Raw genomic sequence first — 57,671 nt, forward strand, 5'->3', positions numbered from 1 at the left:
TCGCCAGCTTCGGAGTAGGTTGCCACATCGGCAACTTTGTCCACGGTCAGGCCTGGATCATCCGTACCCGGAACCACATTGGTATCCGTGCCGTCGGTCTCTCCGCCGTCAGGATCGGTGCCGGTGGCGGTTGCGATGTTGGTCACCTCGCCGTTGTCCACATCCTGCTGGGTCACGGTGTAGGAAGTTGTTACCGTAGCTGTTTCGCTTGGGGCAAGTGTTCCTACATTTTCCTCAAAGCCTGTCAACGGATCTTCTACCGTCACATTGCTCAAAGTCACGTTGCCGGTGTTGGTTACCACGATAGTATATGGAATCACATCACCAGCTTCAACATAAGTATCCACATCAGCGACTTTATCAACAGATAAGCCAGGGTTATTAATGCCATTCACCGGAACTTCATCTAGATCATCCACTTCCTCACCTTCAGGGTCAGTACCAACCACAGTAGCAATATTTACAAAGCTTCCATTGTCAATGTCAGCTTGAGTCACTGTGTAGCTTGTGGTTGTTGTAAAGGATGCCTCAGGTGCCAAAGGCCCGAAGTTTTCAGAGTATCCTGTCAATGGATCTGACACAGTCACGGAAGTCAAAGTCACATTTCCTGTATTTGTAACTACCAACGTAAATGGAACAACATCTCCCGGCTCGGCATAAGAAGTGACATTCGTTGATTTTTCAATATCAATTTCAGGATTTTGAACTCCGTCGATGGTCGTACCATCCCCGCCGTCGGTCGTTCCGCCGTCAGGATCTGTGCCGGTGGCTGAGGCAAGGTTGGTGATGCTGCCGTTGTCAAGGTCTGCTTGGGTGACGGTGTAGTCAGTGGTTATTGTCACGGATTCTCCCGGTTCCAGCGTTCCCTCATTGTTGGTGTAGCCTGTCAGGTTATCGTCCACGGTCACGTCGGTGAGCGTCACGTTGCCTGTGTTGGTCACCACAATGGTGTATGGGATCACCTCGCCGACTTCATCGTACGTGGTTTCATTCGCAGTTTTCACCACTTCCAGACTAGGTGCTTTGATTCCCTCAACCAGCGCGTCGTCTGTATCTGTCACTAAGCGGTTGATCGGGGTTCTGCCTGCTGCGGTCACGGTGTTCATGACCTCGCCGCTGTCCACATCTGCCTGCGTCACGGTGTAATAGGCCGTGAAGCTTTGGCTTTCGCCTGGAGCCAGCATGTCGATCTCCTCTTCCATGCCTGTCAGTGGGTCTTCCACCCTCACATCGGTCAGCGTCACATTGCCCGTATTGGTCACCACGATGCTGTAGCTCAATACATCCCCGGCGCTGTTGTAGTCTGTGTCATTTGCAGTTTTCTCCACACTGATCTCTCCGCTTCTTCTGCCAAGTACCACGGCCCGGTCATTGTCGGTCAGGATTCTGCCCGCAGGGGTGGTTCCTTCGGCTGTCGCATTGTTGACAATCCTACCCGCATCCATCTGCTCCTGGGTCACTGTCAGTACGGTCGTTCTGTCCAGGCTTTGACCCGGTACCAAGGTAGGTATCACCGCATCCAGACCCGTCAGCGGATCTACCACATGCACATCGGTCAAAGTCACATTGCCCGTATTGGTCAGGGTCAGCGTATAGGTGATCACATCACCCGCCTCATCAAACAGGTTAGGCGAAGCCGACTTGGTAATCTCCAGGCCTCCTGCCCTTCTGGCCACCACAATCGCATTGTCTGTATCTGTGACATCTTTGTCATTGATGTCATGCGCGGTCACCGAAGCGGTATTGGTAAAGAAGCCGTTGTCTATATCGGCCTGGGTCACATCTCTTGTAAGCGTATAGGTAGCCGATTCTCCCACCGCAAGGGTAGCCAGTGTGATCGGCGTATCTATTACCTGCGGATCGGTGATCTCCACCTCGTAAAGTTCCAGGTTGCCCACATTGCTCACGATAAGCTCATAGCTGATCGTTTCTCCCGCTACATCATAGGTCAGCGGTGTGGCGGTTTTCAGGATTTCAATGCCCGGCTCGCCATCGGCAAACACCCGTACATCGTCGTCGTCTTCCACCGTGGAGTTGTCCGGTGCTGTACCTTCCACCATCACGGTGTTTAATACATTGCCGTTTTCCAGGTCTTGCTGCGCAATGGTATAGGCTGTCGTGAAGGTCAATACCTGATTCGGTGCCATCGTACCGATGTTCTCCGAATAGCCGGTCAACGGATCTTCCAGCGTTACCCCTGTCAGGGTCACATTGCCGGTATTGGTCACCACAAGGGTATAGCTGATCACGTCTCCGGCTGTGTCGTAGATTCTCGGAACGGCTGTTTTCCTCACTTCTATGGCTCCTGCCTGTAGGGCAAGCACGGTCACATCATCTTCGTCTGTTACGGTCTCATCTGTCGGAGTGAGTCCTTCTGCCGTGGCAGTATTTTCCACCTGCCCTGCATCGATCTGCGTCTGGGTCACCGTATAGCTTTCGGTCAGCGTGACTGTCTCTGCCGGTGCCAGGGTGCCTATATTCTGATCCAGTCCTGTCAACGGATCTTCCACCGTCACATCTGAGAGGGTCACATTGCCGGTGTTGGTCACAAGGATGGCATAGGTGATCACATCGCCAGGAGTATCGTACCCTGTCACGTCCGCAGACTTGTCAATGGCAATCTCTCCGCGCTGGTCGGCTGTGATGATCACTTCATCCTCATCGCTTACCTCGCTGTCATTGGTATCCGTCCCGGTCGCAGTGGCAGTATTGACCACTTCGCCAGCATCCACATCCTGTTGGGTAATGGTGTAAGGCGTGGTGACTGTCGCGGATTCACCCGGTGCAAGTGTGCCTGTGCCGACGGACTCATCCAATCCGGTCAGCGGATCCTCGACGGTCACCTCTGTCAGGGTCACATTACCGGTATTGGTCACCACCAGGGTGTAATTGATCACTGTGCCTGCCTCATCGTAAGTCGTTTGGTCGGCGGTTTTCACCACTTCTATCTCCGGAGTCTGGGTGGCATCCACATCGGCACCGTCTCCGCCGTCTGTTTCTCCGCCGTCAGGATCTGTGCCGGTCGCTGTCGCAAAGTTGCTGATCGTGCCGTTGTCCACATCTTCCTGGGTCACGGTATAGGTCGTGATAATGGTGGCGCTTTCTCCCGGCGCCAGTGTGCCCACGTCCTCTGTCAGTCCGGTCAACGGATCTTCCACCGTCACATCGGTCAAAGTCACGTTACCGGTGTTGGTCACCACAATGCCGTACTTGATCTCTTCCCCTGCCTCGGTATAGGTGGTCGCGTTGGTGGCTTTCATCACATCCAGCGAAGGATCTTTGATGCCGTCCACTTCTGCTCCGTCTCCGCCGTCTGTAGGGTTGCCGTCAGGATCTGTGCCGGTCGCTGTCGCAAAGTTTACAATCGTTCCGCTGTCCACGTCTGCCTGGGTCACCGTGTAGTGGGTGGTCACAGTGATGGATTCTCCCGGTGCCATCGTGCCGAAGTTTCGGGTCAGACCGGTCAGGTCATCCCTGCCGTTCACGTTGGTCAGAGTCACATTGCCGGTATTGGTCACAATGATGGTGTATGGGATCACGTCTCCCGCGGCGGCGTATTCGTCCACGTTTGCTTCTTTGTCCACACTCAAGCCCGGGGTCTGTGTCGCAGGGGTTACCGTGCCGTCTGTGCCCTCGGTCTCGCCGCCGTCTGGATCGGTGCCGGTCGCTGTGGCTATGTTTTCAACCGCTCCGCTGTCCACATCAGCCTGGGTGACGGTGTAAGCGGTCGTCACGGTCACTGTTTCGCCAGGAGCTAGCGTGCCTACATTCTCTGAGTAACCGGTCAGCGGATCTTCTACCGTCACATCGGTCAAGGTTACGTTACCCGTGTTGGTTACGATCAAAGTGTATGGAATCACATCCCCTGCTTCCGCATACGTCGCCGCTGTTGTGGTCTTCTCAATCGCGATCGATGGGTTCTTGATGCCGTCGATAATCAACTCGTCTTCATCCTCGACCTCACCGCCGTCTGGATCTGTTCCGGTTGCGGAAGCGATATTTTCAAGTGAACCTCTATCGACATCGGCTTGAGTCACGGTGTAGCTAACCGTAATAGTGGCTGTTTCTTCCGGAGCGAGTGTTCCAAAGTCTCTACTTGATCCAGTTTTAGGGTCAGTAACAGTCACATTATCCAAGGACACGTTTCCATCATTGGTCACGACCACCCTATATTCGATCACATCGCCTGCTTCGTCGAAGGTGTCCACATCGGCAGTTTTCTCCAATACAATGGATGGTTCCTGAATAGCGTCGATCTGAACTGTGTCCAAATCCACCACGTTTTCATTTTGTGGTGTGGTACCTCGTGTTCCAGCTATGTTTTCGTAGAATCCATTATCCAGATCCTCTTGGGTAATGACATGTGTTGTAGTATAAGTAACTGACGCACCCGGAGCCATGGTAGGCACTACTTCGTCCAAACCTGTTTTTGGATCTTTCACCAACACATTGGTCAAAGTCAAATTACCCGTATTGGTCACGGTAATGGTATAAGTCGCCGTCTGTCCTACTGCATCGTAAGTGCTGATATCCGAAACTTTCTCTATATCAATGTCCCCATTCAGGATGGCTGTCACTTCCTCGTCGTCCATTGCCTCCACAGTTCTGTCTGCCGGAGTAATGCCTGCCGCAGTAGCAATATTGTCAAATGCCGCAGCATCCACATCGGCTTGAGTGATGGTATAAGTGGTCGAGACGGTAGCACTTTCGCCCGGTGCCAAAGTACCGGCATTCTGATTCAGCGAAGTCTGAGGATCGGTCACCGTAACATCTGTCAAGGTCACATTGCCGGTGTTGGTCACCACGATGGTGTATGGAATCACATCGCCTGCCGCATCGTAAGTGGAAACATCAGCGGTTTTTTGGATCGCGATATCTCCATTTCTCAAGGCTACCACCACTGCATTGTCATTCACTTCCAGGTCACGGCCTTTTGGTGTGGTGCCGGTAGCTGTGGCAATATTTCTCACCAAACCCGCATCCACATCGCCTTGCTCTATGGTGTAAACTTCGGTGTAAGTCCTGCTAGCGCCCAGAGCCAAATCCCCAACAGCCACATCCATTCCCGTGAGCGGATCGGTCACGACCACATTGCTCAAAGTCACATTGCCACGGTTCTGGATCACAATCGTATAGGTAATCTGATCACCGGCTTCACGGTACAATCTTGGACTTGGGGTTTTGCTGATTGTCAACAAGCCGGCAGTCAAAGCCGTCACTTTTTCATCATCCTCATCGCTCACCACTTCAGCGTTAGAAGCGGTGCCTTGGACAGTTGCAATATTGGAAATACTGCCGCTGTCCATATCCGCCTGAGTGACGGTGTAAGTCGTGTTTCTGATCAAAATACTTCCCGGAGCCAAGGTTCCCACATTTTCGGAGAAGCCTGTTAAATCATCCGTGATGACCACATTATCAATAGTGAGATTACCCACATTGGTCACGGTCAAGTTGTAATTGATCACTTGACCAGCGCGCTCGTAGACTTTTGGCGAAGCCGTCTTCTGAATCTCAATTCCCGGAGTACCTCTACGGAATACCGTAACATTATCCGTGTCGGTCAGGCCGTCTTCCACGGAAGTATTCCCTGTGACAGTGGCAGTATTCACAATTCTTCCACCATCCACATCTACTTGGGTAATGGTATAAGTAGGCGTAAACGTTGCTGATTCACCCGGAGCCAAAGGACCGAAGTCTTCATCCAAGGCAAGTTTGCTATCCACCAGATTGAGATCAGTCAAAGTCAGGTTACCTGTATTGGTCACCACTAGAGTGTAGGAAATCACATCGCCAGGAGCATCGAAGATTCTAGGCGAGGCGGTTTTCGCAAGGTCAATTGAACCGCTTTGCAAAGCTACCACCTCAACCGCTGCTTCATCTGTCACGTCCGGACCTGTAGGAGGAGTGCCAATGACATTTGCATCATTGATCACTGAGCCACCGTCCACATCAGACTGGAGGATCGTGTAGGTAGTCATGAAGGTCACCACTTCGTCCGGTGCCAAGGTTGGAATGGTCTCATCCATGCCTGTCAATGGATCGGTGACCATCACATTGGTTAAGGTCACATTTCCGGTATTGGTCACAGTGACGGTGTAAGTAATCACATCGCCTGCGGTATCGTAAGTTGCCACATTCGCCACTTTTTCAAGGAGAATAGCCGGGCTTTGCTCTGCAATTACCGTCACATCATCTTCGTCAGATACAGTGGCGGGATTTGGAGAATTACCGGTTACACTTGCTGTATTGTCAATTTGGCCATTGTCGACGTCAGCTTGAGTCACCGTGTATCGGCTGGTCAAGGTATAGCTCTGACCCGGAGCCATGGATGGATAGGTTTGATCCAAATTCACCAATGGATCTGTCACATTCACATCTGTCAGCGTCACATTTCCGGTGTTCGTGATCACCACGGTATATCTGATCACATCCCCTGCTTCATCGTAGGTGGAGACATTTGCTGATTTGGTCAACTCGATCTCTCCCTGCTGGATCGCATCCACGGTCACATTATCACTGTCTTCTACTGTGTCATCATTAGGATCCAAAGCCGTCACACTTGCCGTGTTATCGATCTGTCCATTGTCCACATCCGCCTGAGTGACGGTGTATGGAAAATCTTTGGACAGACTTGCGCCCGGCGACAAGGTATTGATCGGCTCATCGGCACCTGTCAGTGGATCTGTGACTTCCAAGGTATTCAGGGTCACATTTCCGGTATTAGTGATAGTCACTGTGTAGATGATCACCTCACCGGCAGTGGAATAAGTAGCCTTGTCAGCTTCTTTGACCAGATCGATTTCTGGTGTTTGCGTAGCTTCCACTACCACAGAATCCTCGTCTTCCACGGTTTCGCCAGCTGGAGTTTCGCCAGTGCCTGAGGCAGTATTTTCTACCTGACCCGCATCGATATCATCCTGATCTACCGCATAGACGGCAGTGTAAGTTCTGCTTTCTCCAGGTGCCAAAGTCTGAACAGTCTCGGTCAAACCTGTCAATGGATCTGCCACTTCCACATTGGACAAAGTCACATTACCTGTATTTTGAACCACAATGGTGTAGGTAATTTCGTCACCCACCGCCTCGTAAGTACTTACATCGGCAGATTTGGTCACCGTGATTTCACCGTTTTGGATGGCTGTCACCAATTCATCATCTGTGTCAGCTACCGTTCTGTCGGCCGGTGTTGTACCGGTTACGGTTGCAGTATTTGGCAATTCTCCATTGTCCAAATCCTCTTGAGTGATGCTGTATGTGGTTGTGAAAATCTGCACATCTGCAGGAGTCAAACTTGGAACTACGGTGCTAAATGCCGTCAGCGGATCGGTCACCTCGACATTTGTCAAGGTTACATTTCCGGTATTGGTCACTGTCAGCGTATAAGTGATCAGGTCATCTACCGCTTCGTAGGTATCCACATCTGCCTCTTTCGTCAGCTCGATAGCAGCAGCTCTTCTGGACAATACCACTGCATTGTCGTTATCAGTCACAGTTCTGCCCGGAGGTGTAACTCCGGTAGCAGTGGCCTGATTCACGATCAATCCAGCGTCCACATCAGCCTGAGTGGCAGTGTAGGAAACGGTGTAAGTTTCAGAAGCTCCAGGCGCCAAAGTAAGCGCTCCTCCATTGTCAAACCCAGTCAGCGGATCGGTCACTTGCACGTTTGCCAAGGTCACATTTCCTGTATTCGTCACGGTCAAGGTGTATTCAATGACTTCGTCAGTTTCATCAAATGTTCTCTGAAGCGGCACTTTTTCAACGGAAATAGAACCTGATCTTCTGGAAAGCACTCTCGCATCATCGGAATCGGTCACTTCATTTCCGGAAGGAGTTTCCCCGGTTGCGGTAGCTTCATTCAGTACCAAAGCTGCATCTACATCATTCTGATCCACTGTATAGGAAGTCACTGTAGAAACCTGTTCTCCCGGTGCCATTTCCCCTACAGCCCATGTCAAACCTGTCAATGGATCGGTCACTTCGACATTTGTCAAAGTCACGTTGCCCTCATTGGTCACCGTGATCGTGTAGGTGAGCTCTTCTCCAGCTTGGTCGAAGATCAATTGGTTTGCTTTCTTATCGATGCCGATTGCTCCGGATCTCAATCCCTGAACTCTGGCATTGTCGGTGTCCTCTACCGGATCACTGTCAGGATCTATTCCAGTTACTGTAGCGGTATTGGAGATGAATCCTTCATCCAAGTCATCCTGCGTGGCGATGTATGTCACCGTAATGGAGGTGCTTTCGGCAGGTGCCAAAGTGCCAACATTTTCATCGGTATCAGTAAGTGGATCTGTGATTGTTACATCGGTCAAAGTCTCATTTCCGATGTTGGTTACTGTAAGCGTATAGGAAATCTCATCACCAGCCTCGTCAAAAGTCTGAGGTGAAGCTGATTTGACAATCTCTATTGCCGGAGCTCCTACCACATATACTCTTGCATTATCTGTGTCCTCCACTACTTCTCCGTCAGGAGTTACGCCTGAGGCACTGGCTGTATTCACCAGATTAGTGTTGTCGACATCTTCCTGAGTCAGGGTATATGTGGTCGTGAATACCTGGCTTTCACCCGGCAACAAAGTACCGACCGTCTCGTCAAACGCGGTCAACGGATCGGATACTTCCACATCATCCAGGGTCACATTACCAACATTGGTTACCACAATGGTGTAAGTGATTACCTCACCTGCTGCATTGAAGAATTTAGGATTCGAAGTTTTGGTTACTTCGATTGCTCCGTTTTGGACGGCCACAATCTGCTCGTTGTCGGTATCTTCTACCTCTTCGTCATAAGGAGTAGTACCGGTAGCTGTCGCAATATTGGTTACAGAGCCCGCGTCCACTTCTACCTGACTTACGGTGTAAGTGGTCTGGAATTGCTGTGATTCATCCGGCGATAAAGTTGGAACTGTCTCCGTCAAACCGGTCAACGGATCGGTCACTTCCACATCTGTCAGGGTCACATTTCCGACGTTGGTCACTTCCAGCGTATAGGTGATGACCTGATCGGCAGCGAAATAGATTTTTGGCGAAGCCAATTTCGTGATTTCAATTCCGCCGATTTGGTTTGCTTTAGAAACCACCTCATCGTCATCGCTGACTTCCTCCTCATTCGGATCTGTTCCTACCACCGTAGCGGTGTTCAGAATTTCCCCGCTGTCCATGTCCGCCTGAGTGACGGTGTAGGTGGTTTGTCCCTGCTTAGTTTCATTTGGAGCAAAAGAACCTGCATTGTAAACCAATTCAGTCAATGGGTCAGTGACGACCACATCTGTGAGGGTCACGTTTCCTGTATTGGTCACTGTCAAGGTGTAGAAGATCACATTTCCAGCCTGATCGTAGGTGGTTTGGGTGGTCTCCTTCACGATCTCAATGGATGACAACTGAATCGCTTCAATAGTCAAATCATCCTGATCCGTGACTTGCGTGTTCTGCGGAGTATCCCCAACGGCAGTAGCCTGATTATAGATCGAGCCGTTATTGATGTCCGCTTGAGTGACGGTATAGTTTTCCCTGACATTGGTGGATTCTCCCGGAGCCAAGGTGCCCACATTGGTAGTCAATCCGGTCAGAGGATCATTGACAGAAACATCCGTCAAGGTTACATTGCCGGTATTGGTCACTGCCAAAGTATATCGGATCACGTCACCCGGAGCATCGTAATCAGAGACATTGGAAGATTTCTCGATGCTGATCTCAGGATCAAGCAATGCCGTCACCGATTCATCATCAGAGTCTTCGGCCCGGCTGTTATCCGGAGCCACTCCTGTCACTTCTGCAATATTGTCAACTTTACCAGCGTCCACATTTGCCTGAGAAATCGTGTAGTTGACGGTAACCGTACTGGATTGAGCAGGTGCCAAGCTTCCAATATTTCGAGTCAAGCCTGTTTTTGGATCTTTCAGAGTTACCTCATCCAGCGTCACGTTGCCGGTATTTTCCACCACCAAGGTATAGGTAATTACCTCACCCGGCGCAGCGTAGGTTTTAGGATTAGCAGTCTTGGTGATGGATATATCAGGATTTTGAAGTCCCAGAACAGTCACATCGTCAGAATCTCCAACCTGACTGCCATCAGGAGCATAGCCATTTGCATCTACCAGGTTATAGACGAAGCCACTATCCATGTCTTCCTGAGTCACTTCATAAGCTTCGGTGAAGGTTCTGGATTCACCTGGCTGAAGGGTAAGGATAAATCCACTTAGCCCGGTATTGTTGTCCACACCGTAGATTCTGCTGAGCGTCACGTTTCCAGTATTGGTGACCACAATAGTATAGGTGATGACCTCTCCTGTTTCTGAGAAAGTGGCTTTATCAGCAGTTTTCACTACCTCAATTTCGCCGTCTTGGATGGCATCAACTATGACAGAATCGTCATCCTCCACAAGCTCACCGTCCGGAGTACTTCCGGCTCCTGTCACAGTATTTTCAATCTGTCCGGCATTCAGATCAGCCTGATTTACGGCATAAACTTCCGTAAAGGTGACGCTTTCTCCCGGTGCCAAAGAGTCAATGTCTTCCGTCATACCGGTAAGTGGATCGATCACTTCCACATCGGACAAGGTCACATTGCCGGTGTTTTCGACCACTATGGTATAAGTGATCTGGTCTCCTACGGCTTCGTAAGTGTTGACATCAGAAGTTTTGGAAACTGTGATTTCACCATTCTGAATGGCTGTCACCAGCTCATCGTCTGTGTCCCTTACAGTAAGACCAGCTGGGGTAGTTCCTGTTACACTTGCTGTATTTGGCAGCTCACCATTATCCACATCTTCCTGTGTGATCACATAAGAAGTGCTGAGTTCCTCACTTTCACCAGGTGCCAAAGTCGCGATAGTGCTGCTGTATTGGGTAAGCGGATCAGTCACCTCGACATTGGTCAGGGTCACATTGCCGGTGTTAGTCACCACCAAGGTGTAATCGATTACGTCACCTACCTCGTCGTAAGTCTGCACATCCGCATCCTTGGTGATGGAGATGGACGCTGATCTTCTTGCCAGCACAATGGCGTTGTCTGTATCGGTAACCGTTCTATCAGCAGGAGTCAAACCTGATACAGAAGCTACATTGACAATAGTGCCCCGATCTACATCGGCTTGAGTGACTGTGTAGGAAACAGTATAAGTTTCCGAATCCGCCGGAGCCATGCTGCCAATTGTTGTTTCAAAGCCGGTCAGCGGATCAGATACTTCAACATCTGTGAGCGTTACATTTCCTGTATTGGTGACGACAATTTCATAGTCAATCACTTCTCCCGCTTGGTTGTAAGTCCTCTGAAGTGGAGTTTTCTCGATGACAATGGAACCGGATCTTCTAGCAAGTACTCTGGCGTCATCCTGATCAGTCACAACATTTCCTGATGGGGTATTCCCGGTGGCAGTGGCCTCATTCACTACCAAACCAGCATTGACGTCATCCTGATCAGCTGTATAGCTAGTAACTGTGGAAACACTTGCTCCAGGAGCCATTTCTCCAATATCCCAAGTCAATCCAGTCAATGGATCTGTCACTTCCACATCAGTCAAAGTCACATTTCCTTCGTTGGTCACCGTAATTGTGTAGCCCAAGTCATCCCCTGCTTCATCGAAGGTCGGTTGATTCGCTGTTTTCTCTATACCAATAGCACCGGAACGGAGACCCTGGACTCTTGCATCATCTGAATCTTCAACTGTTTCGTCATCCGGATCAACTCCAGTAGCTGTTGCAATGTTGGTAATGAATCCCTGATCCAGATCATCTTGGGTAGCGTCGTAGGTTAAAGTAACGGTTTTGCTTTCCGTAGGGTCCAAGACTCCATCATCCACCAACTCGTCAGTTCCTGTGAGTGGATCGACCACGGTCACATCTGTCAAGGTCACATTACCGATATTGGTGACTACCAAGGTGTAAGTGATCGTCTCACCTGCCTCATCGAAGGTCAGCGGATCTGCGGTTTTCTCAATTTCTATGGCCGGAGTGCCAAATACATAAATCCGTGCATTGTCAGTATCCGATACTTCCTCATCCGAAGGCGACAAACCGGTTGCTGTGGCAGTATTTACCAAATTGGTATTGTCCACATCTGCCTGAGTCAATGTGTATGTGGTGGTAAATGTCTGGGTTTCTCCGGGCGCCATGGTACCCACCAACTTGACGAAGTTGGTCAATGGATCGACTAACTCCACCTCATCCAAGGTCACGTTTCCGGTATTAGTTACCTCGATGGTGTAAGTGATCACTTCACCCGCGGCATTGAAGAATTTCGGACTGGAGGTCTTCACCACTTCAATCGAAGCACTTTGCTGGCCTGTGACCAGTTCATTGTCCGAATCAGAGACATCTTCGCCTTGGGTAGTCTGACCTGCAGCACTTGCAGTGTTTGGAATGCTTCCGGCATCAAGGTCGGCCTGAGTAGTTGTATAGGTAGTGGTATAAACTTCCACTTGGCCTGGAATCAGCACATCAATGGTCTCATCCAGCCCGGTCAGTGGATCGGTTACCGCGACATTTTCCAAAGTAAGGTTACCTGTATTTTCTACCGTAATCGTATAGGTGATTTCTGTATCCGGCGCGCTGAAGGCATTCGGATCGGCAGTTTTGGTGATTTCAATGTCTCCATTTTGAAGCGCATTGATCAGTTCATCATCCGTGTCAGTTACCTGATCACCATTCGGATCAACTCCATTTGTTGCTGCTGTATTTGAAATAGAGCCATTGTCAATGTCCGCTTGCGTGATGGTGATTGTCGTGGTGTAAGTCGCACTTTCATCCGGTGCCAAAGTACCCACGGCTTCATCCAAACCTGTTAACGGATCTGTCACCACGACCTCAGTCAGGGTCACATTTCCGGTGTTGGTCACGACGATGGTATAAGTCACCACTTCACCCGGAGTCTCGTAAGTAGCTTTATCCGCAGATTTGGTCACCTCAATACTTGGAGTTTGAATTGCCTCTACCAGTTCATCGTCAGCATCTGACACTTCCGGAATCCCGCTGGAAGCAGGAGGCGCAGCAGTCACGGAAGCCGTATTTGGCACCGAGCCATTGTCCACATCTGCTTGATCCACGGTATAAGTGGTCGTGAAAATCTGAGTGGCACCGGGTGCGAAAGTCGCGATGCTTTCGTCCATTTCAGTCAATGGATCAGTCACCTGGACATCAGTCAAGGTCACATTTCCAGTGTTTGTCACCGTGACCTGGTAGGAAATTATATCCCCATCCTCAGAATAGCTTGTCGTAATTGCGGTCTTGTCGATGGAAATCGAAGGACTTTCAATCGCCGGAACAGTCACCTCATTGGTCTCAGTATCCACATCACCGCCATTGGTATCCTGTCCGGTCGCAGTGGCCTGATTGGTATAGGAACCCACATCAATATCAGCCTGCACGACCACATGCTCGGCAGTGACTGTAGCATTCTGCTGAGGTGCCAAAGTGGCGATTGGACTTCCTGAAGTGATCGTCGCTTTTGGATCTGTGACCACAATATTCGTGAGAGTCACATTCCCGGTATTTCTGATGACAATGTCGTATTTGATCACCTCACCGACGGCGGAATAGCTGCTGGTTCTGGATCTTTTCGCAGAAATCAAAGAAGGAGATTGTATAGCCGGAACTATGACTTGATTAGTCGTGGCATCCACGTTGTTGTTTTTCGGATCCTGACCTCTTGCAGTGGCTTGATTGGCATATTCGCCAGCGTCAAGGTCTGCCTGAGCCACGACATGTTCAGCTGTAATGGTGGCAGTTTGGTTTGGTGCCAAAGTCAAAACTGGATTACCTCCTGTGATTACCGCCTTCGGCTCATTCACAGTGACATTTGTCAGCGTTACGTTACCTGTATTCTCAACGACGATCGTGTACTCAATCACGTCCCCCACTTGATCGTAATTCGCCGTGGAAGTAGCCTTTGTCGCGACCAAAGAAGGAGTCTGGATGGCCTGAAGCGTCACCTGATTGGTGGTGGTGGAGATAGGGACACCCGTTTTCAAGGCTCCGTTAGCAGTAGCCTGATTGGTGTAAGAGCCCGCATCCAAATCAGCCTGAGTTACCGTGTGCACCGCAGTCACCGTGGCTGTCGTGTGGGCAGGGATGATCGCGACGGGATTTTCACTGGTTATCTCTGCCTTAGGGTCATTGATCTCCATGTTGTAGAAGGAGACGTTACCTGTGTTATTGATCAGAATTTCATAATTGATCACTTCGCCTACGAAAGAGTAGGTAGTCTGAGGAGAAGACTTGGAAGAAGAAATAAATGGATTCTGAACACCCGTGATTCTTTCCAGATCGTCGTCAGAAACTGGCAACCCATTGAAGTCAGTACCTTCTGCAGTCGCAGTATTGTCGATCTTGGAATTGTCCACATCGTCCTGAGTGACGGTGTAGGCCTCAGTAAAGGTCACACTTTCCCCAGGAGAGAAGGTGGCTACAGTCGTAGAAAGTCCCGTCAGATCATCGGAAACTTCCATGTCGAATACCGTGATATTTCCGGTATTGGTGACAGTAATGGTGTAATTCAGCGTTTCACCAGCATTGATGTAGCTATTTTGCTGCACCGACTTGTCCACCGTGATTTGTGGACTTTGGGCTCCATTCAGGATTTCAGTGTCATCGTCTTGGACTACATTTCCCAAAAAGTCTACGCCTGTCGCATCGGCGGTGTTGGTAATCGTGCCACGATCCACATCCTCTTGAGTCACTGTGTAGGTCTCTTGGAAAGTCTGGCTGTCGCCCGGCTCCATGGTGGCTATTTGGGTGCTAAGCAAGGTTTTGGAGTCGGAAGCGGTGATATCATACACCGTCACATTACCGACGTTTTCCAAAACGATGGTGTAATGAAGCACTTCGCCTACAGCGGTGTAGCCGCTTTCCTCCACTGATTTGGTTACTTCCAGTCTTGGATTTTGGATGGCATTTACGATTTCCTCTCCGAGCGCATCAGGCAAATTTCCTCCTGCAGGAATACCTGCAGCCGTAGCCGTGTTGGTGAAAGAACCTGCATTGACATCTTGCTGGTTTACGGTGTACTTGGCGGAATACTCCCAAGTCTCCCCTACGTCCAGGATATCATCTCCGTCTTTGTCACCAGTTCTATAGGTCGGACCTTCGGCAACAAATGGATCAGTGACATTTACATTGCTGATCGAAATATTCCCGGTGTTTTCGAGCTCAAGCTGATAGGTCAATATATTGCCCGGTGCCGAATAGGAATTCGGCAGTGTGGTGCTGGTTTTGGTCAGTGTCCAAGCTGGGTTTTGGATGGCATTGATGGTTTCGCTGTCCGTCAGGTCAGGGATGGAACCTCCAGCCGGTCTGCCTTTAGCGGTAGCTATATTCACAAACTGACCAGTGTCGATATCCTGCTGGGTAATGACATGAGTGGCAGTATAAGTCCAGCTTTCGCCTACATCCAAGACATCGTCGTCGTCACTGTCACCTGCCAGATAATCCGGTCCGGTGGTGGCGTTCGGATCTTGTAGATTGATGTTGCTGATGGAAATATTTCCGGTATTGGCGAGGACGATGCTATAGTTGAGCGTCTGCCCGACTTGAGTATAAACCCTTGGATTGTCGATGCCCGCTTTATCCAATGTCCAGCTTGGGTTTTGAATCCCGACAACCGTTTCATTCGCACTTCCCTGAGTGGAGCCGCCCCCTGCTAAATCTCCATCCGCATTGACGGTATTATCAAATTTTCCATTATCCACATCAGCCTGAGTGGTAACATAGGAAGCCGTGTACGTCCAAGTTTCATCGACATTCAATAAACCATCTCCATCATCACCACTGACATATTCCGGACCGGAGTTGACTTTCTGATCCACTACGTCCAGATCCGTGACTGTGATATTTCCGGAATTGGTAACCGTGATGACATAGTTGATCTCCGTCCCCGGAGCATCGAATTGGGCAATGTCAGCTTCCTTGGTTACCGTCAGTTCAGGCTGTCTGTTGGCAGGGACATTTACCGCGTCTTCATCTGAAACTATGGCACCACGGAAATCCCTTCCGGTAGCATTTGCGGTATTGAGGATATTTCCCCGATCTATATCCTCTTGGGTGACCTCGTAGGTGAAGGTAAAAGTAGCCGACTCAGTTGGTGCCAGTTCCGAAACTGTCTCCTCAAATCCTGTGAAAGGATCTGTGACATCGGTCTCAAAGACGGTAAGATTTCCGGTATTGGTTGCAACCAAAGTATAGTCGAGCTCATCACCTGGATTGGTATAAGAAGTTTCCGCGACTGTCTTCGTAAGGCTGAGTTTAGGATTTCTGGCACCGGTTACGTCTTCCGTAGCGTCGTCGGATACAGGCACATCATAGAAGTCCTCACCTGTGGCAGTCGCTGTATTCGTCACCACTCCGACATCCAAATCCCCCTGAGTGACGGTGTAGCTTTCTGTAATGGTCACGATTTGACCCGGGGCCATAGTGGGTTCGGTCTGGCTCAAACCTGTCAATGGATCCGTAATTTCCACATCGAAAAGAGTGACGTTTCCGGTATTGGCGACTAGTATGGTATAGTTGATTACATCACCTTCCGACTTATATCCACCTTGAGCAGCCTCTTTCTCCACCTTGATCTGTGGCGTCTGCACACCGTTGATGCGCTCGGAGTCAGTATCGGTGAGCGTTTCATTGGAGGTATTTTGACCGGTCGCAGTAGCTGTATTTGTGATGAACCCGATATCTACATTCTCTTGGCTGACGGTGTAGGTTTCGTTGAAGGTCTGGCTTTGCCCCGGTTCCAGATCTATGGTCTCACTCAGTCCGGTCAATGGATCTGTGACCACTACATTGGTCAGTGCATCATTCCCCCGATTGGATACTACGATAGTATAGTTCAGCACTTCACCGGCTTCCGTATAGCCGTTTTCCTGAACCGTTTTGGTTATCCTCAACTCGCTATATGGCCCATCTCCACCATCCGTGGTACTATCTGAATCACTGGTGTCATTCCCATCCGGGTCCTCTCCGGTTGCTGTGGCGGAATTGGTAAAGCTCCCCGCTGCAACATCCTCAGCAGTCACTGTGTGAGAGGTAGTCAAGGTATAGGACTCGCCCGGAGCCAAGTCGCCTATGTTTACATCCAGACCCGTGCTTGGATCGGTCACTTCAATGTCAGAGATCGTGACGTTTCCGGTATTGGTCACCACAATCGTATATTCCAACACATCACCCTCTACCAGATCCCCTGATGTTTGGGTTTTGTTGACATTCAATTCCGGATTTTTTGCTCCGTTTATGTCTTCCGAATCATCATCCTGCACATCCTCCCCATCTGAATTTGTTCCCGAAGCAGTGGCGGTATTGCTGATGTTACCATTGTCCACGTCGGCCTGGGTTACTGTGTAAGTAGTAGTATAAAGCACCGTCTGTCCCGGAGCAAGAGTCCCAATATCTTCCGTCAAGCCAGTCAATGGATCGACCACCGTTGCATCACTGATGGTCGAGTTGCCGGTATTGGAAACCACAATTGTATAAGTCACCACCTCTCCCGCTTCAAAATAACCTGATTTATCAGCGTTTTTGAGCACGGTGATTTCGTCTGATTCGGCTCCGTTGGTCGTTTGCGAATCATCATCGGTGATATCTTCCCCGTTTGGATCCTGGCCTGAGGCTGTGGCTGTATTCGTGACGGAACCATTGTCGACGTCCGCAACGGTTACCGTATAGGTGGTGGTAAACACCAAAGTTTCACCCGGAGCAAAACTTGGTATATTCTCGCTCATGCCTGTGAGCGGGTCCACTACATCGACATCACTGAGAGTGACATTCCCGGTATTGGTGACAGTAATGGTATATTCCAAGACATCACCGGCCTCCACGTAGCCGTCGCTGGTCAGGGTTTTATCTACATTGATGGAAGGCTTCTGATCCGCATCGGATTCGGTGGAATCTGAGTCGTCGACGTCTTCACCGTTTGGATCGGTGCCTGATGTTGTCGCAGTATTGGTAATGGAGCCACTGTCCAGATCTTCCTGAGATACTGTGACCGAGCCTGTATAAGTCAATTCCTGACCTGGCTCCAAGGTGATTCCACTTTCATCCAGATCAATCAAGTCATCAACGACTGTAACATCGCTGAGCGTGAGATTTCCGGTGTTTCTCACGACGATAGTATAATTTAAAACTATTCCCGTATCGTCGTAGGTGACCTTGTCGACTGATTTCTCAAGGGAGATATCAGGGTTTAGGATTGCATCTATGGTGGAAGAATCTTCAGCATCCGGAAGGTCATCCCCATTGGCGGGAGTGCCGTCGGCTGTAGCAGTATTGGTAACACTGCCATTATTAATATCTTCTTGGGTAATGGTGTATTCAGCGGTAAAGATCCAAACCTCGTCCGGATCGAGTTTTCCGTTGTTGTTCGAATCACCCGAGACATAGGTAGGCTCAGAAGTCAGCGGGTCTGTAACGGTGATCTCAGAGATGGAAACGTTGCCGGTATTCTCTACTTCGAACGTATAGGTGATCACTTCGCCAGCGTTGGTGTAGGTATCGCTGGATGGAGTTTTGGTGATCTCCCAATCGACTACCTGATTCGCAGGGACGGTTTCATCGTCGTTGATATTTGGCAGATTTCCCCCAAACGAAATCCCGTTTGCTTCGGCAGTATTGGAATAGCTGCCGTTGTCAATGTCATCCTGGGTCACCACATAGCTGGCGGTGTAAGTCCAGGTTTCACCCACATCCAACACATCATCGTCGTTGTTGTCTCCACTTTCATAAACCGGTGGATTGGTAGCCCCGGTATCGAACACTTCTACACTTTTGATAGAGACGTTTCCGGTATTGGCGATTACTATGTCATACTCGATCACATCACCGGCTGAGGCATATTCTTTGGGATTATTGGTGGTAGTTTTGGTCATCTCCCAATCTGGGTTCTGAATAGCCGGAACCGTCACTTCATCCGTTTCATCAGGTAAGGTTCCCGCTGCAGGATCACCACTCGCAGTGACCTCATTGGTAAAACTTCCATTGTCAATGTCCTCCTGGGTCACTACGTGGGTAGCTGTATAAGTCCAGGTTTCCCCTACATCCAACACTCCGTCGGAATCCTCATCGCCCGTTTCGTAGGTAGGGCCGGAAGTTGCCAGCGGATCTTCCACTACAGGATTATTGATGGTAATATTCCCGGTATTTTCCAGGATAATGGTATAGTTCAACACCTCACCAACTGCGATATAATCCGGTTCTCCCGCTGACTTGCTCACCTCCATCCTCGGAGTTTGGGATGCCTTGATGTCTTCAGAGTCATCGAGGGTGAAAGTCGTTCCGTTAGGGGTAGTTGCTGTGGCAGAGGCTGTGTTTTGCAAAGAGCCCCGATCTACGTCTTCCTGGGTGACAGTATAGGTCAAGGGGATGGTGATGGTCTGACTTGGCTGGAATTCTGGATAGACATCTGAAGTCCCTACTTTCGGGTCCGTGATGACCAGATCAGTCAGGGTAACGTTGCCGGTATTGACCACCGTGACATTATAATGCAGTTCCTCACCGGCCTCGGAATAGCCGCTTTCCTCCACAGATTTGCTGATGGAAAGCTTGGGATTCTGAGAACCTACCAGCGTCTCATCATCGGTAGTGTCGTCAAGATCTCCACCCGCAGGGTCTCCGGAAGCTGTCACTTCATTGGTAAAGCTGCCGGCGTTTAGATCATCCTGATTGACGACGTGCTCGGCGGTGTAAGTCCAGGTTTCTCCTACACTCAGTTCATTGTCAGAATTGGTATCTCCGGAGACATAGGTCGGACCCGAAGTCGCCTGTGGATCAGACACGACGACATTGCTGATCGAGACGTTCCCGGTGTTTGAAAGAATGATTTCATAGGTAAGTACATCCCCGATTTCTCCATACCCATCCTCATTGACTGATTTGGAAATGGTCCATTTAGGCGTTTGGATAGCCGGTACGGATTCTTCATCTGTGACATCGTCCAAGTCTCCTCCGGCAGGATCTCCGGTGGCTGACGCGGTGTTATCGAACGAACCGTTATCCACATCTTCCTGGGTGACGGTGTATTCTGCGGTAAAAATCCAGGTCTCATTTACATCAAGTTCCTGATCGTTGTCCTGATCTCCTGATTGGTATGCAGGAGCACTATTAGTCAATGGATCTGAAACGACCACATTGCTGATGGATACGTTTCCTGTGTTTTGGACAGCAATGGTGTAAGAAATGACATCACCCGGCTTGGAGTAAGACGCAGTATTGCTGGTCTTGGAGATTGTCCATTCTGGATTTTGAATGGCAGGGACGATAGCTTCGTCGCTTTCGGGATCCAACGTGCCTCCGGCTGGATCACCATCCACAGTCGCTGTATTCGCATAACTTCCATTGTCCACATCATCTTGAGTGACCGTATAGGAAGCCGTGTAAGACCAGGATTCACCGGGGCTAAGTCTGCTGTCGCCATTGGCATCCCCAGAAGAATAAGTCGGGCCTGAAATGGCCTGACTATCCGTCACATTCACATTATTGATAGATACGTTGCCTGTATTTTCTACTACAATAGTATAGTCCAGCACATCGCCTGCATTGGTGTATTCGCTTTGGTTGGCAGTCTTAGATAAAGTCCAGGAAGGGTTTGGAATGGAAGGCACAGTTGCCTGACCGGAAGCATCCGGAATGGACCCTGAAATCAAATCCCCCGAGGCCGTGGCTGTATTGGTATATCCTCCGCTGTCGATGTCTTCTTGGGTGACCACGTGTGTCGCTGTGAATTCCCAAGTTTCGCCGACTTCCAAAACCCCGTCCCCGTCGTCACCTGATTCATAAGTAGGAGGAGAACTCGCGCCTGGGTCGGTAACGACAGGATTTTGAATCGAAACATTCCCTGTATTTTCCAGTGTGATCGTGTAATTAATCACATCTCCGACGGCGTCAAAATCACTTTGAGCGGCGGATTTGCTAAGCGTCCAGGAAGGATTCAGGATGGCATTGACGGTCGTTTGTCCGGTGGCTTCATCCAGATCACCGGCTGTAGGATCTCCTGTGGCAGTGGCTGAGTTGGTAAAGCTTCCGTTGTCGATATCCTCCTGCGTCACTTCATAGGAAACATTGAAAATCCAGGTTTCACCGACTTCCAGAATATCATTTGTATTGGTATCACCAGAGCTATACTCAGGGCCGGAGGTGGCCTGTGGATCTAAAACCACCACATTCGAAATGGAAACATTCCCGGTGTTTTGTACAGTAATGGTGTAATCAATGACATCGCCGGGATTTTCATAGCTATCCGAACTGCTTTTTGTCAAAGTCCAGCTCGGATTGGAAACAGGAGCAGTTATTTCGCTTTCAGAGTTATTGGAAGGATTCGGATCATTCTCATTGCTTGAAGTGATGGAAGTCTGATTTTCAAAGTCAGCACCTGAGACAGGCTCCAATACTCTGGCTGTAATAGTCAAAGTTGCAGAAGCTCCTGAGGCCAGATTTCCCACGGTCCATGTTCCCGATCCCTCAACGTAGTTGCCCTGCGAAGGACTATCAGAAACATACTCATAGCCATCAGGAAGTTGATCGGAGACGACAATCCCCGTCGACGGAGAAGGTCCGTTGTTGGTGACAGTAATGGTAAAATTGACCGTACTTCCCACATCCGGCGTTCCGTTGTTCACAGACTTGGCAATGCTCAGGTCCGTTTGAGGAACGGGAGTTAAGGTGATGGAACTTTGGTTGTTGGAATTATTTGGATCGAACTGATCCGAACTGGCAGTTGCCGTATTCTGGTAGTTTCCGGTTCCATTGACCAGGGCAGTGATTTCAATGCTCGCGGTGGCACCGTCCGCCAAGTCACCCACGTTCCAATTTCCGGTTGCGGGATTGTAGTCTCCCCCACTGTTGTCACTTACGTAGGTGTAGCCTGACCTGAGCTGATCAATGACCACGACATTGGTTGCGTGATAATTACCATTGTTTGTCACCGAAACTGTGAAAACAACTTGGTCACCGGCATTTGGAGTGTTAGTACTCGCTGATTTGGAAGTAGCTAAATCCGCTATAAGAATCGGGTCCACTGAGATGCTTGACTGGTCATTTTCCCCATCCGTATCAATCTCGTCATGCGTGACAGCAGCAGAAAATCCATAATCCTCTGTAGCAGTAACTGTGGCCGTAATCTCGATACTTACAGCGTCTCCAGAGGCCAGTGACCCAACATTCCAAATTCCGGTCAGGGCGATGTATGCTGCCCCGCCAATGCTGTTACCCTGGTAATCATAGCCAGCCGGAAGCGGTGCTGAAACTTCCACCCCCGAAGCATCCGCTGGACCATTATTGGTGACTGTGATGGTAAAGACGACATCATTGCCAAGGACCGGGTTGGAGTTATTGACAGAGAGCGTAAGGGCTAAATCTGTGGGAGCATCATATCCTACCCTAGCTGGAGAATAGCTGCCTGAGCTATTGTTTGAAAGATGTTCGGCAACCAAGCCATTTGATGAACCTTCTTTATAGCCGGTGCTCAGATAAGAAGCTGTAGGCTCCAGCGAAGCATTTCCTGAAAAGGAAAACGATCTGCCAAATGAGAAAAACAGCGCAAAAAGTAGCAGAGAGGTAGATTTCCATTGCATACCAAAATTGATTTAGCGTGAATGCAACTAGTTAAAAAGATACGAAAATCCTAACATTCAATTAGTTACATATATTTAACAATATTTAGGCTCTCTTACATATTGAACCTCTAAGTAAGATCGTTGCTAAAACCCAATTCGGCAAAAATTCCGGGTTATTTTTGAATCACCCAATGTGATTTTTTAAACAATTGTTAGCACATTATCTTTTCCAAGCTTTGCTATATTCAAGTAACCGTCATTTTCTATGATATATCGACTAGCGCGCACGTAGGCGTTTCAGCTGTCAGGCGTTCGGCTGCGCTGTTGTCATTTTCTCCAAATGCCGGATGACGGTGTTGCTATGTTATGGACTTGTCGCGTTGTCTGTTGCAGGAGGTGTGGCACCTGAAAGACAAACCACGGTGGGAGAGACAAATCTCTAAGGGTAGTCCTGCTTGGGGCGAAGCAGGACAATAGGAAAAGTTACCGCGGAATGAAAAGTAAATCTCGTATGGACGGGCCCTGAAGCAGCTATTTACTCACTTCGAGTGATACTTCCCTACCAGTTCCATCACCTTGTCAAACACTTCCGAATTCTCAAAAATCCCTCTAAAATCATCTGAATGGGGTCCATAAGCGAATATCGGCACTAAAATTCCCGTATGATCATCGCTGTGGAAGGCAAGTTCGACCTCCCCGGTTTCCAGATTTCCCTGGGGAATGGACACTCCGCCGGTTTCATGATCAGCGGTAATGATCAGCAGGGTTCCGGGATTCTCATCAGCATATCGCATCATTTCCCCGATGGTCCGATCAAAGTCAAGCATCTCTTCCACAATCGTTGCGGTACTGTTGCCATGACCGCCCGAATCAATCATTGCGGATTCTATCATTAGAAAAAGGGGCTGGTTTTTACGCTGAAGAAAAGTCGTTGCGGCCAAAGCGCTTTGGCTCAGGAAGTCTCCCCTGCCCTTTTCCATCGATGGATTGGAACCCGGAGCAGAGAAAAATCCAACACGATCGGCATTTGATTTTGCCACTTGATCCAGTTGCTCCACGAGTTCAAACCCGACGGATTTCAGATTGGAGAGCTGGGGTTCAAAGGCTTTTCCGCCTCCGCCTATAAACAAATCCAGTTCGCTCTTTGGCAAATAGGCCGCAATCTGATCCGACTCGTCGCGCTCGGGATGATGGGCATAGAAGGAAGCTGGCGTCGCTCCTGTCAGTTGATCTGTCGTAATGATGCCGGAAACAAATTGATACTCTGCCAAGATATCCGGCAGATTTGAAAGAACTGGCCCGTCAGGAGCTACACCTAGGGCCCGGTTGTTGGTTTTCGTCCCAGTGGCCAAAGCAGTAGCGCCTGCGGCCGAGTCGGTGGTAAAGTCATCTGCCGCCTGGGTTTTGATCAAGCCCATGTTTTTCAATTGGGCCAGATTCAGATCTCCTCCGTTGGCAAAAAGCCCTGCGGAAATCTGCGCCAGTCCATTGCCGTCGCCGATCAGGAGAATGATGTTTTTGACAGGCATAGCAACTCCATCTGATTCGAAGGTCGGCTGATAAACTGCGTGCCGGGTGGAAGTGGAATAGACATTCTGGCTCAGTGTGCTCAGGTAAGCCTGTGCGGCACCCGGTTGATCGGTGTTGATGTAGTCCACGCCCATATCGTAAAAGGCCTTCCAGGCGGACTTACCGTCCGGTGAGGCCCAAAATCTGACCGGCTTTTGGAAGGAATGAACCAGAGCAATAAACTCCTCCAGTTTTGCCTTTTGTGCTTCGACTATTCTGCCTTTTCCATTCCAAACAGAAAATTGACTGAAGCTCAAGCTCACCATTCCGATCTTTTCCCAAGGCAAATCGGCAGTCAAAGTTTTACTTTGGTAGTCAAAAAACACCCATTCCGGATACTTGGAATAGTCTTCCGGTTTAGGCCTGTTGCCGGAGATGATAAGTTTCAATCCCGTGGGATTTTGGGGAGAAAAAAGCATTTCCTCAAAATCAGCCGCATCTTTCACGATTGCCTCAAGCGTGGCGTATCCTTCTGTCTTGGAATCGATGAGCAGATGAAAGCCAAAATCATCGATCATCCCCAGATCAACAGCCTTTTGGATAGGTTCCAGATAAAGTGAGCGAAGCGTCAGTTCGGGCTGGATACTTTCCTTCTCATGCGCCACCATCAGGCCGCCATCTTGCAGTATGACATCGACCTCGATGCTGGCGGCTCCTGCCCCAAATGCCTCCCAAAAAGGCACATTTCTTAAGTAATCATTGTGCGAATGGAGCTTGAAATCCTGTTGGGCAAAGAGCCAAACGGGAGCTAAAAACAACAGGACGAAAAGGCCTTTTTTGAGATTTTCCATTTTCAAAAGTATCGCGTAAAAACCTAAATATTCGCTGATTTTAGGGCTTTTCCAGTGAAATAACAAAAAGGTAAACCAAGGGAAACATCTCAAAAAACGATAACATAAACTTGACTTTGAATTAAATGATCACGGATTTGAATGCCCCATCTTTCGGATTGATCCATCAAACCTATGAATTCTCCTAAAACCCTTTTGTTCGCAGTTTCGCTTTTCCTTTTGATCAGCGGAAGTTTTGGCCAAAAACTCAATGAAACTCAGGTCATCGGCAGCCACAACAGCTATAAAAGCGCCATGCCTTCCCCGATTTTGGACTATCTGAATAAGGTCAACCCGGCAGCGGCACAAAGCTTGGAGTACGAGCATCTGCCGCTTTCGGAGCAACTTAACTTGGGACTGCGAAATCTGGAACTCGATGTCTTTCATGATCCCATGGGAGGAAGATTTGCCAACCCCAAGTCCTTGGCAATGCTGCCGGAAGGGACTGTTTTTGACCCGAAAAAGGAGCTTTCCGAGCCGGGTCTGAAGCTTTTCCATGTGCAGGATTTGGATGTGCAATCCCACCACCTGCTTTTCAAAAACGCACTTTTAGAGCTAAAATCCTGGAGCGATCAGCATCCCGATCACCATCCGGTGTTCATCCTGATCAATGCCAAAGACGGAAAAGTTCCGATGACGGTCAACCCACTTCCCTTTACCGGAACCGCGCTGGACAGCATCGACTTGGAAGTTCGCACTTACCTGGGAATTGATAAACTGATCACGCCGGATCAGGTTCGTGGAGACTATGAATCGTTGGAAAAGGCTGTCTTGGCTGGTAACTGGCCTGAACTGGAGGCTGTCAGAGGCAAGTTTCTTTTTGTGCTGGATGAGAGTGAGGAGAAAATCCGCCGCTACCTGACCGAAAAACCGGAACTGAGAAACGGGGTACTTTTTGTCAATCTGAAAGAAGGAAATCCTGAAGCCGGTTTCCGGATCATCAACGATCCCGTGTCCAACGAAACCTACATTCAGGAGCTTGTAAGAAAAGGCTACATCATCCGAACCCGCGCAGATTCCGATACCAAAGAGGCCCGAACCGGTAACTACAGCAAGTTTGAAAAGGCGAAGGCTTCCGGTGCACAGGTGATCTCCACGGACTACTACATTCCTTCCAGGCTCTTTCCATCCGACTACTCGGTAAGCTTTGAGAACCACACCTTTGAGCGGCCCAACCCTATTCTAAACCAAAGTGAAATACTCTAAACTGATTCCTGCACATGAAACTTGAATCCAAAACTTTGATTAAAGCTAAAACCGAGCTATTGCATCAAGTCGATCACTTCGACGAGTTTTCTGATCTCTATAAGATAGAGCACCGATGGCTCAGCCAAAAATTCCATTCCAAGATGTTTGAGAATGTTGGATGTGGAATACTGGCTGGATTTCGTACAACTTCATCTTCAGGAATCAGTCAGGCTACGTATATTGAATTTGGACTGGCTCCAGGAGCTTAGCCTTTTGGAAGATGGAGTTTCCCTGAAGCAAACCACCTCGGCGTAGTCTATTGCTTTGTTCGAGAGGACGCTGGCTGGGATTTGCCCTTTTATTTTTTTGGAATTTGTAATTTCAATATCAATAAGTTCAACCCCATTCGGGGTTGTTGTTGACGTGGTTGACATTCCTACCCCCGGTTTCACCGAGGGCTATTGAAAGGTTCGACCACTTGGTGGTCATTATCCCAAATCATCGTAATTCAATTCCCGACCCTGACAAGGGATCAAACTTCTCAATAACCGCGGATGAAACCCGTGGAAAAAACGATAGCGATAGGATTCCCACAACCCCGAAGGGTGTCGAACTAATTTTAAAGCCAATTGCCAGATCCATCCAAATTCACAAAAAAAGCCGAACGGAGTCCGCTCGGCTTTTGGATTTATTACCTCTTGAGAAATTTTAATAACCGGGATTTTGCACCAAGAATCCGGCAATGTTTGAAGCTCCATCAATCGCCCTTTGCGGAATCGGGAACAGTCGCTTGTTGACATCGCTATCGGTCTTCTCAGTCCAACTGTCTTCGTATTTTCCAAAACGGATTTGGTAAACTCTTCTCAGGCCTTCCCAATACAGCTCGAAGCCAGACTCCCGGAACAGGATATCCAGATCGATGGAAGTCAAGGGAGCGGGTGTCTGTGCAGGACGGGCATTTCTGGAGGTTCTCAGCGTATTGATATCGGCAAGTGCGCCGGCATTGTCGCCCTTTCTCAGCTTGGCTTCAGCGCGCATCAAGTACACTTCACCCAATCGAACCAAAACTATATCCACGCTGCTTCTGCTGCAGCAGTCGGTTGCAGTTCGGCTAAACTGGTATTTGGAGAATCGGTGTCCGGTGTTGTGAAGACTTCCTTCGTTGGTGAAATCCACCTCGTAGGTATGATCCACGTAGCGGATATTTGCACCGCTGCTTCTTCTGTTGATCACCGGATAGACTCTGATCTTCCCATCCGGACATTTGATGATGTTTCCGCTGCCGTCCTTTCTTGGGCCCCAGATGATATTACGGAGGATTCCACGGTCCATTTCAAATTCAGTAGCGTCCACACAGTAGTAATGCTCTGAGTCGTTCGTGGGATTTATTCCGGTGAGGTCTCTGAGATTTTCCGGGATGACCGTATTCTCCTGATAGAAACGGGCATCTGCATCAGCCGGGTCGACATCGCCATAGGCATCATACCAAGTCTGAACAAAATCCGGGGTAGCCGCTACGGCGTCCGTGCCCCTTGTGCTGGGGAATTCAGGTCTTGGTACCTGATCTCCGGATATAGACCAATATTGCCATCTGCTGTGTTCGGTCTGAAGTACTCCTCGCTGATCGAGGGAAAAGATGATCTCTGGATTGGTGTTGTTGTTGTCATTGAAGAGGTCAAAGTACTCCGGTGACAGGGAATAACCCGCGCTGATGATGTTGTTGGTGTATTCGATCACCTTGTCCATGTCTTCGGCTCTAAAGTCCGGAGTTCCGTAAGGATCGCGATAGACCGCTGCGTTCAGATACAGACGCGCGAGCAAAGCCTCCACGGCATGCTTGTTCATCCGACCCGGACCGCTGCTGCTCTCGCTGATCAGATTCACCACTGCCAGCAATTCTGCCTCGAGGTAATCGACGGCTTCCTGCCCTCTCAGGATCTCTGACTGTTGGTCAGAACGCTCCTTTTTGAATACCAGTCCCCAGTTGTCCAAGGCCAACATGTTCAGGTAAGCCTTCATTGCGAGCATTTCGTAAAGTGGGTTTTGGGCACTTGCATTCCCAGCTTCCACTTCCAGCCCGAGCTGCTCTTCCGCTGCCACTGCTCTGGACAATGCCAGGGTTATGAAAGTCCAAGAATCCCCTACCAAGGCATTGCTTGGAGTCATCAGGTGCTGGTGGATGGCGATAAATTTCCCGCCGTCAAACCAGTCCGTACCCCCACGGTAGGGAAGAATTCCTTCATCTGAAGCGACTTCCTGAAGCCCAAAATTATTCGTATGCAGCCACACTTGGCGCAGCATCCCATAGACCGGGGCGATGGACCCGCTGACAATTTCCGCTTGGCCTGTCCCGGTCAGTGACTCATCGAGCACTTCTTCCTCTAAGGTGGTACAACTCAGAAATGCCAGGAAAAAGGCTGCTGCTGGAATTAATTTTCTAAAACTTATAGTCTTCATATAATTGCGATTTTCTGGGAGATGGATACGCATCTGCCTGTTTTTCTTAAAAGGTTAGATTCAGATTGACCATGAAAGTCCTAGCTCTTGGATAGGTGAAGCGGTCGATACCGAAGGTTTGGATTCCCCCAGAAGTTGTTCCGGTGTTGATCTCCGGGTCAAATCCGGAATAGTCTGTGATCACAAACAGGTTTTGGCCAGTGACGGAAAGGCGGATAGCTTGGAAGGCATTACCAATTCCGATCTCAGTCGGGTTCAGGTTGTAACCCAAAGAGGCGTTATTTAACCTAAAGTACGAGCCGCTCTCCAGGTATCTTGTCGAAACCGTATTGGAGTTGTTGAAGGACTCCTCGGGATATTGGACTGCGAAATCCGTGGTGTTATTGGATCTGGAAAGCTGGGCCTTCGTGAAGAGCGACATGGTCGTGTGATTGAAGATCTTATTTCCGGACACACCGTTGAAGTTGAGTCCCAAGTCAAAATTCTTGTATCTGAAGTTGGCGTTGAAGCCATAGATCACTTTAGGGATGGCACTTCCCACCACCGTTCGGTCATTGTCCAGGATTTGGCCGTCTCCGTTGACATCCACAAACCGGTTGAGTCCGTCCTCTCCGATTCCGTCAAACTGCAGCATGTAGAATGCGCCAATCGGCTGGTTGTTGATGTAGCCATTGATCGTCGCACCGGTTTGACCGGCACCCTGTGCTGCGCCGGTAGTCAAGACCGAATAAGGGGAATCCCGTACCTCGTTTTGGATAAACGTGACATTTCCTCCAATCTCATAGGAAAAGGCCTTTTGCGCGTTGTTGCTGTAATTCAGCGCCAATTCGATCCCACTATTGTGGATCTTCATGTTCTCAATATTATCCCAGTAGGTCGAGGTCGGCTGAACCGGGTCGGCCGGAACCACTTCCAGCAGGATGTTCGAGGATACTTTGTTGAAATAATCCAAGGTACCGGTCAAACGGTAGTCGAAGAAGGCGAAGTCAACTCCCACGTCAAATTGGGTAGATACCTCCCACTGCAGATCCGGGTTCGCCAGTCGGGTAAAAACGATCCCATACGGGTAGCTGTCCAGCGTGGTCCCATCGGTATCGATCGGATAGGTATTCAAACTCCCCGACCCTGTAGCCAGGCGATCTTCTGAGAAGCTTGCCTTGGTGATCTTGGAAGGGATTTCCTGATTTCCGGTTTGTCCCCAGCTGGTACGGAGTTTCAGGTTGTCAAAACCGGAGTTGGCCATGAAGGCTTCCTTGCTCAGGTTCCAACCCAGCGCAAAGGAGGGGAAGTAGCCGTACTTGTTGTTATCACCAAACTTGGAGGAACCGTCCGCCCGGATGGTCGCCGTAAACAGGTACTTCTCGTCGTAGACGTAGTTTAACCGGCCAAAGAAGGACTGCAGCTCATTTTTGACAGCAGAGGAACTTACGGTCGTCGGGAATTCGGTGGTACTGTTGTGGTCCTGATATCTTGGCTCGATGTTGTTATCCGCAAAGCCTCTGGCGGAAGTACCTCTGAACTCATCCAGGAATGTCTGATATGAGTGACCGGCCAATATCGTGACATTATGCTTGTAATTGTTCCAGTTGTAGGTCAGGGTATTTTCCACCAAGCTATTGGTATTGGCAGAGATCAACTCATCCAAGGTTCCATCCGACACATTGGATTCGTTTACGACCTCTGAATAGGGTTTGTACTGAACGTATCGGCTGGTATTGGAAAAATCCACCCCAAGATTCAGCTTATAAGTAAGTCCGTCGATGATCTCGAAAGAAGGGGAAATCGTCCCTAAGATCCGGTTGTTTGCGGCATCATCACTGTAGAGTTCATTTCGCTTGAGTGGGTTGAGGGCATTGGTGTTGAGCAACGTAGGTTCGCCATTGGTGTAGGCAGGGATCGTCGGATTCAGGTAAAGCATATCACTGATGATAGATCCAATACTTGGGCGCAGATTTTCGGTGTAAGATGCCGTCAAGTTGTAATCGACAATCAGCCGGCCCTCAAACGCTTTCTGGTTCATATTCAGTTTGCCTGAATAGCGCGTCAGGTTGCTGTTATTCAAGATCCCTTCCTGGTCCTGATAGCCAAGTGAAGCGAAATAGGAAAACTTCTCGGAGTTGGCTCCGCTCATGGACAAGCTGTAATCTTGGGAAAAGCCAACCTGAGTCAGTTCATCCTGCCAGTTGGTATTTCCTTCGAAATCCTCCAGTGAGCCACCTACTGCGACTACCTGACGGCGAAACTCGTCTGCTCCAAAGACGTCGATTTGCTTGGACATGGAAGACCATGCAGTAGATGCCGATAAGTTTATCTGGGAGGCTCCTGATTTTCCTTTCTTGGTCGTGATGACGATGACTCCATTGGATGCTCTGGAACCGTACAAAGCTGTAGCACTGGCATCCTTCAACACATCGATGCTTTCAATATCGTTGGGATTGAGAAAGTTAAGTGGATTGGAGGCGATTCCTGTATCGGAGTTATCCAGCAGAAAGCCATCCAGTACATAGAGCGGTTGGGTACCAGAGCGTAAGCTACCGATTCCCCGGATGATCACATTTTGGTTGGCACCGGGCTCGCCGCTGGCGGAAGTGATGTTTACACCGGCCACTTTGCCCTGCAACAGATCGACGGGATTGGTAATTACTCCTTTGTTGAAATTTTCGCTTTTCACAGAACCGATGGCGCCCGTGACATCAGACCGCTTTTGGGTACCATAGCCCACTACGACCAATTCGTCCAATTGCCTTGCATCCGGCTCCAATTGTACGGAGAGTGTGGATAGTCCCGCCACTGCCACTTCCTTTGGAGTATATCCCAAATAGGAAACCACCAGGATCGCATCACCAGCCACATCGATGGAGAAGTTACCATCCAGATCTGTGATGGTACCATTTGTAGTACCCTTTACAAGGATCGCAGCTCCAGGCAAAGGCGCCCCTGTCTCATCCGTGACCGTACCGGTCACTACTTCAAAAGCGCTTTCTGATGCAAGTGAGGCCTCAGCCGCTGCTGCCGTTAGCCCCAGCGACCAAAAGAGTAAGCTGAATAACAAGCCCAACCGGAGCGATCTGCCTGTTTTGGAGATTGTAAAATTTCCCATGCGTTATAGGTTTAAGTGGATAATTAGACCGCAAAACTAGCCGCCGGAAACTCGGCGTTGAGGAACTTAAGATGAACTTTTCGTGAAGTTCACTTGACCTACCTTAAAACAAATTGATAGGTATAAGATAATAAATATTGAGTCCGGGACTGAATTTATTTCCCGGTTTTTTAGGGCCTATTACTTTTTAAATACTTGAATACTATGACTATACAACGGTCTAGTCTAAGAAAAAAGGCGATCAGGGTGGTGGTGAGGAGAAGGTGATTGACCGGGAAAAAGTCCAACTCATGGCATTAATGAGGATGGTGACCAGTCAAAAAACCGGTTTTCGGATTACCCGGGTGTTAAGGAAAGATGCGATGCTGGATGACCGATTCTGGTTGTAGCGCGGAAGGTTTTCCGTTAGGCTGCTGACGTTTTTCGCCATTGTTCGACGTACCGTAGGTACGCATCATGGGTAGCACGGAGTCTTAACCCCGTGCAGAATCAGGTATGCAACCATAGGTTATGGTTGCATACCGGGAACTACAGCCAGGTCAACCGGGAATCGGCTGGTTTTGCTATATAGAGTATTCAGTCATCATACCAACTTCATCCCTACCGGGTCCCAAAGGATGGGTTTCTCCTGTGCAATGCTCAGATTGCAGGCGAGTGACGGTGCTGCCGCCCGAAGACCAAATTCCGCATCTTCGAGGATTGGCGAACCGTTCCGAACGCCGTTGAAAAAGGTAATCATGTGATCCACCCGATCGTCATATCCCTCGGGCGCTTCGAATTTGGTGGGCTCATTTTGAGTGAAGTTCCCGCCCTTTTCAGATCCGTAGGTTGCCACGTACCACTTTTGAAATTCCTTTTTTTGCTCCGCTGAAAAACTCGTGTAGGAATCATAGCCACCAAACCCCGGCGCGGCTTCTCTTTTGAGCGTCTGAACGGTAAAGTCGTTCCATCCGATGGTGATCACGCCATTGGTACCGACTAGCTTCAGGCCAAATTCGCCTTTGCCCTCTCCGTCACAAAGGTTGACGCGTGTGGTCACCTGAAAGGAATCGTGCTGCTCGGTTTTGGGATAAGTCATCAGGGCATTGATCACATCATAGGCGTCCCGTCCGTCTTTCCAATACTTCAGATCGCCAGCGCTGAAGATCTTGTTTGGGCCTTTGGAGTCCGTTAGGGTATGAACGGTTGTCAGCAGATGGACGATCAGGTCTCCAGCTGCGCCGGTGCCATAATCACTGTAATTTCTCCATCGGAAAAACCTGGTCGCATCGAATGGGATCTTTGGCGCGTAGCCCAAAAACGAATCGAAATCCACCGTCTCAGGGCTGGCATCCGTTGGAATCGAATAATCCCACGCGCCCATGGCAGTGGATCTGTCGCAATAGGCAGACACGAAGGTCAGATCACCAATCACTCCGGACTGCAGTACCTTTTTAGCCTCCAGGACTGCGACCGAACTTGCCCGCTGACTGCCTACCTGCAGCACCTTCCCAGTAGACTTTTGCGTGTCGATGATCGCCTGCCCGTCTTCGATGCGTTGCACCATGGGTTTTTCACAATAGACATGCTTGCCGGCTTTCATTGCATCGATGGCAATCCGCTGATGCCAGTGATCCGGCGTACACACCAAGACCGCGTCGATGTCCGGTCGGGCCAAAACCTCCCGGTAATCTCTCGTCGTGAAGATGTCTTTGCCGTATTTTTCCCTCGCATACTCCAGCCTTCCGGTGTACAGATCACAGACCGCCACCAGCTCTACTCCATCTATAGTCAACGCGGCATCGGTGTCGTAGTGGCCGATGATTCCGCCGCCGATCAGTCCGATTCGTACTTTGTCATTGGCTTGGGATTTTAACCCACGTTTCAATAAGACACTTTTTGCAGAGGCCGAGCCGGCGAAGCTTGTTCCAACAGAGGCCAAGGCGAGAGTTCCTCCTGCTTTTTTCAGAAATTCCCTGCGTTGATTTTTCATGGTTAATGGGTTTAAGAGTTCCTTGTCTATCTAAACACTTAAAAAATCACGAATTATCAAAACCCAGACTTTCCCCCTTGAGCGCATTGCCTCCTGCTGTGCTCACAGTGATGTAAAAATCAACGAGCTAAAAGCTAACAATCCATCCTTGACTTAAAGCGAAAATGGGATTTGCTCAAAGAACAAACCCCATCCCATTAAGAAAACCAATAATCGAAAATTACATAGCCAACCGGAGGGTTGCTTTGTCCCCGGAGGCGTTTAGATGTTGATTGAGTGTCCCGACCCATTTTTCAGCGATGAAAGGCTCGTCCGACAGTCTTCGGATCTGTCTTTCATCGAATATTGTAATGCTCTTGGCTGGTTTGCTGTGGTCTTTGAAATGCAGCAGGATATCGAGGTATCCTAACTTTTTCAATCTTGACTTACCGACACTCACCTCTTCGTAGTGCGCGTCGACCGAGGCATGATCGACCTGATTGAGATTGATCGTCATCTGTACTGGATAGTGGCCAAACCGGCAATATACGAGCACATTCTGCTTTAGATCCAAGCCCAGCATGTAGTGGTTTCTCCACTTTTGAACCTTGTCAAGAACCAGCTCTCTGCTCAAGGCAAATTCCTGAAATGACTCTTTGTTGACTTTTTGACCTTTTCTATAGCTGAGTAGATGGTATATGTAGGGCAAGCTGATCAGCAGCATGCCTATAAGGGAGACCCATAGAATCCCTGAGAAATTCATTTCCATTTGATTGGTTGTTAGTAGTGAAAATTTTGAATGATTTAAGATTTGCTCCGAAATCCGTTCAAACTACCAAGTGAAGAAGAAGTGAATAAAGGTTTGCTTTACGTCAAAAAATGGAACCGTACTGTAAGCGGAATAAAGACCGGTGGCTACTGCCGCCTTTGAATGCACCAACAGACCTTTGAAAGCTGCAGAGGGGAGCGCTACTTTAAGATCAAGCTCAAGAGGAGGTTTTTCGGCGAGGTCGCCGATTTCTGATAGGAATCCCTGAGAAGTCTGGAGATAAGATTTGCCATCAACCGAAGAAACTACATCGACCGATAGTGGAGTCAGCAAAACGAAAAATAAGCCTACAATCCAGTTGGCCAAAAGAATACCTAAGGGAATCTGCTTGCTCATAATCAGAAATAGGCTTGAATATTACAAAAAACAAAACAACTTCAATCCGGGTTCAGGAATAAAAATGTTAAATGCTTTTAAAAATCCGAATCGGCCAGGGTTGTTTTTTTGAGAAAAGCTTAAGTCTGAAAGTACAATCCACGTCAATTCTTTAGGCTACTCATGTAGTCCTCTGCCTTTTTTGCCAGATATCTGTTTTCGGAATTAGTCAACTCCTTAATTGTCGAGAGGGTTTCTCGGTCATCTATCCCCTGTTCTCTGTACACGTCCAGGATACCCGCGATGATTGGAACTTCCATCCCGGATAATTGGCCGTTGAGTTTTACCACTACTTCGGGGGAGATTTGCGGTGCATCCTTGAGGAGTTCCACGGCTCTGCTCCTCATTCCAAAATCAAAGGATTGAAAATTATCCATCAGCTTGTTTTGGACATCCGTGTAGAACAAATCCTTCGGAACCAAACTGTTTAGGCATTTTTCTGCCAAGCTGTAGTCTGCAGAGCCCATCAAATCAAGAACAATTTCCCTGGATTTGGGAAAATCAGAAAGCCTACCGTGCATCAGATCGATCGCCCAAAGTTTATCTTGATAAGGTGCCTCGGTGATCATGGTCCTTAGAAACTCATCGTTCATCATGTCATTGGTCCACGCTTCTACCTCTGTCTGCGAAGTCCCGTACACCAACTCATAGATCGTGTAGGTAGTATAGGCAGAGCCTTTGATGACGTATTCCAGTACATCTTTCGACGTAGCACCGCTCACACCGTCGACATTGTAGAGGGAGGCTTTACTTTTTGCGGCGATCTGATTGTAAGTAAATTGACCCAAGGGAAGACTAGGGTCAGAAAGGAGTTGATTGAGCCTGACGTATTCCTCTTCGGTAAATGGCACATGGTCATCTTTGCTCAAAAATTCATTCTCCGGCAGCTCAAACCCCAAATACCTACCGGTTGGATTCCAATAAAGTGTGATGTCGAGCAGCTTGCATTGGTTGTCATAGCATACCCCCGTGTGTACGCTCCTGGAGTAGTAGACCGGAAATCCGTCTTCAGAGATATATTGATATAAAGTGACGTTTCTTTTTTCCACCTCATCGTAGATCTTTTTTTCGTTGATCTTGGCGACGGGGAAATTCAGGGTCAGCTCATTTTGATATTTTACATTCTTTAATTCTCTGACAGCATCTGACACCACACCGGAAGATCCGACTAGGACAATCATCAACATAGAAGCAAATACGGTCAGCTTATGCATCATCGGTTTGTTAGCCTTTGGAAGTTTTCACGCTCGGAGGCACGATTCCTCCGTGCATCTCTATCAGCCTTTTCAGTTCGCCGATGGGCAAGTCGGCCGGAGTTAGATTCTTTTCGATTGCCAGTGCCGCTGCTGCCCCAGCTGCCTGTCCCATTGCCATACACGAAGCCTGCACTCTCAGTCCTGAATTTGCCAACTGGTCGCTGCAGATACTTCTCCCCGCCACGATAAAATTTTTGCTCTTCTTGGGTATCAATGCCCTGAACGGAATCGCGGGGACGATCCCTTCAGCCAGTTGTTCAGGCACGACGCCTTCTGTATTGTGAAGATCGACTGGATAGTAAGAATACGCGATGGAATCCGGATATCCCTTGCCGGTGATGTAATCCTCATAGCTTATCCGATACAATCCATCGATTCGATAAGTTTCCCGTATGCCGGCTTCCGTTCTCATGGATTCGATCCTTATATTACCCAGTCCTGGCTGTTTTTTCAAAAACCGGAGATGCTTTAGCAGGGATTCCCGTCCTTTGATATTCGCCGAGGTGTGAGTCTCTGAGGTAGTGGAGTCTGCTCCCTCGATGTGCTGGACATTGTCGCCTTTTTCCTTCAGCAGAGCAATGATATCTCCCCGAAACTCTCCCCGTATCAGCTCTCCCCGATCGATTGCCATCTCATAAGCGACCTTGAGCCGCTCCAGGTCCAAGCTTTCAAAGTCATACCCGCCGATGGTAAACATCAAGGTGCCGGGCTGGGTCACTTTTTCTTTAAAAAGATCATAACCCGCAATGGAAGCGGCGATGGCATTGCCAGAGCAGTCAATGATCTGCTTACACTTGATCTCAGCGCGCACCCCCTTGCCCACGGTCTCCACGTACCAGTGATTATCCTTAAAATCAAGTGAAGTGGGAGTCTCATAATAGCGGATTTCAACACCTGCTTCCAGGCACTTCTCTTCGAGCAGCATGGCGTACAGAGACGGATTTATCCGTATCTGGTGCTTCCAATGCTCCCTTCCGTGGGGAATTGAAAAGTTTGGCAGTGAGTCTCCGTTCAGTTGCACGGCACTTTGAATCAACTCCCATCCTACCCCACTGATGACCTGCTTCCCCCATGCAAAAAATAATCCCGGAAAGGCTACACCCGCGGTAGTAATCGTCCCTCCCAGCTGACTCTGACATTCAATCAATGTCACCTGATGCCCGGTTCTTCCCGCCTGGATCGCAGCAATGGACCCGGCCGTTCCTCCTCCTATCACCAAGATGTCCGTCTCCAGTTTCCGCTGAATGGTTTCATAGGGCTTCGTCAGTACATCGGCCTTCACCAGTCCGCCGCCGGTAAGACCGACCGAAAGTGCGCCGATTGTCGAAAGAACATCTCGTCTGTTCATAGGTTTACAATTTGCTTTTCTAAGGTCATAGGAATGCCCTGAATAGTCATCCGTCCCCTTTGGTGAGAAAGGCCTTCAAATGGGCATTCGATCTTCTACTTGTTGGGTTGAAAAATAGCTATGATTATCCGCTTTCATGCCATTAACCATCCAATCTGCTTCTGTTGGATTAAACCCGCACCACGCCTCAGTCTCACGATATACCCATAGGGCAAAATGTCCCTACATGGACAAAATGAGGTCTATACTACCCAAAATGGAGCATCCTTAGACGCTGCCGTCAGTTCCGTGACTTGCGACCATCTACCAATTTTAAAGCCAAAATCTTCCAAAACGGGGTGAATTGACGCATTTGAGCTGCGCAGGCCACCCACTGGAATAGTAGTTGATCAAAAAAAGAAGACAAAAAACCCTCATTGTTTCATTTTGACCAAACCAACTATGAAAAAGCTTTCAGCACTTATTTTTCTTGCCGGTATGTCTCTGGGCGCTGCCTCGGAGACTTTGGCAGAAAACAATCCGCCAAATTTCCTCCAGGACACGGTGCCGTCGCGGGACACCGTCCCTCCGCCTTCCGTCTCCACGGAAGAGCTAACAATCACCGGAACAGTCAAGGATCCAGACGGTAATCCTCTGCCCGGCGCAACCATCCAGATCAAAGGAACCGAGACTGGAACTATCTCCGACGATTCTGGAAAATACACCATCCAAATACCAGCAGACCAATCAGATGTCGTGCTGGTATTTTCTTTTTTGGGCTTTCAGCCAAAGGAAATCAACGTGGACAACCAGACGACGATAGACGTGAGTCTGTCAAGTGATGATCAGGAACTGGAGGAAGTGGTGGTAATCGGCTATGGTTCCACGCGAAGGGCAGACCTCACCGGTGCGGTCGCGCAGGTGAACTCAGACGAACTGAATGCTTTCCCAACTTCCAACGTACTCCAGTCCCTCAACGGGCGGGCTCCAGGGGTCCAGGTGATCCAGAACAACGGTGCACCCGGCGGCGGGGTTTCGGTCAGGATCCGAGGTGCAAATTCCATCCAGGGAGACAATGATCCGCTCTATGTGATCGACGGCTTCCCCTTTTCGGGCAATCCCACCAACCTCAACAATTCCGATATCGCAAGTATCGAAATCCTTAAAGATGCATCAGCCACCGCGATCTACGGTTCGAGAGGTGCAAATGGAGTGGTTCTGATCACGACCAAAAACGGCAGCGGCGCAGGGACCGTGGTGGAGTTTGACGCTGCATACAGCGTACAAAGTCTCAGGAAAAAGCTGGACCTGATGAATGGGAACCAATATGCCCAGCTGATGAATATCCAGGCGGTAAATGACGGAGTCGACCCGTATTTCACAGACGCCGAGGTCAACAGTTTCGGTGAAGGGACCGACTGGCAGGATGAGATTTTTCAAAATGCTCCGATCAAAAACACGTCTCTGAGTGTCTCAGGTGGCGGAGAAAACACCCAGTTTCTCGTCGGAGGAAGTATCTATCAGCAGGACGGAATCATCAAGGGCTCCGACTATGACAGATACTCGATCAGAACCAATGTCAATCATAAGATCAGCGAAAAGTTCAAGTTGGACTTCAACAGTACTTTGACCAAACTGGTGACGTCCCGGAGAGACAGCGAGGGTGGATCAAGAGGCGCGAGTATGATCGGGGCAGCGTTGGTGGCTTCACCGCTTTCAAATCCCTATGATGCCGACGGTTCGATCAACAATCTGGCAGACGACTTCCCTTTTATCTCGCCCGACATCGTCAATCCACTCTATTTCATCAACGAGCAATCGAACGTCATCAACGCAAACGTAACGCTCGTCAACGCTGCCATGAGCTATAATCCCATTCCGGAACTGACCATCAAAGTAAGCGGAGGCATTGAAAACAGGGACGACAGGACCGACAGCTACCGAAGCACCAAATTCCTCAACAGCGACGGAAATGCAAGTGTCACCACCAGCCAGTATCTCAGCCGTCTGAACGAGAATACAATTACTTATGCAAAGGTGTTTAATGAAAAGCACGATTTGAACGTGTTGGCAGGCTTTACCTATCAGGATTTTACCACGAAATATCTCGCCGGAAGTGGTGCGGGATTTTTGAGTGACCTCTATGAAACAGACAACCTGGGAGCTGCGGAAACGCCCGGAATCCCAACCTCAGGCTATTCGAATTCAGTCTTGCTCTCCTATCTGGGCAGAGTCAACTACGGCTTTGACAACAGGTATCTTTTCACAGCTTCATTCCGCGCGGATGGCTCATCGCGCTACAGCGAAGGAAATAAATGGGGATACTTTCCCTCGGGAGCTATCGCCTGGAAAGTCTCGGAAGAGAATTTCATGAAGTCACAGGAGTCCATCTCCACCTTGAAGATCCGCAGCAGTTGGGGACTGACAGGCTCTCAGGCGATTGATCCTTATGCTACGCTGAACAGACTTTTCCCCGGCTACACCGTCTTCGGGGATGAATTGTACAATTTCCTTGCGCCGGGCTCCACCCTTCCCGGAGACTTGAAGTGGGAAACCACCGAGCAATTTGACTTGGGGTTTGATCTCGGTCTCTGGAAGGATCGTATTGTAGTGGGCTTTGACTACTACATCAAGACCACCGACGATCTGCTCAGCACGGTTCGCCTGCCAAGTTCTTTTGGCTACACGACCACGATAGACAATGTGGGGTCAATAGAGAACAAAGGCGTAGAATTGAGCCTTTTTGCACAGGTTTTCTCATCGGACTTCCGATGGAGCTTAGACGGAAATCTATCGTTCAACCGCAACCAAGTCCTGAGCTTGAATGACGGCCAACCTATCCTTACCAATTTCATCAACGTGATCACGGTAGCGGATAATTTCTCCATTATGGAAGAAGGAAGACCTCTGGGACAGTTTTGGGGGTATCAGGAGGATGGCTACACCGAGACGGGCGCGATCAAATACAGGGATTTGAACAGCGACGGTGAAATCTCCGAAGCGGACAAAACCTATATCGGAGATCCAAACCCGGATTTTTTCTACGGGTTCAACTCCAACATGGGTTACAAAGGCTTCCAACTTGATCTTTTCTTCCAAGGAAGTAAAGGAAACGACCTAATGAACGTCAGCGCAATCTCCAGCACGATGGACTATGGGCAGGGATTAAACATGCCGGAAGAGGTGCTTTTGGATCACTGGACGCCTCAAAATACCGATGCGAAGTATCCGAAAATCAGCAGAAACTCCAATACCCGGGTGTCAGATCGCTTCGTGGAAGACGGCTCATATCTGAGGTTAAAAAACATCCTGTTGGCCTATAATTTCCCTCTCAAAAATTCCCAGGAAAAATTCCTCCAAAGCCTTCGAATCTATGCGAGTGGACAGAATCTGCTCACATTCACGAATTACTCCTGGTGGGATCCCGAGGTGAACAGCAAAGGCGCGGACAACAGCATGGGGATTGATCACTTCAGCTATCCGATTCCGAAGTCTTACACGATTGGTCTAAACGCAACTTTTTAACCCGAAAAGAACCACACCATGAAAACGTCTAACAACAGTCAATCAATAAAACACAAACTCCTGATAGCCGGATTTTTAGCTCTGGGAGGTATCGTAAGTTCTTGTGAAAATGTACTTGAGGAAGAACCAAAAACAATCGTCTCGGAGAACTTCTATCAAAGCAAATCAGACTTTGAAGCAGCGACGAATGCGATCTATTTCCCCCTGCGAATGGTAAGATCGGAGCAGGTAGCCGTGCTCAGCGCCCACACAGACTGGGGATATGGACGCGGCAGCCGTGCGCAGTACAACGACTTTGAGGGATTCAATCCCACCAACATCAACGCTGCAGCAGCCCGGTGGAACAGCTTCTATCAGGGAATCCGGAATGCAAATATTGTCATCGAAAAAGCACCGCTCAGTGAGGAGTTGACGGAGGAAGAACGGAATCTTTTCCTGGCGGAAGCCAAATTCCTGAGAGCGCTCACCTACTTTGATCTGGTGAGAAACTGGGGAGGAGTTCCGCTCCGCACCGAGCTCAATATCGCCGAAAAGGATGTACCCAAAAGCAGTCCTGAAGAAGTCTATGAGCTCATCCTTGCGGATCTGGCTGAAGCGGAGATGAATCTTCCGCTCACGGCGGCGGAACCCGGAAGACCAACCCAATGGGCGGCAAAAACCTTGTTGGCCGACGTGTACCTACAGCTGGCGGACTATCCGATGGCGAAGATGAAAGCTCAAGACGTGCTGGATGCAGCCGAATTCCAATTGGTGAAGATCACCTCTGTGAATGATATCCGGGAGAAGATCTTCGGAGCAGCCTTGATCACCTCTACGGAGGAAATTTTCTCCTTCAAGTTTGCAAGGCAGACAGGTCAAGGCAATGGTCTTCCTTGGATCATGAACCATCCCAGTACTGGATTGTACAATTTCGGCGGGGCCTATGCGCACTACGGAGATGCTACCAATCCCTTTCACAAGGAGTGGGCAGACGGAGATCTGAGAAAAGGCCTTTGGCAGATTGTCAACTTCGGGCTGGGCGATTCTACGATCGTGAACGGCAAATACGCAGAGTCACAGGCGGTGGACAATACAGGTGCAGGGAATGATCTGCCGGTGTACCGGTACCCGGAACTGCTGCTAATCTACGCCGAGGCGTCGGCTCGTGTCGATGGCGTGACGGAGGCAAATCTTGAAGCGGTAAATCAAGTTAGACGCCGGGCTTATGGGCTGGATCCGATGATTCCATCTGAGACGGATTTTGTGATGACAGACCTGACAGTTGAAGCCTTTTTGGATCTGATTCTCCAGGAAAAAGCCTACGAAACCCAGTTTGAAGGGAAGCGCTGGCTAGATCTGAAAAGAACGGGACGGGCAGAAGAATTTGTCATGAAAAACAAAGGGATTACCATCTCAGAAATACACTATCTATGGCCTATTCCTCTGGAAGAGTTGAACTTCAACGAAGCGATGGATCAAAGCGATCAGAATCCGGGGTACTAAGTTATCCTGATCTTTGTGGTCCCTGACCTACCTGGGCAAAGTCTTTTCCGAAGGGCTTTGCCTTTTTTTATCGGTAAGGACAGAGCGGGCAGATTTTGCTGTCATTCAAAAAATAAAAAAGTGATTCTACCCAAAATTCTCATTAACCACCTTCCAAAAAGCCTCCGAGGTCAAAGGTTTATTTACAAATTCCTTCACCACGGGTATCTGGGCTGCTCTTTCTATATCATCGGGATTATTGCTAGTCGACAGCATCACCACAATGGACCGATCAAGAATTTCCTGAGAGAGTTCATCGTATTTGACCAGAAAATCCCAGCCGTTCATTCCCGGCATATGGATATCCAGAAAGATAATACCCGGCTGAGGGAGCTCCGCATAATCTCCCTTGCTAAGCAAAAAGTCAAGCCCCTCTTCGGCTGATTTCACGGATTGAATATGCACTCCAGTGGACTCTTCCTCCAAGATTATCGTGTGATAGAAGTTAGTGGCTTCATCATCGTCAATAAGCAAAACACACTCTAACTGTTGGATTTTCTCTCTCATAGGATTATAATTTTCTTTCGATGGCCATAGGAAATCTCGCCAGACTCACAGTCAAGCGATTGTATGACGCTTGAGTCCTGCTCGATTTCATTTGATTTTCGTCAAGGTAAAGTAAAATGCACTGCCCTGGTTTTTTTTGGAGTCGATCCAGATTTTCCCTCCGTGTAGTTCCACGATCTTACGACAATATGCCAAGCCCAACCCCATCCCTTCGTATTGCTCAGTTGGATGAAGGCGCTGGAAAATAAAGAATATTTTCTCGTAGTCGGTTTGATCTATTCCTATTCCATTGTCTCTGACGCAAAATTCAATATGCGACCCAATGTCCTTTGCAGACAATTCAATCACGGGTAAGACACTTTTGTCACTGAATTTCAACCCGTTGCTGATCAAATTTTGAAAAAGCATGCGCAACTCTACCGGATTTCCCAACACGACCGGTAGCTCATTTACTTTAATGGTGCCCTTGGAAGCTTTCAGACTTGAATCAAAATCCAATACAATGTTATTTACCAACTCATGGCAATTCACGGGTTGGGTCTCCCGCTTAATGCCTATTCTGCTAAATTCCAGCAACCCTCTGATCAAAGTTGTCATCCTGCTGGTGGCAGATGTTACATAGTCCAGCATTCGCTTTCCCTGATCGTCAAAGTTTGGATAGTACTTTTTGGCGATCAGTTGAGTCATGTTGCCGATCGTGCGAAGCGGCTCTTGCAGGTCATGGCTGGCGATGCTCGTAAACCGTTCCAGTTCCCGGTTTTTGACCACCAAGTCCGCATTCAACTTTTCAAGCTGGACTTTCTTTTCGGACAGTTCATCCTGCTTGGCGTCCAACTCTTTCAACTTTTCCAGCAGAGTATTTGAACGCTCTGAAAGCTGCGCATTGATGCCTTCCAAACTCGAAAAACTACTTTTTGCTAGAAAAACAAGCGTCACGCAAGTCCAGATAACCACAAGCGCTATCACGGCATTTATTCCTGATAGATTGTCGGCCGTGGTGGTGAATACGTTGGTCCGTATTGCCGCTACAATCGTCAGAACCGTGCAAACTGCCGCGGTATAGATACTCGCAAATTTGCCTGGCAGAAGCCAACTATATAAGATCACTACCGAATACATTCCGGCTACCGCCACCGTACTGCTCGTATTCAGATCCACGATGAACACCACGCTGGTGATCAAGGTCGCCATGAAAACCAAGACGGCATTCTGAAAAAGTAGCATTGATCTTCCCCGGGTATCCATTAGTCAGTTTTAGCGCTCAGCTGTTTTTTTAGCGCTTCAATCTCCAATTCATAGCTTCTCAGTTGCTTTTCCAGCTGATAAGTTTTTAGCTCATCCTCAGTCTTCACTACAATCAGCTTGGGCAGATCCCGAATGAGCGCAAAAGCTGTGGCTAAACTCACTAGCGCCGTAAATACCCGCAGAAGCGCACTCAAGCGGTATCCTGGCCACCAAAACATAACTGCATCCATCAGATGAGTGCTTCCGCAAAGGATAATGAAAGCTCCAAAGAGCCAAAAGACAGGTAGAAATGGAATGTTTTGCCGCTTTTGTATAAAATAAATGATGATCGCCGGAATGACGAAATAAGCCAGCCAGATTGCAATATCGCTGGTAATATACAGCCAGCCATGAAACGGCGACCAATTGCCACAGAACCAACGTGGCGGCCAATCATCAGATGAAAATAGATTGGCGAAAAAGTCGATCACTTGCTCCATAACGTTTTTCGGGTTTTGTTTTAACTCAATCTAGGTGATTGAAAGCACAACTAAAAGATTTTTGGCATTTCGTTCTACCCAGGGAAATTCCTCATGCATTTGGTTGAATTCGAGGAGCGCCTCAACTCAACGATTTGTGCAGCAGTAGGAAACCCATTCCACGAAAAGTGGGAAAGCTTCCACTCGGAAAAACGACTACCCCCCGCTATTTCCCTTTAATGGGCGATTTGCCGGCTGGCACAAATCTGGGATAAGGAGAGTCAAATAATTTACTCACTTAACCAACTAACAAGATGACCATCTCATATCATTCTCAGATCAGTGCATCGACTGCCATGTCCTGCACAGTCAAAACAGCCAGAGCGGAATCCGTAGGATCGATCAAAGAATTCATGATCAACACCGTCACCGGTCAGGTGGATTATGTCGTACTGAAGGTCGACGAAGGATTTCTAAATCTGGGGTCTAAGCTTCTCGCTTTGCCATTTGAATCCTTCGAGTTTAACACCGCGCAGGACGATGTCGTAGTGGTCAAGGAGACCAAGGAGACGCTGGAAAATGCACCCGGATTTGACAGCGACAACTGGCCATCCGGTCCACAAGCTGAGTTTCTGCACACGATGCGCACCTACTACAGCGAGGAGCCACGCAGCCTGTATGGCCGATACGACCATACCAACAGGTCATACTACGAGGACGAGGATCGATTCGATTTCGACGCCGATCAGATTCGCGACCAGGAATTCGGCCACGGATTCGCAGAAAGAGATCGTCGGGGAGACCGGCCGTCAGATTTACGCAGAGGTGGAGATCCGCTTCTGTAATCCCTGATACATGCAAAGTTCAAAAAGGCTAATCCAGTTTGGGTTAGCCTTTTCTCTTTAAAATAAGAATTACAGTTGTCGATACCTCTCGGATACCGTTCTCCCTGCCGAGATCCTGAAGATAAGCTGAGATCTACCCTCGATGACTCGCGGGGTTCTTCTCCTTCTGAAAGCTATAAATCAAATATCCCAGCGAGGGCAGGATAAAAATACTTCCAAGGAGCAGCGCCCAAGCCAAAGTTTCGATGGGTTTTCCGACAGCGGCTGCGTTGAAGACGGTGAGGTTCTCACCAGCGCTCGTGATCACTATATCCGGGAAATAATGGTAGCCAAAAGCCAAAAGAACAGCTGTGACAACGAATCCAGCCAAGGCTCTCGACAGTAAGCGTCCAGCCTTGGGCAGCTGGATCCAAAGGACAATCATTGCCACCGTCGCCAAAAGCAAGATTCCCACCGTGACTATTTCGCCCAGCAGCAGCCCGACGAGTGGAACGTCCTGGAGTTCCGCAGCCAAGAACACTACTCCTCCCGCCAAGACCGTCGCCAGGATGAATAGCCGCGATCTCGTGACAAGGAATCTTTTCTCCGCTTCGTTACCCGCCTCTCCCACCAAGAAAACTGCCGCCAGAAATCCGCAGATGGCCACGGTAAATACACCCACCGATACACTGAATCCATTCAGCCAAGGCCAGACGTATGCACCAAGAAAGTCAACCGCGCCCGGGTCGATCTTTCCCCCGATCGAAGCCGCGAAGATCAAGCCCAGAAAAAACGGTGTCACAAAACTGGAAACGGTAAAAATCAGATTGTAAACCCGCTGCATCTCGTCCTGCACCGCATCGTAATGTCGGAACACGAAAGCGGTCCCTCTGCCGATAATCCCAAACAGCATCAAAAGCAAAGGAATGTGCAGATGGATGGACAATAGTGAGTAGACAGCCGGAAATCCGACAAACAGGATCACAATCGTGATGATCAGCCACATGTGATTTGCTTCCCAGATCGGGCCGATGGTCTCGTAAGTCCTAGCGCGGATCTTGTTTTTCATCCGCTCCGGGGTCACGAGTTCGATGATCCCAGCACCAAAATCCGCTCCGCCGAGCAGGACATATAGCAAGATCGAAAAGGCTAGAAAGACAATGACGACGTAGAGCATGAGCGAAAGATCAGGAGTTTGATGGGAACGGATTTTCTTTAGGATCTGAAGCTTTTCGAAGCGAGTCCGGAACAGCCTTGATCTGTCGGATCAACAAAAATGTCACCACGACGGCCAGAGAGACGTAGATACCGACAAACAAAAACAGGGAATACACGATCCCGGGAATCGGGCTTACGGCATCTTCGGTGCGGAGCACTCCATAGATAATCCAAGGCTGTCGGCCCACCTCGGTCACCGTCCAGCCGGCTTCCAGCGCGATAAATCCAAGAGGTGTGCCCAGCACAAACAGCCAGAGAAACCAGCGGGCGTCGAGCCATTCTTTCTTTTTCCATCGGGAAAAGAAAAACAGCAGACTCAGCCCAACCAGCGCCATCCCCAAGCCAACCATGATCTGAAAAGCGATATGCGTCACCATCACCGGGGGATGATCTTCCTCCGGAAACTGATCCAACCCGATCACCTCGGCGTCAAAGTCTCCATGCGCCAGAAAACTCAAAGCTCCGGGGATCTCGATCGCGTAATCCACTTTCTTGTTTTTCACATCGGGAAGGCCGCCGATAATCAGCGGGACGGACTTTCCGGTTTCGAAATGCGCTTCCATAGCCGCCAATTTTGCAGGCTGCCTTACTGCAATGTCTTTGGCAGAGATATCTCCCGAAATCGGCTGCAAAATCGCCGCCACCCCTCCAAAGAGCAATGCAATCACAAATGCCATGCGGTGAAATTCGACGTTCTTGCCCTTGAGCATCATGTAGGCGTGGATCCCCGCCACCGCAAAGCCGGTGGACACAAACGCCGCCAGCGTCATGTGCAAAGCCTGTGAAAACCATGCGTCGTTAAACATCGCCGCGATGGGGTCGACATTCAGATACTGTCCATCCACGAAATCAAATCCTGCCGGACTGTTCATCCAGGCGTTAGCGGCCACCACCAAGATCCCGGATGCGAGCCCGCTGATGCCAACCACGACGCCCGTGAACCAGTGAAACCAGGGGGAAAACCGATCCCATCCGTACAGGAAAAATCCCAGCGCAATCGCCTCGATGAAGAAGGCCGTGCCCTCGAGGGAAAACGGCATCCCAAAGATCGGTCCGGCGTGCAGCATAAACTTCGGCCAGAGCAGACCCAGCTCGAAGGAGAGAACCGTCCCTGAGACAGCTCCCGTCACGAAAAAAATCGCCACCCCTTTGCTCCAGGCTTTAGTCAGATCTTTGTAAAGTGGCTTTTTGGTTTTGAGATATTGGTAGTGGGAGGTAGCCATGAAGAAGGGCATTACCATCCCGATACAGGCAAAAATGATATGAAAGCCCAGCGATACTGCCATCTGCCATCGGGCAGCGAGAAGATCCTCCATTGGTGTTAAAATAAGGTGAGCGAAACAAAAAACTGACTATTTCATTGACGCTTTTTAAGACGTCTTGGTTCCCTGGATCTGGAGTATTTTCCAAATGAATATCTACTATGTTGCCAAATTGGGGTCGACTTCCAAAGAGCTTTCAAGAAGCTGTTTTCTTCCGGTATTACACAACAGACATCCAAGCCGTCCTCCTGCTTCTCTCTCTGAAGCAAAAATCTCTTCCACCCAGATTCGCAATTTATCCAAACCTTTTTTTAGCTTAATGGAAAGCAAAAAAGTATGTACGTAAACAGGCACTACCATATATGGAGCACCGTCCGCTGGTCCAAAAAACCCCTCACCAACGCCTTGCTTTATTCAGCGGCAATCATCGTGCTCTACGAAATCACCGGAATTCCTTTCTCGCTCCCCTGGCAACCGATCTCAGTCATCGGTATTGCGGTGGCCTTTTACCTGGGTTTCAAAAACAACAGCTCTTACGACCGTGCCTGGGAGGCGAGAAAAATCTGGGGCGCCATCGTCAATGATAGCCGCTCGCTGGCAATCGGTATCCTGAGTTTGCCCGCTGCGCAGGTTCCTTTTGAGTGGAAAAAGCAGTTTATATTCCGTCAAATCGCCTGGGTGATGGCACTGAAGCACACCATGCGCAAAGGAAAATCCTGGGAGCACAACTCAAAATTTGAGAACCTGATTTTCACTCCCTATTTCAGAGAAGAAGGCATGAAAGGCATGGACGTGGAGCTCGAAAAATACCTGAACTCTGAGGAAATCAAAACGCTAAAAGCCTACACGAACATCCCGATCCAGATCCTGAAGGCGCACAGTCTCGATCTGAAGGACCTTGAAGAAAACGGACACATCACCGAGTACAAACAGGTGTGGCTACAGCAGTTGATCGCCCGACTGGTGGACAATCAGGGCGCATCTGAGCGGATCAAAAACTTCCCTTTCCCCCGCCAGTATGCCTCCACGGGCCTTTTCATCAATTACATCTTTTGTGCCTTGATCCCCTTTGGCTTGCTCGATATTTTCTCGCAGTCCGAGCTTCTGCACTATTGGTTGACGGTTCCATTTTCGACGATCATCATCTGGATTTTCTTTTTGGTGGACCGGATCGGAGACTATTCCGAAAACCCCTTCGAAGCCGCCTACAATGACGTACCGATTTCCTCTATTTCGAGGGTGGTCGAGATTGATTTGTTGGAGATGTTGGGTGAAAAAGAAGTACCTGATCCCTACCCGGTGGAAAATGGATTTTTGATGTAAAAGGAAGCGGACGAGCTGGCCTTCAGCTCCCGTGACTTTGGACTTTAGCCCGCTGCTTATTTGCGAGACGAAATTTCGATATTGAAAATACAATGGACAATTACACCTTTCCCGATCTTACTTTTACCCATGAAAAACCTGCTGATTCTGCTCTTTTTTCTGAGCTCCCTCTCCTCATTTTCGCAGACCAACCCTGAAAACTACCCAGTCGATCCCGCATCAGTGGAGCAAGCCGGAGTGCCGAAGGGCGAGATACTGAAATTCACCTTTGACCAATCTAAATTTTTTCCCGGCACAGTACGTGAGATAAGCGTGTACATCCCTGCCCAATACGCCGGCGAACCAGCATGCGTGTATGTCAATCAGGACGGAATCCAATGGAAAGCACCAACAGTTTTTGATAACCTGATCGCCAGCAAGCAGATGCCTATCACCATCGGCGTCTTTGTCACACCAGGTAAAGTGCCCGCCTCAAATGCGGATACCGAAATGGATCGCTTCAACCGGAGCTTTGAGTACGATGGCTTAGGCGAAACGTACGCCCGATTTCTTCTGGAAGAAGTCTTCCCATTTGTCGAGTCACAAAAAGCAAGTGACGGGCGATCAATCAAGCTCTCCAAGAACGGAAACGATCGCGCCATTGGCGGCGGCAGTAGCGGAGCGGTTTGCGCCTTTACGGCGGCATGGGAGCGGCCGGAAGAGTTCTCCAAAGTCTTCAGCGCGATAGGAACTTACGTCGGACTTCGAGGCGCCGACAGCTATACCACGCTCGTCCGCAAGCACGAACCGAAACCGATTCGAATCTTCCTTCAGGACGGCAGCAATGACCTAAACATTTACGCCGGTGATTGGTGGAAAGCCAATGAATCCATGGAGCGATCGCTGGTGTTTGCTGGCTATGACGTCAAGCATGTCTGGGGTGATGGTGCCCACAACGGGCAGCACGGCACGGCGGTTTTCCCCGAAGCAATGCGCTGGCTGTGGAGAGATCATCCTACGCCGATAATAGCTGGGCCAACCAAGAATCCATTTCTCAACGACATCCTGATTCCCGGTGAAGAATGGGAGTTGGTCGGTGAAGGCTACGGCTTCACTGAAGGAACGGCGGTGAATGCGAAGGGCGAAGTCTTTTTCCAGGACATTCCCAACGCCAAAACCTACAAGGTCGGACTGGACGGAAAAGTGGAACTCTATCTTGCCGATTCCAAAAAGGCAAGCGGTACGACCTTTTCGCCGGCAGGAGATATGCTCAGCATCACTGGCGCTTGGTCTGATCCGCCAACCCGTCAGGCACACCGATATACGTCGCCAGATCATTATGAGGTGCTGGCAGACTCCACTCCAGGCAATGACATCACGGTTTCATACAAGGGGAATACCTACATCACCTCGCCAGATGGCCGAGAGCGTCCCAGCAAACTGTACCTGATCAAACCCAGTGGAGAGCGGTTGGTAGTGGATGAGGGAATTCGCTTTGCCAACGGCCTGTGCCTGTCACCTGATCAGACACAGCTCTATGTGACCGAGTCCACTTCGCATTGGGTCTGGGTCTTTCAAATACTAGCCGATGGTACGCTGGCGCACAAACAAAAGTATGGCTGGCTGCATGTGCGGGATAGCGACAACAATGCTTGGAGCGACGGGTTGAAGACCGACCGCGAGGGAAGGATCTACGTGACCTCGCTCAGCGGGATCCAGGTAATGGATCAATTGGGACGTGTGAACGCCATCATACCGACCCCGAAGACCAAAGGTCAGGTCTCCAATCTCTGCTTTGGCGGAGCCAACTTTGACATCTTGTATGCATCGGTACACGACAAGGTTTTTCGAAGAAAAGTAAAAGTGCAGGGAGCCAACAATTTTGAACAACCGGTGAAGCCGCCAGTGCCGAGGCTTTAAGTTAGAAGAGCTGGCCTGGCAAAGGTGTTCCGTTTGATGTCTTGATCCTCCCGCTTCAAAGCTTCCGATACATCACATAGACATTGGTCAGCCCTAGCCTTGAATGCAAAAATGCATCGGGAATCTCCCCAACGATCCCGAATCCCATCTTCTTCCAAAGGCTAACAGCGGCCTCATTACTCTTGACTACGTAATTGAACTGCATGGCCTGAAAGCCCAGGCGCTTGGCTTCCGCAAAAGAAAAATTGGCCATCGCCTTGCCTATTCCTTTTCCGGCTGACTTTTGAATTACCATATATCCTGCATTGACCACATGTGAACCGCTGTCCGGTTGATTGGCTTTGAGAAAAAATGTCCCAACCAGCTCCCCGTCAGACTCACAGACATAGGTCTCCTTATCCGGTGCAAGCCAATATCCCATGATCTTTTCGCTGGAAGAATCGGGAGCAAAAACATAGGTCTCTCCCGCTTGGATGATCGGCTCGATGATCTCCCAAAGTTTGGAGGAGTCTTCAGGCTTGGCTTTTCTAAGAATTAGGTTTTCCATGGCATTTTCAAAAATCCGGTTGACAAAAATAGTCGCTAAAAATCATTTTGAGCATACCCAAAGTACCCCTACCCTTTTCTTAGATTTCTATCCCAAATGCCATTTGGAAACATAGGAAGAGTTCGTTACAATTGCTGAACTGTCTTAATTCTTAAATCTAGCGTCTAGAATCTGAATTCTTGGATCTTGACTCTTGACTCTTGACTCTTGATTCTCAAAAAAAAGCCCAGACTGAAAATTCAGTCCGGGCGGGCAATTAAGCAACCATTTGCTCTCTACGATCAGGAAACAAACTCCTCGATCAAACTGACCGGTCTGAGTTCGAGCTCCTTAAAGTCCTTGTCCAGATATTTATTGGACGCATATTCCAATTCGAAGATCAATCCGTTGATGAAGACCTCATCCATGTGCAGGTCATTCTTCAGGTGAAGCTTTCCCTGTCTTCCATTCAGGCTAATTCCGTACGATTCAAAAACCCTTGACAGGTTTTTTGCTAGTTTATGTCCTTTTATCATAACTCTATTAATGTTCTTTTTCATTTTCAACCCCTTTCCAATACATCTCTATAAGCGCCCCTGAACCAGTCAGAAAATACGCCAACAGGATAAACTCCCTGGTTTCCCAGTTTCCGATCACCAACTCCGGCAAATTCCCCAACAGTGGGAGAATGCCTACCGCTACACAACCCATGGCTACCCGGATGCGGATTTGGGCAGCATCAGCCCCCGATCCAATCCAAAGCAGGTAAGTCAAAAAGAGGAGCCCCAATGCTCCGGTAGCTTTCATCGAAAAATCCAGCGTCTCAAGCTCAGCCCCCGCTCCTGTCATCAGGAAATACACGAGGTAAAGCTGAAACAAGGCCAGGGCCCGAATTCCCAACTTGAAGAAATCAGGCCCTTGCTTCGTCTTCATCATCAACCAATTCGGATCAGACGTAAGCGGCGGCCTCAGATTCAAATTCCTCCACAGGAGTGTCATCCAGCTCGATTTGCTTCTTCTCTGCCTTGCCGACTTTTACCAGCATGCGATCAAAGAGGTAATAAATCACCGGCACCACGATCAGAGTCAGGAACATGGAGGAAAGCAAACCGCCGATGATCACCCAGGCGAGCCCGTTTTTCCACTCCGCTCCGGCTCCGCCTGCCAATGCAATCGGAAGCATACCGATCACCATTGCAAGCGTAGTCATCAGGATCGGACGGAAACGGATCTTCACTGCTTTCAGCAAGGCTGTCTTCACCTCCACTCCAGCTGCTTTGAGCTGGTTGGTAAAGTCGACCAAGAGGATCGCGTTCTTCGCTACCAGACCCATCAGCATGATCAGACCCATGATACTGAAGATACTCAGCGTGCCTTTGGTCAGTGCCAAAGCCAACAGAGATCCGATCAGCGCCATCGGAAGTGAAAACATCACCACCAGCGGATACACATACGAATCATAAAGGGCCACCATGATCAGGTAGATCAAGATGATCGAGGCAAGCAGGGCAAGGCCTAAACTTCCAAAGCCTTCGCTTTGGTTTTTCATATCTCCGTCATAGTTGATTTGGACTTGCTGTGGAAGATCCATCTGGTTAATCGCGGCTGTCAATTCAGCACCGACCGTACCGGAAGGAATACCCGCCACCTGAGACGTAATCTTCACAGAACCTACCCGGTCGCGTCGCTCCAACTTGGTCGGCCCTTCGGACTGATTCACCGCAGCAAACTGCTCCAGCTTGATCAGCTGACCTCTGCTGTTGAGGAAAGTAATATTTTGAACATCAGAGATGGATTGACGATCAAACTCATTTAGACGGATCTGAATATCATACTCATAGTCACCATCGGTGTATTTGGAGTCTTCGTTTCCGTTGAAAGCAACCTGTAAGGTTCCACCCACTTGATCCATCGACAGTCCCAATTCATTCATCTTGTAGCGATCTACTTCGACTCTGATCTCAGGGTTCCCTGCTTCCAGCGAACTTTCGATCTTTCTAGATCCGCGGATTCCTGCAAGGATGTCCATGATTTTTTCGGCAGTCACCTGCACCGAATCCCGATCTGGACCGGATACGATCACCTGAATCGGCGCGTCGTTGGCCGTACCCATAATGGAGATTGGCACCGCGGTATATTCTGCTCCAGTGATTTTCTCCTCGAGGTCATTTTCCACAGTTCTTGCGAAATCAGGTCCTGAAAGCGCTCTTTGCTCCTTTGGAACCAACTTCACAGAGATCTCTGAAGTGAACGGAGACGACTGTGAACCGGTAAACTGTCCACTCGCCATACCCACTGTGGTAAACACCTCAGTGACTTCCGGCAAGGATCGCAGATACGCTTCGACTTCCTGGGTTTTGAAATTGGTCTGCTCCAGCGTCGCGTCTTTTGGCAGCTCCATTCTCAAGATAAACTCCCCGCGATCACCCTCAGACACGAATTCACTTCCAATCAATCCCATGCCTACCAAGAAGAACGAAGAGACAAATAGCCCAAAGGTCAAGATCAAAAGGACAGCTTTGTGCGCAAATCCCCATTTCAATATCCCAAGTAACCAATCCACAAAGGCATCCAAAGCGCTTTCAAATCCATAAACGAACTTGCCGAAGAAAGAATCCTTGCTCAGATGCTCCAGCTTAGAAAAGCGCGAGGTCAGCAGCGGAATCAGCGTAAATGCTACCAACAAACTGAAAACCGTAGCCATCGCCACCGTGATACTGAATTGCTTCAAAATCCCCCCAATCAAACCTCCGGTCAAAGCAAGCGGCACGAATACCACCACGATCACAAGGGTAATAGACACAACCGTCGCGCCGATCTCGCGGATACCGTCGTAGGAAGCCTGAGCGATCGTCTTGCCCATTTCCAGGTGACGGTAGATGTTTTCAATGACCACGATCGCATCATCCACCAGGATACCTACCACCAGCGAAAGCGCCAGCAGGGACATCAGGTTCAGCGTGAAGCCCATCAGGAACATTACCGTAAACGTCGCAATAATAGAAGCTGGCACAGCGATCATTACGATGATCGCATTTCGGATACTGTGTAGGAAAAGCAGCATGATCAAAGCCACCAACACAATCGCAATCACCAAATCCTTGATTACGTCATTGGCTGCCTCCAGCGTAAACTCAGAAGCGTTTTGGGAAATCTGGAACGAAATTCCCTCTGCCTGATAGGTATCTTCCAGCAGCTGGAGCTCGTGCTCGATGAGCGCAGATACCTCCACCGCATTGGCGTCAGACTGCTTTTGGATGCTCAATCCGATCGCGTCATTGTTGTCCAGTCGGGCAAGGATAGAAGCATCCTTGAAGTCATCGGTCACCTCGGCTACTTCTTTGAGCTGAATCGGAGATTCGTCAGGTCGGTATGCGATTACCAATTTTTCCAAATCAGAGACATCCTTGAATTTCCCCGCCAAGCGGATCAGGACCTGGCCGTCATTGTTTTTCAAGCGGCCGGTCGGGAAGTCCAGGTTGCTGGAGTTGATCTTCTGCACCACCATCAGGGGAGAAATCCCATAGGCTTCCAGCTGATTTCTGTCCAGATTGACTTTGATCTCACGCTCGGTTCCGCCCATCATGTTGACCTGCGCCACGCCGTTGATCTTGGCGAGCGAAGGCTGGATTTTGTTTTTGATCAAGTCAAAAAACTGCGCCGGATCGAGATTGGAATAGACCGCCATCTGCATGATCGGCAAGTCGTCCAAGTCAAATTTTCCCAAGCTCGGAGGATCTGCGTCATCCGGCAGATCACCCAATATTGCATTGATCTTTCGCTGGGCGTCCTGCATGGAAATGTCCACGTCAGTGCCAGCCTCCAGCTCAATGGTAATGATCGAGATACTCTCCTGAGAGATGGAATTCATGGATTTGATCCCTTCCAGAGAGGCGACTGCGTCTTCTATCTTTTTGGTCACGGAGGTCTCAACTTCAGAGGGCGCGGCACCGGGATACACCGTGGAGATGGTCACCACGTTGGTTTCCATCTTGGGCAGCAACTCGTACGACAACTGACTGTAGGAAAACAAGCCCATCAGCGTCAGCACGGTGAAGAGAACGACGACCATCGTCGATCTCTGTATGGATAGTTTGGTGATATTCATGCTTACTGGACTTTTACCTTAGTACCTTCTTTCACATTGATCAAGCCTGAAGCAATCACTTCGTCACCTGCTTTCAAGCCTTCCAGGACTTCCACCATTCCATCATCCAGCGGATTGATTTTCACCGAGCGATAGACAGCTTGACCGTTTTCGATCAGGTAAACTCCCGGATCTTTCAGGCTTCCGGCGATGGATTTGCGGCTGATCTTCAACACTTCTTCATCTTGCGAAAAATTGAAATGAGCCGTTCCAAACATCCCTGGCTTGATTTGCTCCGGATTGCCATTCATGAGAAGGACGACTTCGTATTTGAATGCTCCGTTGGCTTTGTCGGAGATGAAGTCCACTTTTCCGGTAAAATCCTGTCCGGTGATCGCATTGACTCCGACTGTGATCTGCTCACCCTTTTTCACTTTGGCGATCTCGCCTTCGGTCACACCGACAGACAGCTTCAGCGGATTCTTATTGATGATGTCTACCAATGCCATTCCCGGGCTTACCAAAGTGCCCAGCTCGAAGTAGTCTTCATTGATGAAACCTGAGATCGGAGCCTTCACCTGGGTATCGTCCAGTCTTTTTTGCAAAGCAGAAAACTGAGCTTCGGCAATCTTGTAGGCCTTCTGGTTATCCTCCAATTGTTTCTTGGTGATCGCGTCGGTGTTGGCTAGGTTTTCATAGCGCTTCACATCCTTTTCGGCCTGCTCCAAGTTTAGCTGGGCGATGGTGTAGTCAGAGCGAATCAGACGGTCATCGACCTGGACGATCAGATCGCCTTTTTTGACGTAGTCCCCTTTTCTCTTGAGGATCTTGGTGATCGCACCTGAGGTCTCAGACATGAGCTTGAGCTCTTGAGACGGCTCAAACACGCCGTTGGCTTCGAAGTTTCTGTTGACGGTTTGATTCTCGACCTTTTCCACAGTCACAGAGATAAAATCACTCGACTTCATGGCCGACTCAGCAGCTTCATTCAGTTCCGTTTTGTTGTTGTAGAGCGTAAAAGCGATGGCGCTGACGCCAATGAGCAAAAATCCGATGATAATTAATTTTTTCATGATAGGTAGGAGTTGGCGTTACTGAATGAGGTTTTTGATCTTTCCGGTAGAGTTGAGGATATCCAACTGGGCAAGGCGCACTTGGATAATCTGATTGTTGTAGTTCCCTTGAGCTTGTCTGCCGCTGGCTTCCGCTGCCAAAAGATCGGTCAGAGGACTCAACGACTCTTTGTAGAGCAACTGTGTCTCAGAGAGGACATCATTAGCCAGCGCCAGGTTATCCTCCAGCGACTTCAGCGTGCTCAGGGAGTTGTAGTACGTGTTGAGTGCGTTTTGATATTCAAGTTCGGCAGCATCAGTCGCCTGGGATTTGTCCAGTTGAAGTTGCTGGGCAGAGACTTTGGATTGTGCGGCTTTGTACTTGGTCTGTCCGCCGTTGAAGATGGGGATCTCCAACTTCAGCCCGATCAGGAAGCCTTGGTACCAACTGTGGCTGGTGCTGACGAAATCAAAGTCCTGAGCGAAAGCACTTTTGTTGAAGTCTGCAAATCCGACCAGCTGAGGCATGTGCTCCGACTTGATGTTTTTATATTCGTATTCATACAGCTGCTCCTGCACACCCAGGATTTGGATGTCCTTACGGTCCTCGACATTCAAATCCGCAATCTGAAACTCCCGCACCATGTGATTCATATCCGTCACCTTGTGGTCAAGGGTAATCTCAGTGTCCACAGGAATACCCATTACCAGTTTCAGATAGCCCTCGCGCTGAAAGAGCGCAATCTCCAAGTTCTCCAGCTCGGCGCGAACTGAGGTCAGGTTTACTTTGACCCGGTTGAGATCGACCTTTCG

Annotated in this window: 27 protein-coding genes (1 of these 27 running past the window's edge); 7 read left to right on the forward strand and 20 right to left on the reverse strand. The window is 49.2% G+C overall.

Annotation, left to right across the window (positions count from 1 at the left end):
- Both G459_RS30055 and G459_RS0123890 read right to left on the reverse strand, forming a co-directional pair.
- A partial coding sequence (locus tag G459_RS30055) for a DUF7507 domain-containing protein (RefSeq protein WP_035456984.1) occupies nt 1-22,547 on the reverse strand: 22,547 nt, incomplete at its 3' end.
- Nucleotides 22,548-23,068: 521 nt separating this feature from the next.
- Nucleotides 23,069-24,889 (reverse strand): alkaline phosphatase, encoded by a 1,821-nt coding sequence (locus G459_RS0123890; protein ID WP_051315409.1) that lies wholly within the window; start codon nt 24,887-24,889, stop codon nt 23,069-23,071.
- A 174-nt stretch (nt 24,890-25,063) separates the two neighbouring features.
- Between G459_RS0123890 and G459_RS0123895 the strand changes: the two genes are divergently transcribed.
- Together G459_RS0123895 and G459_RS30060 are read left to right on the forward strand one after the other, a co-directional pair.
- Nucleotides 25,064-26,134 (forward strand): phosphatidylinositol-specific phospholipase C1-like protein, encoded by a 1,071-nt coding sequence (locus tag G459_RS0123895; protein WP_035456986.1) that lies wholly within the window; start codon nt 25,064-25,066, stop codon nt 26,132-26,134.
- Nucleotides 26,135-26,148: 14 nt separating this feature from the next.
- Complete coding sequence (locus G459_RS30060) at nt 26,149-26,385, forward strand: hypothetical protein (protein WP_157373446.1); 237 nt, start codon at nt 26,149-26,151, stop codon at nt 26,383-26,385.
- A 439-nt stretch (nt 26,386-26,824) separates the two neighbouring features.
- Here G459_RS30060 and G459_RS0123915 read toward each other — a convergent pair whose 3' ends face one another.
- The 7 genes from G459_RS0123915 to G459_RS0123945 form a co-directional block, all read right to left on the reverse strand.
- On the reverse strand, nt 26,825-28,573 hold the full coding sequence (locus G459_RS0123915; RefSeq protein ID WP_051315457.1) for a RagB/SusD family nutrient uptake outer membrane protein: 1,749 nt from the start codon (nt 28,571-28,573) through the stop codon (nt 26,825-26,827).
- A 46-nt stretch (nt 28,574-28,619) separates the two neighbouring features.
- Nucleotides 28,620-31,673: a SusC/RagA family TonB-linked outer membrane protein gene (locus tag G459_RS0123920; RefSeq protein WP_026969833.1), complete on the reverse strand. Its 3,054-nt coding sequence runs from the start codon at nt 31,671-31,673 to the stop codon at nt 28,620-28,622.
- 583 nt (nt 31,674-32,256) lie between these two features.
- Complete coding sequence (locus G459_RS0123925; RefSeq protein WP_026969834.1) at nt 32,257-33,645, reverse strand: Gfo/Idh/MocA family oxidoreductase; 1,389 nt, start codon at nt 33,643-33,645, stop codon at nt 32,257-32,259.
- Between the two features lie 220 nt (nt 33,646-33,865).
- On the reverse strand, nt 33,866-34,387 hold the full coding sequence (locus G459_RS0123930) for a hypothetical protein (protein WP_157373447.1): 522 nt from the start codon (nt 34,385-34,387) through the stop codon (nt 33,866-33,868).
- 69 nt (nt 34,388-34,456) lie between these two features.
- On the reverse strand, nt 34,457-34,789 hold the full coding sequence (locus tag G459_RS0123935; protein ID WP_026969836.1) for a hypothetical protein: 333 nt from the start codon (nt 34,787-34,789) through the stop codon (nt 34,457-34,459).
- A gap of 143 nt (nt 34,790-34,932) precedes the next feature.
- Complete coding sequence (locus tag G459_RS0123940; RefSeq protein ID WP_157373448.1) at nt 34,933-36,045, reverse strand: hypothetical protein; 1,113 nt, start codon at nt 36,043-36,045, stop codon at nt 34,933-34,935.
- Nucleotides 36,046-36,052: 7 nt separating this feature from the next.
- Entirely contained in the window at nt 36,053-37,432 is a 1,380-nt protein-coding gene (locus G459_RS0123945; protein WP_026969838.1) for an FAD-dependent oxidoreductase, read from the reverse strand.
- A 441-nt stretch (nt 37,433-37,873) separates the two neighbouring features.
- On the opposite strand from G459_RS0123945, the gene G459_RS28510 reads away from it, so the two are divergent.
- Both G459_RS28510 and G459_RS0123955 read left to right on the forward strand, forming a co-directional pair.
- The gene (locus tag G459_RS28510) at nt 37,874-40,936 is read left to right on the forward strand and encodes a SusC/RagA family TonB-linked outer membrane protein (RefSeq protein ID WP_051315410.1); all 3,063 of its coding nucleotides are present in this window, start codon (nt 37,874-37,876) and stop codon (nt 40,934-40,936) included.
- Between the two features lie 18 nt (nt 40,937-40,954).
- Nucleotides 40,955-42,418 (forward strand): RagB/SusD family nutrient uptake outer membrane protein, encoded by a 1,464-nt coding sequence (locus G459_RS0123955; RefSeq protein ID WP_026969839.1) that lies wholly within the window; start codon nt 40,955-40,957, stop codon nt 42,416-42,418.
- Between the two features lie 126 nt (nt 42,419-42,544).
- Here the strand turns inward: G459_RS0123955 and G459_RS0123960 are convergent, their stop codons facing one another.
- From G459_RS0123960 to G459_RS0123970, 3 genes are all read right to left on the reverse strand, one after another.
- Complete coding sequence (locus G459_RS0123960; protein WP_026969840.1) at nt 42,545-42,964, reverse strand: response regulator; 420 nt, start codon at nt 42,962-42,964, stop codon at nt 42,545-42,547.
- An 87-nt stretch (nt 42,965-43,051) separates the two neighbouring features.
- Nucleotides 43,052-44,188 carry a sensor histidine kinase gene (locus tag G459_RS29255; RefSeq protein WP_211234428.1) on the reverse strand — a complete coding sequence of 379 codons (1,137 nt, stop codon included), beginning with the start codon at nt 44,186-44,188 and terminating at the stop codon, nt 43,052-43,054.
- Nucleotides 44,189-44,208: 20 nt separating this feature from the next.
- Nucleotides 44,209-44,688, reverse strand: coding sequence for a hypothetical protein (locus tag G459_RS0123970; RefSeq protein ID WP_026969841.1), 480 nt, complete (start codon nt 44,686-44,688; stop codon nt 44,209-44,211).
- Nucleotides 44,689-44,981: 293 nt separating this feature from the next.
- Between G459_RS0123970 and G459_RS29260 the strand changes: the two genes are divergently transcribed.
- Complete coding sequence (locus G459_RS29260; RefSeq protein WP_051315412.1) at nt 44,982-45,512, forward strand: PRC-barrel domain-containing protein; 531 nt, start codon at nt 44,982-44,984, stop codon at nt 45,510-45,512.
- Nucleotides 45,513-45,645: 133 nt separating this feature from the next.
- Here the strand turns inward: G459_RS29260 and G459_RS0123980 are convergent, their stop codons facing one another.
- Together G459_RS0123980 and G459_RS0123985 are read right to left on the reverse strand one after the other, a co-directional pair.
- Entirely contained in the window at nt 45,646-46,668 is a 1,023-nt protein-coding gene (locus G459_RS0123980) for a cytochrome d ubiquinol oxidase subunit II (protein WP_026969842.1), read from the reverse strand.
- Between the two features lie 10 nt (nt 46,669-46,678).
- On the reverse strand, nt 46,679-48,025 hold the full coding sequence (locus G459_RS0123985; RefSeq protein WP_026969843.1) for a cytochrome ubiquinol oxidase subunit I: 1,347 nt from the start codon (nt 48,023-48,025) through the stop codon (nt 46,679-46,681).
- Between the two features lie 282 nt (nt 48,026-48,307).
- Here G459_RS0123985 and G459_RS0123995 point away from each other — a divergent pair, with 282 nt between their 5' ends.
- Both G459_RS0123995 and G459_RS0124000 read left to right on the forward strand, forming a co-directional pair.
- Nucleotides 48,308-49,294 (forward strand): bestrophin family protein, encoded by a 987-nt coding sequence (locus tag G459_RS0123995; RefSeq protein ID WP_026969845.1) that lies wholly within the window; start codon nt 48,308-48,310, stop codon nt 49,292-49,294.
- A 129-nt stretch (nt 49,295-49,423) separates the two neighbouring features.
- The gene (locus tag G459_RS0124000) at nt 49,424-51,193 is read left to right on the forward strand and encodes an SMP-30/gluconolactonase/LRE family protein (RefSeq protein WP_026969846.1); all 1,770 of its coding nucleotides are present in this window, start codon (nt 49,424-49,426) and stop codon (nt 51,191-51,193) included.
- Between the two features lie 55 nt (nt 51,194-51,248).
- On the opposite strand, the gene G459_RS0124005 is transcribed toward G459_RS0124000, so the two are convergent.
- The 6 genes from G459_RS0124005 to G459_RS0124030 form a co-directional block, all read right to left on the reverse strand.
- On the reverse strand, nt 51,249-51,740 hold the full coding sequence (locus G459_RS0124005) for a GNAT family N-acetyltransferase (protein WP_035456988.1): 492 nt from the start codon (nt 51,738-51,740) through the stop codon (nt 51,249-51,251).
- A 281-nt stretch (nt 51,741-52,021) separates the two neighbouring features.
- On the reverse strand, nt 52,022-52,255 hold the full coding sequence (locus G459_RS28525) for an acyl carrier protein (protein WP_157373449.1): 234 nt from the start codon (nt 52,253-52,255) through the stop codon (nt 52,022-52,024).
- A gap of 7 nt (nt 52,256-52,262) precedes the next feature.
- A complete protein-coding gene (locus tag G459_RS0124015; RefSeq protein WP_169725067.1) occupies nt 52,263-52,652 on the reverse strand; it encodes a hypothetical protein in 390 nt (129 codons plus the stop codon).
- A gap of 16 nt (nt 52,653-52,668) precedes the next feature.
- A complete protein-coding gene (locus tag G459_RS0124020; RefSeq protein WP_026969850.1) occupies nt 52,669-55,827 on the reverse strand; it encodes an efflux RND transporter permease subunit in 3,159 nt (1,052 codons plus the stop codon).
- 2 nt (nt 55,828-55,829) lie between these two features.
- Nucleotides 55,830-56,879: an efflux RND transporter periplasmic adaptor subunit gene (locus G459_RS0124025; RefSeq protein ID WP_026969851.1), complete on the reverse strand. Its 1,050-nt coding sequence runs from the start codon at nt 56,877-56,879 to the stop codon at nt 55,830-55,832.
- An 18-nt stretch (nt 56,880-56,897) separates the two neighbouring features.
- Nucleotides 56,898-57,671 carry the 3' portion of a TolC family protein gene (locus G459_RS0124030; protein WP_084454739.1) on the reverse strand. Its footprint extends 594 nt past the window's final position, so the window shows 774 of its 1,368 coding nt (coding positions 595-1,368); its start codon lies beyond the right edge, outside the window; the stop codon is at nt 56,898-56,900.

This window comes from Algoriphagus terrigena DSM 22685 (assembly GCF_000429445.1).
In the GTDB taxonomy this organism is placed as follows: Bacteria; Bacteroidota; Bacteroidia; order Cytophagales; family Cyclobacteriaceae; genus Algoriphagus; species Algoriphagus terrigena.

What these genes read in the sequence shown, in the direction of transcription:
- G459_RS0123915 (WP_051315457.1), bottom strand. Translation starts at nt 28,573, where the DNA reads ATGAAGACTATAAGTTTTAGAAAATTAATTCCAGCAGCAGCCTTTTTC.
- G459_RS0123930 (WP_157373447.1), bottom strand. Translation starts at nt 34,387, where the DNA reads ATGAATTTCTCAGGGATTCTATGGGTCTCCCTTATAGGCATGCTGCTG.
- G459_RS29255 (WP_211234428.1), bottom strand. Translation starts at nt 44,188, where the DNA reads ATGCTACTTTTTCAGAATGCCGTCTTGGTTTTCATGGCGACCTTGATC.
- G459_RS0123970 (WP_026969841.1), bottom strand. Translation starts at nt 44,688, where the DNA reads ATGGAGCAAGTGATCGACTTTTTCGCCAATCTATTTTCATCTGATGAT.
- G459_RS0123960 (WP_026969840.1), bottom strand. Translation starts at nt 42,964, where the DNA reads ATGAGAGAGAAAATCCAACAGTTAGAGTGTGTTTTGCTTATTGACGAT.
- G459_RS0123940 (WP_157373448.1), bottom strand. Translation starts at nt 36,045, where the DNA reads ATGATGCATAAGCTGACCGTATTTGCTTCTATGTTGATGATTGTCCTA.
- G459_RS0123895 (WP_035456986.1), top strand. Translation starts at nt 25,064, where the DNA reads ATGAATTCTCCTAAAACCCTTTTGTTCGCAGTTTCGCTTTTCCTTTTG.
- G459_RS0123955 (WP_026969839.1), top strand. Translation starts at nt 40,955, where the DNA reads ATGAAAACGTCTAACAACAGTCAATCAATAAAACACAAACTCCTGATA.
- G459_RS0123935 (WP_026969836.1), bottom strand. Translation starts at nt 34,789, where the DNA reads ATGAGCAAGCAGATTCCCTTAGGTATTCTTTTGGCCAACTGGATTGTA.
- G459_RS30060 (WP_157373446.1), top strand. Translation starts at nt 26,149, where the DNA reads ATGAAACTTGAATCCAAAACTTTGATTAAAGCTAAAACCGAGCTATTG.
- G459_RS28510 (WP_051315410.1), top strand. Translation starts at nt 37,874, where the DNA reads ATGAAAAAGCTTTCAGCACTTATTTTTCTTGCCGGTATGTCTCTGGGC.
- G459_RS0123945 (WP_026969838.1), bottom strand. Translation starts at nt 37,432, where the DNA reads ATGAACAGACGAGATGTTCTTTCGACAATCGGCGCACTTTCGGTCGGT.
- G459_RS0124025 (WP_026969851.1), bottom strand. Translation starts at nt 56,879, where the DNA reads ATGAAAAAATTAATTATCATCGGATTTTTGCTCATTGGCGTCAGCGCC.
- G459_RS0124005 (WP_035456988.1), bottom strand. Translation starts at nt 51,740, where the DNA reads ATGGAAAACCTAATTCTTAGAAAAGCCAAGCCTGAAGACTCCTCCAAA.
- G459_RS0123925 (WP_026969834.1), bottom strand. Translation starts at nt 33,645, where the DNA reads ATGAAAAATCAACGCAGGGAATTTCTGAAAAAAGCAGGAGGAACTCTC.
- G459_RS0123890 (WP_051315409.1), bottom strand. Translation starts at nt 24,889, where the DNA reads ATGGAAAATCTCAAAAAAGGCCTTTTCGTCCTGTTGTTTTTAGCTCCC.
- G459_RS0123995 (WP_026969845.1), top strand. Translation starts at nt 48,308, where the DNA reads ATGTACGTAAACAGGCACTACCATATATGGAGCACCGTCCGCTGGTCC.
- G459_RS29260 (WP_051315412.1), top strand. Translation starts at nt 44,982, where the DNA reads ATGACCATCTCATATCATTCTCAGATCAGTGCATCGACTGCCATGTCC.
- G459_RS0123985 (WP_026969843.1), bottom strand. Translation starts at nt 48,025, where the DNA reads ATGGAGGATCTTCTCGCTGCCCGATGGCAGATGGCAGTATCGCTGGGC.
- G459_RS0124015 (WP_169725067.1), bottom strand. Translation starts at nt 52,652, where the DNA reads ATGAAGACGAAGCAAGGGCCTGATTTCTTCAAGTTGGGAATTCGGGCC.
- G459_RS0123920 (WP_026969833.1), bottom strand. Translation starts at nt 31,673, where the DNA reads ATGGGAAATTTTACAATCTCCAAAACAGGCAGATCGCTCCGGTTGGGC.
- G459_RS0124020 (WP_026969850.1), bottom strand. Translation starts at nt 55,827, where the DNA reads ATGAATATCACCAAACTATCCATACAGAGATCGACGATGGTCGTCGTT.
- G459_RS0123980 (WP_026969842.1), bottom strand. Translation starts at nt 46,668, where the DNA reads ATGCTCTACGTCGTCATTGTCTTTCTAGCCTTTTCGATCTTGCTATAT.
- G459_RS28525 (WP_157373449.1), bottom strand. Translation starts at nt 52,255, where the DNA reads ATGATAAAAGGACATAAACTAGCAAAAAACCTGTCAAGGGTTTTTGAA.
- G459_RS0124000 (WP_026969846.1), top strand. Translation starts at nt 49,424, where the DNA reads ATGAAAAACCTGCTGATTCTGCTCTTTTTTCTGAGCTCCCTCTCCTCA.